The organism is Pseudomonas sp. SDO5522_S412, assembly GCF_054071215.1.
On sequence record NZ_JBSVWQ010000016.1, the window covers coordinates 1 to 54,248 of the forward strand.

Below are 54,248 nucleotides of genomic sequence, written 5' to 3' on the forward strand. Positions count from 1 at the left end.
AGGTACACCGCAGTGATCCCATCGCAGCCTCGCCGGAGCTCGACAGCTCCCACATTTGATCTTTGCTGCCTTGAATAGTGTTAAACGACGTTCTGCTCGGCCGACCAGTTGGCGTACCACTGGCGGAACAGCGCGTACTGGTTCTCTGCATAACGACGCTGGGCATCGCTGAGGGCATCGGTCTCGTTGAAGTGCAGGGTGTATTCCTTGTCGCCGTTGAGCACCATCAGATGCTTGTAGAACAGCACCAGGTCGCAGCCTTCGTCGAAGGACGACAGCACCGCCAGCGCCGACTCCAACTCCCGCGCCTGGCGACGTGCAGTGGCGTCGCCCTTGGCGGCTTTCTTGCTCAAGGCCACCAGTTGCAGGACTTCCCGTGGCAGTGCATTGCCGATGCCAGTGATTGCGCCGGTGGCGTTGCAGTTGACGAAGCCGTGCACCACTTGGGTATCCACGCCGACCATCAAGGTCACGTCATCGTCCTTGGAGGTGATGTGTTCGGCCGCGTAGCGCAGGTCTGCAGCACCGCCGAATTCCTTGAAGCCGATCAGGTTCGGGTACTCGCGACGCAGTTCGAAGAACAGGTCGGCGCGGGTGGCGAAGCCGTAGTAAGGGCTGTTGTAGATCACCGCCGGCAGGTTTGGCGCCGCCTTGAGGATGGCTGCAAAGTGATCCTTTTGCGCCGTCGCCGATGCGCCACGGGACAGCACCCGCGGGATGACCATCAAACCATGGGCGCCGACCTTCGCCGCATGCGCTGCATGGGCCACGGCTTCACGGCTGTTGACCGCGCCGGTGCCGACGATGGTCGGCACACCGGCGGCCACCAGGCGCGCCACGCCTTCCTGGCGCTCGGCCTCGGTCAGCAACGGCCAGTCGCCCATGGAGCCGCAGTACACCACCGCGCTCATGCCGATATCGATCAGTTCGCGGCCCTTGGCGACCAGTGCGTCAAAGTCCGGTTTGCGCTGGGCGGTGCACGGCGTCATCAATGCGGGGATGCAACCGGTGAAGATAGTGGTATTCATTGTTTCAGCTCCAGTTTGATTGAAGGGGCGGGGGCGGTTCAGATGCCCCACGCGAAGGGGTCCTGTTCGTCGATCAGCAAGGTGCTGTCGGCGGTCATGTAGGCGCGGCCGGTGATGGAAGGGCGCACACGTTCGCCCTCCCATTCATAGCTGCCTTCGAATTGGCTGCCGGTGATGCTGGCTTGTATCCACGGCTCACCGGCGGCGAGTTTCCCGTCGGCCGCCAGGCATGCGAGCTTGGCGCTGGTGCCGGTGCCGCAGGGCGAGCGGTCGTAGGCCTTGCCTGGGCACATGACAAAGTTGCGGCTGTCGGCCTGGGGGTCGTCGGCGAACAGTTCGATATGGTCGATCAGGGCACCGTCTTCGCCGTGGATGCCCTGGGCTTCGAGGGCCTTGAGCATTGTCCAGGTGTAGTCGGTCAGGGCTTCGACGTTGTCCATTTCCAGCGCTTGGCCATGATCGGAAACCAGGAAGAACCAATTGCCGCCCCAGGCGATATCGCCGTGGACCAAGCCATGTCCAGGCACTTGCACCGAGACATGCTGGCGATAGCGATAGGCGGGCACATTGCGCAACGTGACCGCGCCGTCGGCGTGCAACGTGGCGCTGACCGGGCCGACCGGCGTGTCGATCTTGTGCACCCCCGGCGCGATCTGCCCCAAGTGGTGCAACGAGGCAACCAGGCCGATGGTGCCGTGGCCGCACATGCCGAGGTAGCCGGCGTTATTGAAGAAAATCACGCCGCAGGTGGCATCGGCCGAGACCGGCGCGCAATACAGCGCGCCCACCAGAACATCGTTGCCACGGGGCTCCAGCAGGCACGCCCTGCGCCATTGGTCATGCCGGGTGCGCAGGTCGTCGAGCTTGTCGACCATGGTCTCGCCGGCCAGCGTGGGAAACCCCGTCATCACCAGGCGCGTGGGCTCGCCGCCGGTGTGGGAATCAATGATGTGCACTCGTTTCATAGAACAATCCATCCAGTGGTTGGCTGAGGCTCAGGAAGCAAGCTGCACTCGGCCGATGTCGGGCTCAGGGGCTTCGCTTTCGTCGTCTTCGGTTTCCAGGCGAACCAGGTGCGCCGGCACGCCGGTGGCCGCGCCCCAGTAATAAATCCCCAGCGCGCAAGCGGCGACGACCACGGTGTCGAAGGGATGGCCGAGGATGCCCAGGCCACCGAAGCTGCCGAGCTTCGACAGGATGATGGTCACGGCGTAGAAGCCGATCAGCCAGGCGGAGGAGCGAACCTGGCGGCCCAGGCTCAGGTGCAGGGTCGGCACAAAACGGCCGCACAGCAGGTACACCACGAACATCAGGATTTGCAGGCCGAGCAGCCACGACACGGTGCTCCAGCCGGACCAGTAGACGATCAGCGCGGCGATGATGAACGACAGGGGGCCGAGCAAGCCCATCCACTTGACCCGGAACGGGCGCGGCAGGTCAGGCGCATTGCGGCGCAGGGCGGCCACGGACACCGGCGCCACGGCGTAGCTCAACACCAGCGCGGCGGACACCACGTTGATCAGCGCTTCCCACGACGGGAAGGGCAGGGTCCAGAACACCGACAGGCCAAAGGTCAGCCACAGCGCCGGGCGCGGGATGCCGGACTTTTCGTCGATGCGGGTGAAGATCTTGAAGAAGGTTCCGGTTTGCGCCCAGCCGTAGATCACCCGTGGCGTGGCGTTCATGTAGATATTGCCGCAGCCGCTGGGGGAGATCACGGCATCGGCGACCACCAGGTACGCCAGCCAGCCCACGCCCAGGGCGAGCGCGATGTCGCGGTACGGCAGGGCCAGTTCCTTGGCGACGCCGGCCCAGCCGTTGGCGAGCATTTCGGTGGGAATGCCGCCGAGGAAAGCGGTCTGCAACAGCACGTAGATTGCAGTGGAGAGCAGCACCGACAGGATCAGTGCAATCGGAATGGTGCGTTGCGGGTTCTTCACTTCGCTGGCCACCGAGATGATCGGCGTCAGACCCAGGTAGGCGAAAATCACCCCGCCGGCAGACACGGCCATTTCAATCCCCGACAGGCCGAACGGCGCGAAGCCCTGGGCGTGGAAATTCTCCGGCTTAAAAAAGGTGAACAGCACGCCGATCACCAGCAGCGGCACGATGAACTTGAACACGCTGACCAGGTTATTGGCCATGGCGAAGGTCTTCACGCTGCGGTAGTTGAGGGCGAAAAACAGCGAGAGCAGCGCAAACTGCACGAACCAGCCGAGGACGGTGGGGTTGCTGGAACCCGCCTGCGTCAACTCGGGAAACCACGCCGCGGCGTATTGGCGTGAGGCGACCACTTCAATTGCCACCAGGCTTGAAAACGCGATCAGCGTGATAAAGCCCATCAGGTAGCCCAGCAGCGGGCCGTGGGAATAGACCGGGTAGCGCACCACGCCGCCGGCGCGGGGCAATGCCGCCCCCAGTTCGCAGTACACAATTCCCAGTAGCAACACGGCGAAGCCGCCCAGCAACCAGGAAAAAATCCCCGCCGGCCCGGCGATGGCGGAGACGTGACTGGCCGCGAACAGCCAGCCCGAACCGAAGATCGCTCCCAGTCCGATAAAGGTGAGGTCGATCAATGAAAGCTGTTTCTTGAACTTGCCTTGGGCTGACATGGCGGCGCCTTCTTGTGGGTTATTGGATAGGCATGCAGTGGCCATACAGTGAACCCATCAACGGCGCCGCGATTGATGTTTTGCGCAGGCTGCGATGACGAAATCAGCACAATTGCGAGTGCTCGACAGGGCCACCGCCATGCGGCAATCTGCTCGCCAGGCACCGCCCGCCGGGCGCCTGGCCTGTCCGTAAAATGCAGGAGAGAGCGTCATGATGCAGAGCGCGTTCGCGACCCTATGCCAAGGGAGCGAGTCGAATCGTCCACAGACCATCGAAGAATTACTGGCCGGCGTGGGGTTGCTGTTGCCGATGCTGGACGTGATTCCCAATGCCGCGATCTTTATCAAGGACGTGCAGGCGCGCTACGTATTGGCCAACCGCACCCTGGTGCAGCGGTGCGGCTTGAAGGACTTGCAACCGCTGTTGGGAAAAACCAGCGCCGAGGTATTTCCCGCGCAGTTGGGGCCCGGCTATACCGAGCAGGATCGGCGGGTGCTGGAGCAGGGATTTGTCCTCGAAGACCAGTTGGAACTGCACCTCTACGGTACCCGCGAGCCGGGTTGGTGCCTGACCCACAAATGGCCGCTGTACAGCCGCGACGCTGCAATCATCGGCCTGGCGGGCATCTCGGTCGACCTGCAAACCGCCAGCGAAACCCACCCGGCCTATCAACGGCTGGCGGCGGTGGACGAGCACATCCGGGCGCATTTCAATCGGCGGGTCACGTTGGGTGAACTGACGCGGATCGCCGGGATTTCCGTGGCGCAACTGGAGCGCTACTGTAAGCGCGTGTTCCACCTGACACCGCGCCAGATGATCCAGAAGGTACGCCTGGAACATGCGCACCGGCTGCTGCATACCGAGCTGCCGATCACTGAGGTGGCGTTGCAGTGCGGGTACACCGACCACAGTGCGTTTACCCGGCAGTTCAAGGCGTTGACCGGGTTTACGCCGCGCCAGTATCGGCAGGCGACGAGTGCGCAGTGATTCTAATTGATATCTTCTACGTACAATCGCCACTGGCCAACGCCGGCCGGGCGGTTTCCCCCTGACTCAGTGGGTTTGCGTGACCTTCTTCAAAAACCTCGGCTGATCCGGATTACGCCCCCGCTCCACGGCCAGTTGCGCCGCGATCAGGTAAAACCCCTGGATCATGGTGAACGGCTCCAGCAATTGATGCGCGGTTGGAACGCTGGGCAGCAATCCCGCACAAGCGGTGCCCCGTGGCGCCACTACCATCACCTTGGCGCCGCGTGCGCGCATGTCGTCGGCGAACGCCAGCGTGCCCGCTTGCTCGGGGCCCGAAGGGGCGAACGCCAGCACGGGATAACCTTCCTCAATGATTTCCATCGGCCCGTGCCGGACCTCGGCGCTGGAAAACGCTTCGGCTTGAATGCCTGAGGTTTCCTTGAGTTTGAGCGCGGCTTCCTGGGCAATCGGCAGGGCGGCACCGCGACCGATCACGATCATCTTGTCGGCGCTTTGCAGTACGTTGAGCACCGGTGACCAGTCCTCGCTCGCGGCTTCATTCATCTGCCGTGGCAGCGAAAGTAGCGCTTGACCCAAGGTGTTATCTGCGGCCAGGCGGGCCACGATTTGAGCGCTTGCCATTAACATCGCTACATAGCTTTTGGTCGCCGCCACGCTTTGTTCCAGGCCGGCGGGCAAGAGGATTTCATGCCCGGTGATGGCCGCCAGTGGCGAGTCCGCCGTGTTGACCAGTGCGACCGAGGCCGCACCCTGTTGTTGCAGATACCTCACGCTGTCGATCAAGTCCGGGCTTTTACCGGACTGGGAAAAGGCGGCCACCCAGCATTTTTTCAGGCGCAGCGGCGGTTGTTGCAGGCTGGCCAGTGACAGCGGGATCGACAGGCAGGGCACGCCCACCAGGCTCATCATCGCGTAGCTGAAATAGGCGGCTGCGTGGTCCGAACTGCCGCGCGCGACGGTGATGATCAGTTCGGGCAAGTCGCTTTCCAACTGCGCGACCAGTGCGCGCACGGCGCGGTCATCATCAAGCATGCGTTGCAGGATAGTTGGGATCGACGCGGTTTCACTGAGCATCAATGACATGACTCAACTCCTGATAAAGGGTGTTGCCGGCGTTGAGCACCTGCTGCGCGATGGCGTTCAAGCCGACGGCTTCCATGGCCATGCTCAGGGCTCCCCACAGCGGTGCGTCGTGGGTGAAATGCGCAGCGGCGATAGTGGGCGGGAAGGGCACCACGCGGCGGATCAGTTGTTCGAGGATCGGCGCCAGTGTCGAGGCCTGGCGGTACAGGCCACCACCAATCGCGATGCGCTCCACATCCAGCGCCACCGCCAGGTTGGCCACTTGCACGGCGCACGCGGCGATCCGCAGCTCCAGCGCCTGGCGTACCTGCGGGTCGACGCTGGAAAACAGGTCCAGCGCCTGATGCCCGTGCCCAAGCATCTGCACCGCCAACTCGCTCAAGGCGTTACCGGAAAACAGCTCTTCCAGCGGCGCGCCACCGTGCTCATAGGTACGCCACTGATCAGGCTGCGCTGGGTCGAGAAACGGTGACAGCAGGTAGGCGATTTCCATGGCGGCGCCGTTGTGGCCGCGAATCAGTTTGCCGTTGGCAATCGCCGCCGCCGAAAGGCCCGTGCCCAGGTTCAGGTAGATCGCGTTGTCGACACCGGCCAGCGAGCCCCAGCGGACTTCGGCCAGGGCGCCGGCCTTTACATCGTTATCGAGGGCTACCGGGGCATTGCCAAACGCCTGGGCGATCAACCCTTGCAGGTCGAGGCGTTCGAAGCCCGGGGTGTTGGGCGCCATCAGCAAGGTGGGCCCGCGCACCACGCCGGGAAACACCGCAGCCACGCTCAGCACCGGCAGGTCGCCGAACTCGGCCACACAGGCATGGGCGGCATCCAGGATGCGTTGCAGTGCCGGCACGCCGGATAAACCGTCGGCGTGGGTCGCGAGAATCCGCGTGTTCATGCGCGGGTGTGCAATGTTGTAGCAGGCGACCTGCGTCTTGGTGCCGCCGACATCAATCGCCAGCAGCAGCCCTTGCCGGGGCGCCGCAGCGCCCGTTGTTTTCAATGGTTCGTGCATAACGCTCATCACTTATCGAAAGGCCACAGTTTTTGCACGCGCGCCCACAGCAGATAGGCCACGCTGCCGGCCGCTACCCACACCAGCGACCACTGGATTGGGTAAGCACCGGGGGCGTTATGGTTGGACGCCATATAGATATAAACCCAACCCAGCAGCGCGATAATCGCTGGTACCGGGTACAGCCACATTTTGTAAGGCCGGGCCAGGTGCGGCTTGGTCTTGCGCAGCACCAGCAACGAGATGATCTGCGCCACAGACTGCACCAGGATCATCACCGTGGTCAGCAGCTGAATCAGCGTGTTCAGGTCAGTCAGGCGTCCAATCATGAACCCCACAGATGTCAGCAGGCCCATGCTCAGGATGCCGTAGGTCGGGAACGCGTGCCTGGGGTGAACCTTGCTGAAGGCGTTGAAGAACACCTTGTCTTTTGCGGCTTCGAACGGCACCCGGGAACCGCCGAGCAGCCCGGCAAACACTGAAGCGACGGCAGTGATCAAGATCAGTACGGTGACGATCCCGGCGGCAGTGCTGCCCCAGGTTTCACTGAGTACGACCGAGGCTACGGACTTGTAGGCCGCGGATTCGGGGTCGAGCATGCGGTGCCAATCCACCACGCCCAAAACACCCACTTGCATCAACAGGTAGATGGCGAGAATGCCCATGATCGAAAACACGATCGACTTGGGAATCACCTTCCCGGGTTGCTCGACTTCACCGGCCAGGTACGCCGACGTGTTGTAGCCCAGGTAGTCATAAATACCGATGGTCAGGCCGCCGGCCATGCCCAGCCAGAAGCTGCTGTCGCCGAGGTTGAAGGCGCCCTCGGGGAAGCTGAAGGCCAGGTCGGCATGGAAATTGGTAAAGGCGGCGGCGATGAGCGCACCAATGCTGATCAGCATGATCACCCACAGCACGATGCTCAATTTGGCGATGGACTCGATCTTGCGCCACAGCATCACGATCACCAGCCAGATCACGGCGAGGCCGATCAGGTTGCCGGCGGTCTGGCTCATGTTGGGCCAGAACCATGTGAGGTATTGCACGAAGCCGATGATGCCGGTGGACATGATCAGCGGGATAAACAACATGGCCGTCCATACGAACAGGAACGGCAGCAGCTTGCCCGTGCGCTTGCCGAAGGCTTCCCGCAGGTAATTGTAAGTACCGCCCGCGCCGGGCAGCGAGGCACCGAGTTCGGCCCATACCAACCCGTCACACAGGGCGAGCAAGGCGCCAAGGATCCAGCCGAGGTAAGCCTGGGGGCCGCCCATGATCACGATCATGGTGGGAATGGTGATGAATGGCCCGACACCGCACATCTGGCTCATGTTCAGGGTAATGGCGGGGAACAGACCGATTTTGCGTTTGCCGTTGGGCAAGTCCGGATCGACGGGTGTCAACGTGCTCATGGGGGAACGACCTCTTAATCGAGTGACAGAAGGGGACAAGGGCAGTTGCAAAGGGATTGCGTGCCATCAAGGGCTTCTATCGACCCGTCATTGTTTTTATGGGGCGTAATCGGAAATTGCTGCAGGCGCAATCGTCCGAGGCGCTAAGAAAAGCACGATGCGAGTATTAATTCAACTTGATTTAATTAATCGCGGCGACGGATTATCAGCTCATGAAAAATCCCAAGCTCAAACGTGCGGTGACCACCGGCACCAACGCCGAACATGCCCGACAGCACAACCGTCGGGTGATCCTGGAAGCCATTCGCCAGAGCGGGCGCCTGACCCGCGCTGATCTCACGCGGCTGACCTCGCTGACGGCGCAGACGGTGTCGAACATCGTCACCGAGCTGCAGGAAGAGGGGGTCTTGCTGGCCCATGCGGCCGAGAAGGGCGGCCGTGGCCAGCCACCGGTACCGTTGTCGCTGAACCCCGAAGGCGGCTACTCGATCGGCTTTCACGTCGAACAACATCGCATCATTGCCGTGTTGCTGGACCTGCTCGGCGAGACGGTGGCGCAAGTGACATTGACGGTCAGCTACCCTACATTCGATCAGGCATTGCCGCTGATCGTGGGCTGCGTAAAGGATTTGCGCGGGCAGCGTGCGGGCGGCCGCTTCCTCGGCGTCGGCATTGCCTTGCCGGGGCCTTTCAGTGTTGAAGGCATGACCTGCGTGGGACCCACGGCGATGTCCGGCTGGGACGACCCGGGCATCCCGCTAAGGTTGCAGCGGGAAATCGGCCTTCCGGTGCTGATTGAAAACGACGCCACTGCAGCGACCATGGGCGAGCGGCTGTATGGCATCGCCAGCGGCCTGCATAACTTCGTCCATCTGTTTATCGGCAGCGGCCTGGGGGCTGGGCTGTACCTGGACAACCGCCTGTATTCCGGGCATTGGCACAACGCCGGCGAGATCGGGCACATGACCGTGATCCCAGGCGGCAAGACCTGTTACTGCGGTAATCAGGGCTGCCTGGAGCGCTACATTTCCATCGCCGCGCTGCTGGAGCACCTGGGGCATCCGGCCGAGCAGGACCTGGCGACGTGGGTCATGAATGACGAGGAACTCAATGAAGGCGTCGACGCCTGGCTCGACGAAGCGGCGCCCGCGTTGAAGCAGGCCATCAACATTCTTGAGTCGGTACTCGACCCGCAGACAATCCTCATCAGCGGCTTTCTGCCCCAAGCGATTCTGGTCCGGCTGATCGCCCGCCTCGAACCCCTGAGTCGCTCCATCAGCAGCCGCTCGGATCGCCTGCACCCACGCATTCAAATGGGCACCGCCGGGCACGACGCCGTGGCGCTGGGCGCGGCGGCGTTGATGATCCTGGCGGAAATCAGCCCGGACTACGAGGCGCTGCTCAAGCCGGAATAAACCCGGCTGTCAGCGGCTGGACTTCAGGGTTTCAAGCATCGCCTCGGCGGCCAGGGCATGGACCTTGCGCGTCGGGTGCCATTCATCCCAGTAGTAATGCGCATCCGGGTTTTCACACACCGGTTTCACGTCCGGATAGGTGTGTTGGCAGGGCGTATCGAGGTCTTTGAACCCAGCAACCTCGGGGGCGGCGCGCAGTTTGTCGCTGAACGCCACATGGTCGAAGTAGCTGATGCTGACCTGGTGGGTTTTGGCCAATGTGTTCAGCACTACCGGAAGTTTTTGTTCTAGCGTCTGCTGATAGTTTTTTGCATTCTCGACTTGATTGCCCTGCACCACCGCCGGCACATGAGTCAAATCCGTCGTGCCCACCACCATCACCTGCTTCGCGCCTGCAGCGATCAATGTCTCGGTGGCCGTCTGGATATTTGCCACGCTGTTCTGGCTGAGCACTGCAACCGATTCCGGGTGCGAGAAATCCGCCCATTCAAAAAAGTCGTTGGCGGAAATGAAGATGAAATACAGCGCCCTCGGGTCCGCCTTGTGTGCCTTGGCGGACGTCAGGTAATCAGCGATCTGGCCCGAAACGCCGGTGTCGCGCGCCGGCTCCATCCAGGTGTAGTAGTTGCCGTTGCCACTCTTGGCCCCGCCGACCGCGTAGTCGGTCAAGGGTATTTTCAAGGCGTGTGCCAGGTTCTCGACGGCAGTCGGGCCGTTGCTCCAGCGGCCTTTCCAATACAACGAACCGGGCAGTTCCTGCGCGTCCTTGACCTTCTGCGTGGCCAGGGTTTTGGTGAAGCGTTCGCCCGCGCCGTTGTCGGAGTAGCTATCACCGAATGCAAAAAGATGATCGTAACCAGGGGCGGCAAAGACGGTGGAGGCGGTCAGTACCAATAGAGCGGCCAAGCAAGTGCGTAGTGTCATTGGAAATCTCCCGGGCGGTCGCCCCAGAGTACCGGCGGCGCGGTATTTCCTCAGCGGCGGTTGCGACCTGTATGTAGCTGAGGGCGCAAGGACTGTCCCGCCCGCGACAGTCGTTCCTCAGTTGATGACGGTGATTGCACCTATCGCAATCGCCGCCAGCAACATCACCATCACCGTGCCCACGGTCCATTTCAGCGAGACGCGCTGGTTGTCGCCGTAGTCGATGTCCAGCAGGCCGCACAGCAGGTACGTCGAGGCCACCAACGGGCTGAGCAAGTGCACCGGCTGACCGATCAGCGAGGCAATCGCCATTTCCTTCGCATCAATTCCGTAGTGGGCAGCGGTCTGTGCCCAGATGGGCAGTACGCCGAAATAGAATGCATCGTTGGACAGCACATAGGTGAACGGCATGCTCAGCAGCGCGGTGATCACCGACAGGTAGGGCCCGGACTGTTGCGGCAGCAGCGCGATCAGGTTGTCGGAGATCGCCTTGACCATGCCGGTGCCGCCCATGATCCCGACAAAAATCCCCGCGGCAAAGATCAGCAAGGTCACCGCCATCACGTTGTCGGCATGCCGCGCGATGACTTCCTTTTGCTGCTTGATGGACGGGAAGTTGACCAGGCAGGCCAGGCCGAAGGCGATCATGAACAGGATCGGCAAGGGCATCAGGCTGATCATCATGCAGGTGATCAGGGCGATGGTCAGCACCACGTTGAACAGAAAACGCGGATCGCCCAGGCGAATATGCGCATAGCCCTTGAGCACTTCTTCCTCGCTGATGCTCACTCTGCCCAGGCGGCGGAACTCCATGCGCCCCAGCCACCAGGCGGCGAACAACACCCACACTGCACCGGCCAGCATGATCGGTACCATGCTCACGAACAGCTCGGTGATGTCCACATGCATCGCACTGGCCGCCCGGGAAAACGGCCCACCCCACGGCAGGATATTCATCACGCCAATCGACATCAGCAGCACGGTGGCCATGACTTGCAGGCGGATGCCGGTCAGCCGGTACAGCGGCAAAAACGCAGCGGTCGCAATGATGTAAGTGGTGGCGCCGTCGCCATCCAGGCCTACACACAGGCCAAGTACGGCGGTACCGACCACGATCTTGCGCGGGTCGCCCTTGACCAGGCGCAGGATCACTTTGATCAGCGGGTTGAACAGGCCTGCGTCGGTCATCAGGCAGAAATACAGGATCGCGAACGTCAGCATGATGCCGGTGGGGGCGAGCATCTTCAGGCCGTCGTACATCATGCCGCCCAGTTGCGGGGCGAAGCCGGCCAGGCAGCCGAAGACGATCGGTACCAGCAGCAGCGCCACCAGCGGTGACAGGCGCTTGCTCATGATCAGGTACATGAAGCAGACGATCATGGCGTAGCTCAGGAATATCAACATGGGTGTGCCTTCTTGTTGGTCTTATAGGGCGCCAGGCAAGTGACTGCCGGCTTTTTTCAGGGCGAACGAAGTCCCTGCGTGCTGCGCGCAGCGTTCAGTGCCGGTGGATTCAGCGGTGGGAAAACATCGGTTGGCCGGCGTGCTCCAGGTCGGCGACCAGGATCGAGCCGGTCGATGAGTCGGTGATGAACAGTTGCCGGTTGCCCTCGCCGCCGAACGCCAGGTTGGTCAGGGTGCGGCCCTCGGTGCAGCTGCGGATGCGATAGAGCGGTACGGCGTGGGGATCGAATACCCAGACGCAGGCATTGCCGGCATCGCACACGTAGAGGTTGCCGAGCGCGTCGAGGGCCATGCCGTCGGCGCCACTCACGCCGCCCGCCAGTGCGGTGAAGATCCCGACTTTGCTTGTGCCGCCGTCGCGCTGGATCGGCAGGCGCCACACCGCGTTGCCCCGGGTCATGGCGACGAACAGCGCGTTTTGCGCCAGGTCCATGACCAGGCCGTTGGGGCTCGGGCCGTTGTTGATCAGGCAGGTGAGCGTCTCATTTTCCAGGTCGTAGGCGAATACACGACCGGTGGGATCCTGTTGGCCGGTCTGCCCCTGGTCGGTGAAGTAGAGCTTGCCGCCAGTGTCGAAGAACAGGTCGTTCACACCCTTGAAGCCTTCGCTGCGGTGGTGAGTCAGAAACGGTGTGATGACGCCACTGGCAGGGTCCAGGGTCAGGATGCCGTGCTTGTAGTCGGCAATGAAAATACGCCCATCGCGATGGATCTTCAGGCCGTTGGGCCAGCCGTCGTATTGCACCACCAGGGTCCAGTTGCCGTGCGGGTCGATGCGAAAGATCCGGCCGTAGGGAATGTCCGTGACATAGAGATTGCCCTGCACATCGAAGGACGGTCCTTCGAGGAAGCTTTTCACTCGCTGGCCGGGTTTGTTGGCGTGCACCCACTCGGAGTCTCCGTCCTTGCAGAAAACCTGCGGCAATGTGCTGAAGACGCGAGTGGGCAAATCACGAGGCGGGGCATACAGGCTCACAGGATCAACTCCTACGGAACGGGCAAGGCACCTCTGAAAAGGAGGTAAGCCTTGTCTCATTATTGTTTTGTTCTGCTAGATAGAACGATGTGCTTTCTAATAGAACAAATGTCGAGGTTATTTCTTGGGCTGTCAACCCTGTCTTTTGCCATATCAGACCAATGCAATGAATTGGCTTGCCCGTTGATCAACCAAATATAAGTAAAAAGCGCTGGGCGCTTTTCGGATGTTGACAGTGAAAATTAACGCGCTCATTATTTATTTCAGAACATCGTTCTGTCAGATAGAACAAGTGCGAATTGACCTTTAAAGGCCTGGTGATGACCCCTAATAAAAACATCGACATTCTGATCAGCGAGGTAGGCCCGCGTGATGGCCTGCAAAGCGTCGCCGCGACGATGCCTACCGCGCTGAAATTGCAGTGGCTAACGGCTTTGGCCGACGCCGGCCTCAAGGAAATCGAGATTGGCTCATTCGTCTCCCCCAAGCTGCTGCCGCAGATGGCCGATGCGGCGCACTTAGTGGTGCATATGCGTCAACGCCGGGACGTGTTTGTCACGGCGCTGGTGCCGAACCTCAAGGGCGCCCAGGCCGCTTTCGACGCCGGCGTGCAGAAAATCACCCTGCCGATCTCCGTCAGCGAGCCGCATTCCCTGGCCAATATCCGCAAGACTCATCAACAGGTGTTCGAGGAGGTTCGCCAGGTCATTGCCCTGCGCAACGAACACTTCCCGAAGGTGCAAGTGGAGGCTGGGTTGTCGACGGTATTCGGTTGCACGATCCAGGGCGAAGTGCCTGAGGACGATGTGATTCGCATGGCGCTGCGCATGGCCGAGCTGGGCGTGGATGAGGTAGGGCTGGCGGACACCGTCGGCTATGCCAACCCGGCTCAGGTGCGCCGGGCGTTTATCCGCTTGCACAGCGAAATCGGCGCCAAGGCTGGCAGTGCCCATTTCCATAACACCCGCGGCCAGGGGCTGGCGAATGTGGTGGCGGCGCTCGATGTGGGGGTCACCACGTTCGACGCCTCACAGGGCGGGATTGGCGGCTGCCCATATGCGCCGGGCGCGTCGGGCAACATCGTGACCGAAGACCTGGTTTACCTGCTCGAATCCATGGGCCTGCGTACCGGCGTCGATATCGACAAGCTGGTGGCGGCACGTGAATGGCTGCAAAAAGGCCTGCCAGGCGAGCCGCTCTACGGGTTCATTCCGGATGCCGGCGTGGGCAAGAACTTCCACTACGCAGGGGCTGTACGATGAACACGCAGAATCACAAGATCCAGGCGCTGCCATTGGCGGGCATCCGCGTGGTCGAGTTTGTGCACATGGTCATGGGCCCGACCTGCGGGCTGGTGCTGGCCGATCTTGGTGCCGAAGTGATCAAGGTCGAACCGACGCCGGCTGGCGACAACACCCGGCGGTTGACCGGTTCGGGCGCCGGCTACTGGATGACCTACAACCGCAACAAGAAAAGCTTCGCCGTCGACATCAAGACCGAGGAAGGGATGGCGGCGGTGCGCAAGCTGATCGAAAGCGCCGACGTGGTCACCGAAAACTTTCGTCCAGGCGCCATGGAAAAACTCGGCCTGGGCTTTGAGCAGGTCAAGGCGATCAAGCCCGACGTTATCTACAGCTCCATGAAAGGCTTTTTGCCGGGCCCTTACGAACACCGCACTGCACTGGATGAGGTGGTGCAGATGATGTCCGGGCTCGCGTACATGACCGGCCCCGAAGGCCGCCCGCTACGCGCTGGTGCTTCGGTGAATGACGTGATGGGCGGGATGTTCAGCGCCATCTCGATCCTGGCCGCACTGTGGCAACGCAAGGCGACCGGGGAGGGCCAGTTTGTGCAGACCGGCCTGTTCGAGAACTCCGCGTTCCTGGTCGGCCAGCACATGATGCAGATGGCGACCACCGGCCAGCCGGCAGCGCCGATGCCCAGCCGTCTTTCAGCGTGGGCGATCTATGACGTGTTCAACGCCCGGGATGACGAGCAGGTGTTCATGGGCGTGGTGAGTGACAGCCAATGGCTGAGCTTCTGCCAGGCGTTTGGTTTTGAACAACTGGGCAGCGACCCCGAACTGGCGCGCAACACCCAGCGTGTGCATGCCCGTTCGCGAATCCTGCCGCTGGTGCGGGAGCGGCTGGCCACGCTGCCCAAGCAGCAAATCATGGACATGTGCGAGCAGGCCGGCTTGCCGTTCTCGCCGATCCAGCGGCCTCAGGATCTGTTTGACGATGTGCACCTGAATGCCTCCGGCGGCCTGGCGCACCTGACGCTGGATAACGGCGAGGAAGTGAAGGTGCCGATGCTGCCGTTTGAAATGAATGGCCGGCGTTTCGATACGCGCCTGAACGTGCCACAACTGGGCAGCCATTCGCAGGCGTTGCTTGAAGAGCTGGGTTATGCCGCCAGGGATGTCGACGCCTTGCGCGCTCGTGGCGTGGTCCGCTAGGTCCTTTTGTCGCCATTCCAATAACAATAATGTCGAGGAAACCCGTCATGGCAATTGTCACGACACCTGCATCAGGCGCCCCAGCCATCACCGCCGTGGTGCTGGATGCAGAGCAAACCCGCGTCCTGCACAAGGCCGCCTGGCGTCTGATCCCGCTGCTCGCCCTGGCTTACTTTTTCAACTACCTGGACCGCACCAGCGTTGGCTACGCCGCCTTGCAAATGACCGAACAGCTGGGTTTGACCGCCACGCAATTCGGCCTGGGTGCGGGGATTATGTTCGTTGGCTACTGCCTGTGTGAGGTGCCGAGCAACCTGGCGATGTACCGCTTTGGCGCCCGGCGGTGGATGGCGCGCATCATGATTACCTGGGGGATTGCGGCGGCTGCCACCGCCTGGGTCGTCGGCCCCTACAGCTTCTACGCCATGCGCCTGGTGCTGGGTGTGGCCGAGGCCGGGTTCTTTCCCGGCGTGATCTTTTTCCTGACCCTGTGGTTTCCTGCGCAGTACCGCACGCGGGTGCTGGCATGGTTTACCGCGGCCACGCCGATTTCGTTCCTGGTGGGCGGCCCGCTGTCGGTGTGGCTCCTGCAAATGCACGGCATCTGGGGTTTGGCAGGCTGGCAATGGATGTTTCTGATCGAGGGCGTCCCGGCGTGCATCCTCGGGCTGATCACGTTGAAAGTGCTGACCAACCAGCCTTCCGAAGCCAAATGGCTGTCGGCACAGGAACGTGCCGTGCTCACCGGCTTGCTGGCTGAAGAGCAAAGCCAGGGCCAGCACCGCCACGGCTTCAAGGCTGCCCTGAAAGACCCTCGGGTGTGGATCCTCAGCTCGATTACCTTCAGTTTTACCCTGGGCTCCTACGGCATTGGAATCTGGCTGCCGCAGATGCTCAAGGCCCACGGTGTCGAGATCAGCATGATTGGCTGGGTGGCGGCGATTCCCTACTTTTTTGCAACCATCGGCCTGTTGGTTTGGGCGAAACACGTGGACCGCACCGGCAAGGGGATTTTCAACCTGACCGTGGCCATGCTGCTGGCTGGCCTGGCGCTATTGGTCGCCTTGCAGATGGACACATTGGTGGCCGCCCTGGCCGGGATCACCCTGGCGCTGGTGGGGACGATTGCCGGCAAGACCATTTTCTACACCTTGCCGGGCAAGTTCCTGCGTGGCCAGGCCGCTGCCGGTGGTATTGCGCTGATTAACTCGATTGGTGCCTTTGGCGGTTTTGTCGGGCCATACCTGATGGGCTTTCTCAAGGACTACACCGGCTCGTTCACGGCGGGCCTGATGGTGATGGGGTGCATCATGTTCGTCGCGGCCGCGATGGTTATGTCGCTGCGGCTTTTCCTGCGGGACGCATAATGCGGTGGCTGCACCCCGGCGCAAAAGGGTATGTTACGGCGACTGAAAGTGTCTGGCGCGACCGGGACGGCAATGATGCCGCCGCTTGCGCCGGCGATGAATACCCAATGAGTGGCCATGAGTACCGAACCCAACAACAGTCTTGCTGATCAAGCCGGCAGTCCGGAAGGCGGCGTTGCTGCAGTCGATCGCGCGTTTTCCATTCTCGCGGCCTTCAATATCGACCAGGAGAGCTTGAGCCTGGCGGAGATCGCCCGGCGCACCGGCTTTTATAAAAGCACCATCCTGCGCCTGATCACCTCGCTGGAAAAAGCCGGGTTTGTGCGGCGCTTGAGTGACGGCCAATACGCCGTCGGGCCTGAACCTCTGCGCCTGTCCCAGCTATATCAAGCCTCGTTCCGCTTGCGGGATGTGATCCTGCCGCTGCTGGAATCCATCACCGAAGAGAGCGGCGAGACCTCGTCTTTCTACGTCTATGAAAACGGCAGCCGGGTGGTGTTGTTCCGTGTCGAGCCCAAGCGCGCGGTGCGGGTCTCGGTGCTGGAAGGCGCGCGGTTCCCGCTGCATGCCGGGGCTTCCGGCAAGGTCCTGCGCGCGTTCTCACGCCAGGGTGACGCCACACTGACTCAGGAGCGTGAACGCTGCTGGGCCTGCTCGTTCGGCGAACGCGACCCGGAAACCACCGCCGTCTCCGTCCCCGTGTTTGCAATGGGCGGTGAGCTCAAGGGCGCGTTGACGCTGTCGGGCCCCTCCGACCGATTGCTGAAAGAACACATCCCCCACGCCGCATCGATCCTGCTGCGCAACGCGGCGATCGCCACCAGCGCGTTGGGGGGCAACAACACCGCGTTGCGAGCGGCCCTGGAAAAACTCAATCCTTGAAGGGGTGGTGTTTTTGTGGGGTGATCTGGAATTCAACACAGGACGATCAAGATGGACGTGGCAATGGAACTGTCGTTTGAGGTGACGGAGCAAGAGCGCCAGGCCATCCTTCAGCCGCTGAGGGCATACAACATCAGCCAATGCGGCGAGAACCCGTTCGAAACGTTCGGGCTGTTACTGCGTGATCCCGCCAGCCAGGAAGTGGTGGGCGGCCTGTACGGGAAAATTTCCTATGGCTGGATGTTCATTGAGCTGTTGAGCGTGCCTGAGTCAATGCGCACTCAAGGCATGGGCTCGCGGCTGATGCTCGCGGCTGAGGAGCTGGCACGGGAGAAAGGGTGTGCGGGGATCTGGCTGGACACCTTCAGCTTCCAGGCGCCCGGGTTCTACCGGAAGCTGGGTTTCAGCGAGTTCGGGCATATTGCCGAGTACCCGCCAGGACACACGCGCCACTTTTTCCAGAAGCACCTGGGCTGAGGGCTAGCGGGTCACCGACCGCCACGTGACCAAGCCGTCCAGCCCTTTATCGGACTTCAAGTACCTGAGCACGTTCTGCGCCTGGGCCTTCTCTTCAAACGGGCCGACAAAGGCGTGAGGCGGCTCATCGAGCACGGTGGGCACATCGAGCGCCCGCAGTTGCGCAACCCGTTCGCCAAACGCTTTGTCGTTATCGGCGTAGGGCGCACCACCCAGCCGCTGCGATACAAATGCCCTCTAACGCTTCAAACACCCACAAACTTTATTGGATTGCAGCAACAATTTTTCTTGTTGGACACCTCCCTCCCCAAGCAGCAAAGATGCGGCCACTGACGCTCGACCTTCCAGGTCAACAATAAAAAATCGAGCCGGGCTGCACGCCGTTTTCTTGCAGTGAACCCTTTGTTCACTACCTGCTTTACTGGCGCCGCAGCGCGCACTTAAGGACCTCACCACCATGCAAACTGTTGTGAACCTATGGCCGCTGATTGGCGTACTCGTCATCGTGGTCGGCTTTGTGTTGCGCTTCAATCCGCTGCTGGTCGTCACGGCGGCAGCGATTGCCACCGGGTTTGCCGCCCACTTTCCACTGGAAAAGATCCTCGCCACCATGGGCGACGGCTTCCTCCAGACTCGCGCCTTGCAATTGATCCTGTTGTTGCCCCTGGCTGTCATCGGCTTGCTGGAGCGCCATGGCTTGCGCCTGCATGCGCAAAACTGGATCGCGCGCTTTGAGCGGGCCACGGTTGGGCGCTTGCTGATCATCTATCTCTTTGTGCGTGAATCCACAGCGGCCATGGGCCTGACGAGCCTGGGCGGGCACCCGCAGATGGTGCGCCCGTTGCTGGCGCCGATGGCGGAAGGCGCGGCGGAAAAACGCTATGGCAAACTCCCCGACAAGCTTCGCCACAAGGTCCTGGCCATGTGTGCCGCGACCGACAACGTGGGGCTGTTTTTTGGCGAGGATATCTTCGTCGCCTTTGGTGCGATTGCGTTGATGCACACCTTCCTGCTGGGTTCGGGGATTGATGTCGAGCCTCTGCACATTGCGGTCTGGGGCATCCCGACGGCGATCTGCGCCTTCATCATTCACGCCATTCGCTTGCACCACTTTGACCGAATGCTGACCCGAGAGCTGTTGCCGGCCAACACAGCGGAGGCGGCGCAATGATCATTTCCATTCAATACCTGTACTGGCTGGCCGGCGTTCTGCTGGTGATCACCGCCGGGATGATCCTGATGGATCGCACCCACCCCAGGCGCTGGTCGAGTTCGTTGTTCTGGCTGCTGTTTGCCATTCCGTTCCTGGTGGGGGAGCGCCTGCCCTCAGTGGTGGTCGGCGTGGGCGTGGTGGTGATGGCACTCATCGCGGGCCTGGGCGGCGTAGGCCGCGGCGCGCATGCCCAGTTGCATGACAAGGCCGCACGGGCCAGCGCTGGTCGCCTGGGGCATAAATTGTTTATCCCGGCATTGGCCATTCCGTTGACCACGGTGATCGGCTCGGTATTGCTCAAACACACCGAGATCGGCGGCGTGCCGCTGCTGGACCCGAAGAACACCACCTTTGTTTCCCTGGGTATCGGCTGCCTGATTGCACTGGCGCTGGCCTGCTGGCTGACGCGGGACACCCCGGTGCAAGCCCTTCGCGAATCCCGGCGCCTCACCGAAGCGCTGGGCTGGGCGATGGTGCTGCCGCAGATGCTGGCGATGCTCGGGCTGTTGTTCAACGAAGCGGGCGTGGGCACAGCGGTGGCGCACATCACCACCACCTATATCAACCTGGATTACAAGCTGGTAGCGGTGATGGTGTATGTGTTGGGCATGGCACTGTTTACCGTGATCATGGGCAATGGCTTTGCCGCCTTCCCGGTGATGACCGGCGGCGTTGGCGTACCGGTGCTGGTGGGCATCTACGGCGGCAACCCGGCGGTGATGGCTGCCATCGGCATGTTCTCCGGTTACTGCGGTACGCTGATGACACCCATGGCGGCCAACTTCAATATTGTCCCGGCGGCGTTGCTGGAGCTGCCGGATAAAAACGCGGTCATCAAGGCACAGATGCCGACCGCGTTGATGATGCTGGTGGTCAATATTGTCCTGCTCTACCTGCTGATGTGAGGCTGTAATGCGCACTGTATTGCTGACGGGTTTCGAACCGTTTGACCAAGACCTTGTCAACCCGTCCTGGGAGGCGGTACGCCTGTTGGAGGGTGTGCAGCTGGGCGCTGATGTGCGGATTGTCGCGCGGCAGTTACCCTGTGCCTTTGCCACGGCGGGCGAGCGCCTGGCTCAGCTGTTGGCCGAACACCGCCCGCAGATGGTCATTGCTGTCGGGCTGGGCCCCGGGCGCAGTGATATTTCCATCGAGCGGGTCGCGATCAACCTCAACGACGCGCGGATCCCGGACAACCTGGGTGAGCAACCTGTCGACACGGAAGTGCTGCCCGGCGGCCCTGCGGCCTACTTCGGCACCTTGCCGAGCAAGGCCATGGTGAGGGCCGTGCGCGAGGCCGGCATTGGGGCCAGCGTGTCGCAAACCGCCGGCACTTTCGTATGCAACCAGGTGTTCTATCTGTTGCAGCACGCGCTCGCCGGGTCAGAGGTACGCAGCGGTTTCATCCATGTGCCGTGGCTGCCCGAGCAGGTGGTGGGCCGAATACCCGAGCCGGCCTCGATGGCGTTGCCGATGCAGGTCGAGGGCTTGCGGATTGCGTTGCTGACGGCCTGGAATACCTTGGTGGATATCAGTGAAGCGGGTGGGCAAGTCAGCTGAGGTTTTCGGCTTCGCGTCCCGGGAAAAACAACGCGAAGCAGGTCACACCGTTCTCGCTGCTCACGCTGTATCGGCCGTTATGCAACTGCATGATGGTCGCGACAATCGACAGCCCCAATCCATTGGAATGCGCCGAACGCTCCCGTGATTCATCCACGCGATAAAACCGCTCGAACAACCTGGGCAAGTGCTCCGCCGGGATGGTCGCGCCGTGGTTGGTCACTGTCAGGTTGATGCCTTCGGCGCAGGGTGTGGCCTGGATCAGCAGTTCAGAGGCGGGCGCACCATATTTGATGGCGTTGGCGCACAGGTTGGCCAGGGCACGGCGCAGCAGCATCGGCTCGGCCCAGATCACACCGGCGCCCTGGGCGAGGATGCTGATGTCGACATCGCCCGCCAGGCCTTCGAAGTAGTCGGCCATGCGTTCCACTTCGTCGGCCGCGTCCAGTTCCTGGCGCTGGCGCAGCGCACTGGCCGGGTCGGTGCGGGCCAGGAACAGCATGTTGTCGAGCATGCGCGCCAGGCGTTCGAGTTCTTCGACGTTGGAGGCCAGCAGTTGCTGGTAGGCCTCGATGCTACGGTGTTGCTGCAGCGCCACCTGGGTTTCCCCGAGCAAGTTATTGATCGGCGTGCGCAGTTCGTGGGCCATGTCGGTGGAGACCTGGCCCAGTTGCACAAAACCCTTGGCCAGGCGTTCGAGCATGGTGTTGAACGAATCAATCATCGGCAGCAGTTCTTTGGGGGCGCCGTGGCTGTCGAGGCGCGCGGCGAGGTTGCCGACGCCGATGCCCTGGGCATGCACGGCCAGGCGCCGCAATGGCAGCAGGCCGCGATGCACCATCAGGTAACCGACCACCGCCAGCACCAATGCCGCGATGCTGGCGAGGATATAGACACTCAGCCGGTAGCTGGCGAGCACTGCGGTGCGCTCGGTCATCAACCGCCCGGTAGTGACTTGCAGGCTGCCCAGGTCGCCTGAATCGATGGTGGCGGCGAGGGTGGAGAAGGGGACGCCATTGATGCCGGGTAAATGCTGCACGTCGGCGAATTCCAGGGCGTGGTCCCGGGGCACCGGTGCAACGTCGGGCATGTCGATGTTGCCGGGGTTCACTTCCAGCAGCGGTTTCTGCCCGGGTGCGGCGATGCTCAGCACCGATTCGCGGTTGCCGAGCATATTCTGGAACAGTTCGGGCTTGGTCTTGATCAGGTCCAGGGTGTTGCTGTCGTTCAGCAGGTTGCGCAGTTGGTCGACGCGGTAGATCAGCGCAGCGTCGTCACGGTGGATCAGTTCGCGCTCAAGGTCGCGGTACAGCGCCACGCCGAGGGTTGCCAGCAGGGCGAACGCCAGCAGGGCGAAGATCAGCGCCAGGCGCAGCGTTAGGGAGTAATGCCGGGGCTTGCTCATGGTTGCGTATCGAAGCGATAGCCGATGCCGCGCACGCTATGGATCAGCTTGAGCTGGAACGGGTCGTCGATTTTCAGGCGCAGGCGGCGCACGGCCACGTCGACCACATTGGTGTCGCTGTCGAAATTCATGTCCCACACCCTTGAGGCAATCAGCGAGCGCGAGAGTACCTGGTCCTGATGGGTGGCGAACAAGTGCAACAAGGCGAACTCCTTGTTGGTCAGGGTGATGCGCACGCCGCCACGGCTGACGCGGCGCTTGAGCACGTCGATCTGCAGGTCGGCGATCTGCAAGTGTTCTTCTTCACGGCTTGGCCCGCGCCGGGTCAGGGTGCGCAGGCGCGCCACCAGTTCGGCGAAGGAAAACGGCTTGATCAGGTAATCGTCGGCGCCCAGTTCCAGGCCCTTGATGCGGTCGGCAATATCGTCCCGGGCGGTCAGGAACAGCACCGGCGTGTCGGCTTCCTTGCGCAGGCGACGCAGCACTTCCCAGCCGTCCATCTTCGGCATCATCACATCCAGCACGATCACGTCGAACGGGGTTTCCAGGGCCTGGTGCAAACCGTCCACGCCATCGCGGGCAAGGCTCACGGAGTAACCCAGTTCCTGCAGGCCGTTAAGCAGGTAGTTGCCCGCCTTGGGCTCGTCTTCGACTACGAGGATATTCATGGGATTCGCCCTGGTGATGTGCAGTTCTTGCGTGGCGCAAGTGTAGCCCGATCAATTGTCATTGGGGCAGCCGATGCCCTGTACTTGATAGTCCAGCACGTGTTCGCGGCCCTGGCTGTCGAGGTAGTCGAGGCGCGCAGGGACAATGCCGCACTGGCCGTAGGTATCGGTGCTCGACAGTACTTTGGCCACGTCCATGTGCATGAAGAAGCCGGGGGTGTCATGGATCACCGAGGTGGTGGCGGTGGTATCGGCAAAGGCCGAGCCGGTGGCGAGGAGGGCAGCAAAGCCGAGGATAAACAGTTTCATGGCGGTATCTCTCTTTAAGGGTTGGCTGCCGGTATCCGGCAGTGAGTTCACAGTAACCAGGCGACACAAACAGCCAGCCAACAGGATGATGACAAGATCGTAATGAAGGGCTTAAGGCTGGCGGCCGGACGCTTCGAGGATCAGGTCGGTGATTTCCTTGGCGTGGGAAACCAGGGACAAGTGGCTCGATGGCACCTCGATGGTGGTGGCGTTCATGCGCTTGGCGAGAAAGCGTTCCAGGTCCGGGTTGATGGTCTGGTCATTGCTGGACACCGCATACCAGGACGGCTTGGTGTGCCACGCGGCGTTGACGGTGCGACCGCTGAACAGGGTCTTGGCGATCGGTTGTTGCACGGCGTACAGCTCCATGGCCTTGGCGTGGGGTACATCGGCGGCAAAGTACTTGAGGAAGGCGTCCTGGTTCAGGGTCAGGTAACCGTCGTGCTCCACCACACCGGCCCGCACGGGTGTGCTTGGGTACTTGGCGGACAGGGCGACGAAGTCTTCGTTGGCGTCCGGAGCGCGGGCGGCGACGTATACCAGGGAGCTGACCTTGGGGTTGGCCCCGGCGTCGCTGACCACGGTGCCGGCGTAGGAATGGCCGACCAGCACGGTAGGGCCGTCCTGTTGATCGAGTACGCGATTGGTGGCGGCAACGTCATCCGCCACTGAGGTCAGCGGGTTTTGCACGGCGGTTACATGCAAGCCGGCGGCCTGCAGGCGGGTAATCACTTCGGACCAACTGGAACCGTCGGCCCAGGAGCCGTGTACCAGCACTACGTTATTGGCTTTCACCGGTGCAATCGGGCCGGCCACGGCGGCGCCGGTCCCCAGCATCAACAGGCTGGCGGCGATCAGACAGAGTTTGCTTGCAGGTTTCATGGGCGGGCTCGCTTCATTTTCAGTGGGAAGTTGGGTCACCCGCTGTGGGTGACTGACGACTTCACTGTATGAAGTGAGGGTGCGGGCAACACTGACAGCTTGATGACAAGTTTGTAATGCAATGGGCAGCCGGAAGGCTGCCCTGGTTGGACGGTGACCCATCAGACAGTACGGGCTGCTTGCAGGCGTTCAGCGCCGCCTTCCGCCAGGCCGCGTTCGTGCAGGCGATCTGCGCCGCCCTCGGCGAGCAGGTGGGATGACTGGTCTTTGACCGCGCCAGCGTGGGTGTCGGCCGACGCCATGGATGACAGCCCGAGGCCCGCGATGACAGTCAGGCCGAGTACCAGGGACGAAGCTTTCGAGAGATTGAACATGATGAGGCTCCTACGCGTGAGTCAGCCGGATTGGCTGGTGGTCGTAGTTAATCGCCGGGGTGTATCTGCCATGTGTGCCCAGGCGTGGCGAAATGCGGGTTCGCGTATCCAGGCGGGGTTCCCATACAGTCCGATACAAACCACGGGAAGGTTTACAGCGTTTGGGCCGATCCGTAGATTGCACCAGGCAAGTGGTTCGTCAGCGCCCAAGACCGGGTGACGAAAGCAAGAGGAAGCCGAGCAGTGTCCACCCGCGATTCAGCTGTATTCGCCCACCGTTACCGCGCCTTTCTGTTCGATATGGATGGCACACTCCTGAACTCCATTGCCGCCGCCGAGCGCGTATGGGCCACCTGGGCTGAACGCCATGGTCTGGATGTCGAGGCCTTTCTGAAGACCATCCATGGTGCCCGGGCCATCGATACCATCACCCGCCAGGCGTTGCCCGGTGTGGACGCGCAGGCTGAGGCGCAGTGGATTACCGAGGCTGAACTTGAGGATGTGGAAGGGGTGGTGGCGATTGCGGGCGCGGTGGAATTCCTCAACGCATTGCCCGGCGATCAATGGGCGCTGGTTACGTCTGCCCCCAAGGCACTGGCTCTGCGCCGTATGCAGGCGGCCGGGATCAACCCGCCGGCGGTGCTGGTCACCGCGGAGGATGTTGCGAGCGGCAAGCCGGATCCGGCCTGTTATGTGCTCGGTGCGCAACGGCTGGGAGTACCGGTACAGGACTGCCTGGTGTTTGAGGATGCCAGCGTCGGGATTCGCGCCGGCGAGGCGGCGGGGGCCGATGTGATGGTGGTGACGTCGACCCACCTTGTGCCCATGGTCACCGCGCATCCTTCGATTGAGGGGTATGAGCGTCTACAGGTTCAGCGGGACGAAGCCGGGCTGTTGCATCTACAGCGCCTGGCGTAAAAAAAGGCCGACCCGGTTACCCGGATCGGCCTTCTTCGTAAAGGGGCGGTTCAACGTTGGAGCCGTTTCCAGTCAGCGTCTGCAGGCGGTTGCCCTTGAGCCCCTGGCGGGACAAGACCATTTCCTTGAGGATTTCGCTGGCAAGCCTGGCAATCGCCTCCGGCCCTCGATGGTGGGCGCGGACGATGCCGGTCACTGCAAAGTGATCAGCTTCCGGGCCGCTGAGAATCGCGGAAAGCGTGCCATCGGCATGCAGGGTGCAGACGATTTTGTAGCTCGGCAGGCGCGCTGCCAGTGCTGATTCGATTTCGCTTTTACTCAGTGTGTCCATCAGCGCTACAACCTTTCACCGACCGTGCATGCCCAAGCATAGGTTGTGTCGCGCAGCTGTAAATACCGGCGATCTGATAGCAACTGCGGCGGCGGTTTCAACCCGCTTGCGGGATACACCGCGCTGGGGCAACGAACTTCAAGATGAAACCCAAAGCCGTCAGGATGAGGCTTTGCGGCGATCACTGTGAGGCGCGCGCCGGCACAGTCTGCGATGGACGGCGACCTGAATGGGCTTGAGGCAGAAGAAAAACAAGTACGCGCTCAGGAACAGCGTCAGGTCCAGCCATGAGTAGGCTTTGTCGGAGGAGCCTTCGATTTCGAACTTGAGGCCATACTCCAGCGCCACAAACGCCACGCTGATCAGCGTGACAATCAACCAAGACTTGGATAAGTAAGGCTGTTTAACGGTACGCCTCATCAACGTGCTCCTTGGCGCGCTGCAGACTGTAGGGGATTTGTCACGAGATTCGGCCCTGGAAAACTCCACAAGTTCCCTTTGTTTGCAGGCTGTTTCATGCGTTGAACGCAGCCAGCGACTATTACTGAGAAGTGTTCCTGCCATGTGTCATACAAAAGGGAGTACGCCTTATGTTGGTTCAGTGGTTTCTTGCAGCAGTCCATTTACTGGCATTCACCATGGCATTGTCGGCCGTGCTTGCGCGTGGCAAGGCATTGCGCGGTGTATCTGATAGTGACCCATCCACCCTGCGCCGCGTATTGATCGCGGACAACATCTGGGGAATCAGTGCCCTGGTGTTATTGGTAACCGGTGGCCTGCGGGCCTTCGGCGGCTACGAAAAGGGCAGTGATTATTACCTGCACCAGCCGTTGTTTCACGTGAAGATGACGCTGCTTGTATTAATTTTGTTACTGGAGCTCGCGCCGATGATTCGCTTTATCAAATGGCGCATCGCGTTGGCGCGTGGCACGCGCCTCGATTTGCACCAGGCAGGTCTTTTTGCGCGCATCAGCCATGTGCAGGCGTTACTGCTGGTGCTGATGATGATTGCAGCGAGTGGCATGGCACGCGGTGTCGGCCTGGGATGACGCTGGCCTGACGCTGGAACAAGGGAATAGGGCGCGCTGGCCGCGGGAAGCCGCGAGCAGGCTGAAAGAGGTTTTCGCCAGCCGTTACAGTGAACGAAAGGGCTGGCTACTGGAGGCGCTTCAAGGTGTCTGGTTTTTATCCGGAGCCGTCAGGCCCGCCTGGATACGTTGGTAGATCTCCTCGCGATGCACGGCAACGTCCTTTGGAGCATTGATGCCGATTCTTACTTGCTGGCCGCTAACGCCCAGGATGGTGATCGTGATGTCATCACCGATGTTTATGCTTTCACCGACTTTGCGGGTGAGTATCAGCATGGACTTCTCCTTGATTGCTTTGAAGGACACATGTTTCAGACAGGGCAGATGTCGGATGTGTGTAGCTTACTGCGAAGCGCTTCCCTGTGGCTGCCTCTTTTAGGACGCATAGAGGCGGCATTAATTCCCATGCCGCCATCATACAGGTCTGCGATACATCATTCGCATTGTTTAAGCCAACGTTTATGACGGCCAGAATAGACAGTGAATGATAAAGTCGCCTCTTTGATCCTCTAAGGAGCAGGGTAGTGCGTAAAGTAGCGATGGCAATTGCGGTGTTGGCATTGGCCGGTTGCGGTGAAGGTAAAAGTGTCGACGCCCCCAAGGCCAGGCCTGCCGTTGCCGAGGCGCCCGCCCAGGCGCAACCTGCGGTCGGCGCGATCGCCTCTCAAGAGTGGGATGTATGGGTGGGGCCGCCGGATCACAAGCTGCAGGCGATGACTGACCTGACCGCGTGGTTGCTGGAACACGGTTTCAGTTTCTATCTGGCGAAGGAAGACGGTAAGGACCAGGTGCTGCTGGGCCCATTCAGCACCAAGGCCGAGGCCGAGGCGAAACAAGCGCAGTTGACCGAGAAACTGGCCACTGCGAAGAAGAATGACACGGTGTCCGAGGTCATCGAACACAAGGTTGCGCAGTAAAGAGTCGACAAGCGGGAGGCCATGGCGCTCCCGCTTTTTTCGTTCAGCCGCAGGCTTTCAAGTTCACCGGGCCGACAAATTCATTGCCGCGCCCCATCACGCACGCCACGGTTTGATTGCGCTGGCGTTCCCAGGGCTGTACCGGGTAGGTCTTGTTCCAGGCTTCATACAGCTGGCGATCCTGTTTCGACAGGCGCAGGCCATACTGCTTACTCATATAGAAATAGGTTCGGGCGATCATGCCGCGAATGGAAGGGCGGGGCATGACCTTCTTGGCCTTGAAGTCCACCTGGGTCAGGCATGATCCATATTGGCCGCTTTGTACCGGCAGCCAGCCAAAACTGAAATTGTTTCGGTCGCCATTCACCTCGCCGATGCTCGGCACCAGGTTGTGCAGGTCGGCTTCGGCCCGCTTGTAGACCGCGTCCTTGCGGGTGCAGTTCTTGCGCCCGCCATCCTGCCAGCACTGGCGCTGATGGCCGATCTGCCAGGCCGGAACAATGTGTTCCCATTCAATACGTGCCGCCCGGTTGGCGTTTTTGCGCGGGATATAGCCGCAGGCTTTCAGGTCTACCCGGTTGCCGTTGTATTTGCAGCCGCAATAGAACTCTGTGGATTGCGGTTCATACAGTTTCCAGGCGATTTTCTTGGCTTCGCTGAACGTCCTGGGGGCTTGGGCGTGAGCGGTGACAGCAAAAAACACGAACAACACACTGATAAAACGGACACTCATTGACTCAATCTTCCTTCGGCACAACCCAGAAAATCTGCACGCCACCGTCATCGCGATAGGCGAGGGTGACGTTGTCGTTTTCTGCGATTTCCTCCAGTAGTCGTGCCCACTCGTCTTCCGGTTCCTCCGGCAAACGGAAGATCAACGCCGCCTTGTTCTTCTGGGCGTTGGTGGAATTGATGATTTTTTGCACGCGAACGGCCAGGCGTTGATAGGCGTCAGGCGCTGCGGGTGCTGCGGAAGAAGGCTTTGCCACGGAGTATTCCTTATTAGGCTGTACGTGCATACAGTATTTAACTGTGGGCAATTTCGCAACTGCTTAAAATTCAAGAAGTTCTTCTGACAGTGGTTTTGCCGATTTGGTGTAGGAACGCTTTGTTTTTCAAAGGTTTTTTTGCGCGGGGGATAAAGCGGGGGAAATCAGACCCGCTCGCGGTACGCCACGAGCGGGATGGCCCAACCGTTGCCGGCCGGGCCCGGGAGCGATCAATATTCCCAGAACATCCGTTGCAGTTCCTTGCTGTCCTGGGTCTTGGTCAGGGCGACCATGGCCAGGATGCGGGCTTTCTGCGGGTTCAGGTCATGGGCAACTACCCAGTCGTATTTGTCGTCTGGTTGTTCGGCGTTACGCAGAACGAAACCACCGGCATTCACGTGGGAAGAGCGAATGATCTGTACGCCTTGCTTGCGCAGTTCCTGCAGGGCAGGCACCACCTTGGACGACACCGAACCATTGCCGGTACCGGCGTGGATGATGGCTTTCGCGCCGGCCTGGGCCAGAGCCTTGTAGGCGGTGTCGCTTACGTTGCCATAGGAATAGGCGATTTCGACGTCCGGCAGGCTTTTGATGGTCTTGATGTCGAATTCCGAGTTCATGGTGTGACGCTTGGCTGGCAGGCGGAACCAGTAGGATTTGCCTTCTACCACCATGCCCAGCGGGCCCCATGGGCTCTTGAACGCTTCAGTCTTGATGTTGATCATCTTGCTGACGTCGCGACCCGACTGGATCTCGTCGTTCATGGTCACCAGTACGCCTTTGCCGCGGGCGTCCTTGCTGCCGGCGACGGCAACGGCGTTGTACAGGTTGAGCATGCCATCAGCCGACATGGCGGTGCCTGGGCGCATCGAGCCGACCACGACGATTGGCTTGTCGGTCTTTTCCACCAGGTTGAGGAAGTAGGCAGTCTCTTCCAGGGTGTCGGTACCGTGGGTGATCACGATGCCGTCGACGTCCTTGCTGTCGGCCAGTTCGGCGACACGACGACCCAGTTGCAGGAGGTTTTCGTTGGTGATGCTTTCGGAGGCAATTTGCAATACTTGTTCGCCGCGGACATTGGCGATCTGGCTAAGCTCAGGAACACCGGCGATCAATTGTTCGATGCCGACCTTGGCGGCCTGGTAGGTCGCACTGTTGGCCGCGCTGGCGCCGGCGCCGGCGATGGTGCCGCCGGTGGCAAGGATCACCACGTTGGACAGTTTTTGCTGGGTTTCAGCTTCTTTTGCCTGAGCGGCAACGGGGAACAACAGCAGGAGGGCTAACGCGCCCGGTACGAAAGTTTTCAACGCAGATTTCATTATTCTTCTCTCTAGTTTTGATGAGTGCTGATGCAGGTTCATCTAGAAACACCCGGGCGGTTCTGAGCGCCACGAGGTGCTGAGTAAGAGCAGGATTTGTACCAGCGGGATTTTGTTTGGCAATAGAATTTAACCTATTGATTTATATCTATATTTGTTTGATTTGTAACTAAATGGCTTGGTCTTCTGTCCGGCTTTCCGAACAAAGCGGTGCGCGGGTGTTCGGTTGTCCGAAAAGGATGACGGAAAAGTTTGGTTTTAAACGCAGGAGGCACGCCGCGACCTGTCGTTTCAGAGAACGATCCAGCAACGCGGATGTTTAAAGGGGGTACCGGATGGCTTCGAGGGCAGGGCGTAAAGCGGATTCAACAAAAGGCTGTTTTCTCCCGTTGACAAATCTCGACAAGCTTCTCATAGTTTGACCTAACGCAAACGTTTGCGAGATGTTTCACGGGGTGCTCCTCGAGTGTCGTGAAAGCTCGTATCAGCCGCCCGGGTGGGTTGGCTGCCGAAGCGTTCTTCGGTGCAAGCGTTGCTCACAATAATCATAAGATCGGAGTGAACCCATGAAGCTGCCATTTGCTGGACGTCTTCTTGCTGTCGCTGTGCTTGCTGCCGCATCCGCTGCCCTGCCTCTTTCCTCTGCATTTGCTGCCGAGACCGCCGCCAAACCCAAGGTCGGCCTGGTCATGAAATCCCTCGCCAACGAATTCTTCGTCACCATGCAGGACGGTGCCAAGGAATACCAGAAAGCCCACGCCGCCGACTTCGACATGATCACCAATGGGATCAAGAACGAAACCGATACCAGTGCGCAGATCGATATCGTCAATCAGATGATCCTGTCCAAGGTTGACGCGATCGTCATTGCTCCCGCCGATTCGAAAGCCCTGGTCACCGTGCTGAAAAAGGCCTCCGACAAAGGCATCAAGATCGTCAACATCGACAACCGTCTTGATGTGGATGTACTGAAAAGCAAAAACCTTGATATCCCGTTCGTAGGTCCAGACAACCGCAAGGGCGCGCGCCTGGTCGGTGAAGAACTGGCCAAGCACCTCACCAAGGGTGACCAGGTTGGCATCATCGAAGGTGTGTCCACCACCACCAACGCCCAGCAGCGTACCGCTGGCTTCAAGGACGCGATGGATGCCGCCGGCATGAAGATCGTCTCCACCCAATCCGGTGAGTGGGAAATCGACAAGGGCAACGCGATTGCCGCTGCCATGCTCCAGGCAAACCCGAACATCAAGGCACTGCTGGCCGGTAACGACAACATGGCACTGGGCGCAGTATCCGCCGTACGTGGCGCCGGCAAGGCTGGCAAGGTGCTGGTCGTAGGCTACGACAACATCGAGGCCATCAAGCCGATGCTGCAGGACGGCCGTGTCCTGGCCACCGCCGACCAGGCTGCTGCCCAGCAAGCCGTTTTCGGTATCCAGAACGCTCTGAAGCTGGTCAAGGGTGAAAAAGTCGATGCCGTGGATGGCATGATCGAAACCCCGGTCGAACTCATCCTCAAGAAGTAATTCCCCGGCAGCACAAAACAGCGTCCGCTCACCCGAGCGGACGCCTGGAGACGTTCCTATGTCATCTTCCGCACCGAACGCTGTCCTCTCGGTCAGCGGTATCGGCAAGACCTATGCCCAACCGGTTCTGTCCGACATCACCCTGACGCTCAATCGTGGGGAAGTGTTGGCGCTTACCGGTGAGAATGGCGCGGGGAAAAGCACCCTGTCGAAAATCATCGGCGGGCTGGTCACCCCGACCGACGGCCAGATGCAGTTCAATGGCCAGGCCTACACGCCAGGCAGCCGGACCCAGGCTGAAGAGCAGGGCATCCGCATGGTCATGCAGGAGCTTAACCTGCTGCCAACCCTGACGGTCGCTGAAAACCTGTTCCTCGATAACCTGCCCAGCCACGGTGGCTGGATCAGCCGCAAGCAACTGCGCAAGGCCGCCATTGAAGCCATGGCCCAGGTCGGCCTGGACGCTATCGACCCGGACACCCTGGTCGGCAGCCTCGGCATCGGCCACCAACAGATGGTCGAGATCGCCCGCAACCTGATTGGCGACTGCCACGTACTGATCCTCGATGAACCTACGGCGATGCTGACCGCCCGTGAAGTCGAGATGCTGTTCGAACAAATCACCCGCCTGCAGGCCCGGGGCGTGGCGATTATCTATATTTCCCACCGGCTCGAAGAACTGGCCCGGGTTGCCCAGCGCATTGCGGTGCTGCGTGACGGCAAGCTGGTGTGTGTCGAGCCGATGGCCAACTACAACAGTGAGCAACTGGTCACGCTGATGGTGGGCCGCGAACTGGGCGAGAAAATCGACCTGGGCCCGCGCACCATCGGCGCGCCGCTGTTGACGGTAAAAGGCCTGACCCGCTCGGACAAGGTCCGCGACGTGTCGTTTGAAGTGCGTGCCGGCGAAATCTACGGCATCTCCGGCCTGATCGGTGCGGGTCGTACGGAATTGCTGCGCCTGATCTTCGGCGCCGACCTGGCCGACAGCGGCACCGTGGCCCTGGGCACACCTGCGCAAGTCGTCAGCATTCGCTCGCCCGTCGACGCGGTTGGCCATGGCATCGCCCTGATCACCGAAGACCGCAAGGGCGAAGGCCTGCTGCTGACCCAATCCATCGGCGCCAACATTGCCTTGGGCAACATGCCGAAGGTGTCCAGCGGTGGCCTGGTGAACAGTCGTGACGAAACGGCCTTGGCCAAGCGCCAGGTCGACGCCATGCGTATCCGCAGTTCCAGTCCGGCGCAGCTGGTGTCCGAGCTGTCGGGTGGCAACCAGCAGAAGGTGGTGATTGGCCGCTGGCTGGAGCGCGATTGCGCGGTGATGCTGTTCGATGAACCGACCCGAGGCATCGACGTCGGCGCCAAATTCGATATCTATGCGTTGCTCGGCGACCTGACCCGCCAGGGCAAGGCGCTGGTGGTGGTGTCCAGCGACCTGCGTGAGTTGATGCTGATCTGCGACCGCATCGGCGTACTTTCCGCCGGGCGCCTGATCGAGACCTTCGAGCGCGACAGCTGGACCCAGGACGAATTGCTTGCCGCTGCTTTTGCCGGCTATCAGAAACGTGATGCGCTGCTCAACGACGCAGCGCCTAGGAATACCCCATGAAAACCACTTCCTCCCCCGCAAAACGTGGCGGCAACTTCTATGGCCTGGGCACCTACCTGGGCCTGGCCGGCGCCTTGCTGGCGATGATTGCGCTGTTCTCGTTCCTGAGCGACCACTTCCTCTCGTACGACACCTTCAGCACCCTGGCCAACCAGATTCCCGACCTGATGGTGCTGGCAGTCGGCATGACCTTCGTGCTGATCATCGGCGGCATCGACCTGTCGGTAGGCTCCGTGCTGGCCCTGGCCGCATCGGCCGTCAGCGTGGCGATTCTCGGCTGGGGCTGGAGTGTGTTGCCGGCAGCCGTGCTGGGCATGGGCTGCGCCGCGTTGGCCGGGACCATTACCGGTTCGATCACAGTGGCCTGGCGGATCCCGTCGTTCATCGTGTCCCTCGGCGTGCTGGAAATGGCGCGCGGCGTGGCGTACCAGATGACCGGCTCGCGTACCGCATACATCGGTGATTCGTTTGCCTGGCTGTCCAACCCGGTGGCCTTCGGCATTTCACCTTCGTTCATCATCGCGTTGCTGGTGATCATCGCCGCGCAGCTGGTGCTGACCCGTACCGTGTTCGGTCGCTACCTGATCGGCATTGGCACCAACGAAGAGGCCGTGCGCCTGGCGGGTATCAATCCCAAGCCCTACAAGATCCTGGTGTTCAGCCTGATGGGCCTGCTGGCTGGTGTGGCGGCGCTGTTCCAGATTTCGCGCCTGGAAGCGGCCGATCCCAACGCCGGTTCCGGCCTGGAGCTGCAAGTGATCGCTGCGGTAGTGATCGGCGGCACCAGCCTGATGGGCGGGCGTGGCTCGGTCATCAGTACCTTCTTCGGCGTGCTGATCATCTCGGTACTGGCGGCAGGGCTGGCGCAGATTGGCGCCACCGAGCCGACCAAACGTATCATCACCGGTGCCGTGATCGTGATCGCGGTGGTGCTCGATACTTACCGCAGCCAGCGCGCCAGTCGGCGAGCCTGAGCCATGGCAACGATCAAGGATGTGGCCGCGCTGGCGGGGATTTCCTACACCACGGTGTCTCATGTGGTGAACAAGACGCGCCCGGTCAGCGAGCCGGTACGGATCAAGGTCGAGGCGGCCATCAAGCAGCTCGACTATGTGCCCAGTGCGGTCGCGCGCTCGCTGAAGGCCAAGACCACAGCCACCATCGGCCTGTTGGTGCCCAACAGCCTCAACCCGTATTTTGCGGAACTGGCCCGGGGCATCGAGGATTACTGCGAGCGTAACGGCTATTGCGTGATCCTCTGCAACTCCGACGATAATGCCGAAAAGCAGCGCAGCTACCTGAGGGTGCTGCTGGAAAAACGCATCGACGGCTTGATCGTGACCTCGGTGGGCGGCGACGACAGCGGCCTGGCGACAGGCCTCAAGGCGGTGCGCACGCCGATGGTCATCGTCGACCGTGCACTGGACGGGATCGATGTCGACCTGGTGCGCATCGACCATGAACAGGGCGCTTACCTGGCGACCCGGCACTTGCTCGATCTGGGTCATCGCGACATTGCCTGCATTGGTGGCCCGAGTCACACCCGCGTGGCGCAAATGCGGATGGCGGGTTACTACCGCGCCTTGGCCGAGGCGGGGCTCGAAGTGCCGGCCGGCCGTGTGCTGGAAAGTGATTTCACCAGTACCGGTGGTTACGCGGCCGCGGCGCAATTGCTGGCGGATAATTCCCCCAGCGCGATTTTTGCCGGCAACGACATGATTGGCTTCGGCGTCTTGCGCGCCGCTGCCGAACGTAATATCCGGGTTCCCGGTGAGCTGTCGGTGATCGGGTTTGATGATATCCAGATGAGCCAGTACGTGTACCCGGCGCTGACCACCGTGGGCCAGTCGATCCTGCAGCTGGGAGAGATGGCGGCCGAGCTTTTACTGCGACGAATTGCGACACCCCAATTGCCGATCGATCAACGCATCGTGACGCCGAGTATTGTCCTGCGCGAGTCGACGGCGCCGTTGGCCGGTGTGTTTGCCCAATACCGCTGAACCGAATTGATGAGTACTGATGTATGCCAGCAAAAGTAGTGGTAATAGGCAGCCTGAACATGGACCTGGTCACCCGGGCCAGTCGGCTGCCCCGCGCCGGTGAAACCCTGATCGGCCAATCGTTCTCCACCGTTCCCGGCGGCAAGGGCGCGAACCAGGCGGTCGCTTCGGCGCGCCTCGGGGCTGAGGTCGCCATGGTCGGCTGCGTGGGCACCGATGCCTATGGCGCGCAATTGCGCGACGCGTTGCTGGTGGAGGGCATTGATTGCCAGGCCGTCAGCACCGTCGACGGTTCCAGCGGCGTGGCGCTGATCGTGGTGGATGACAGCAGCCAGAATGCGATCGTCATCGTTGCCGGCAGCAACGGCGAGCTGACCCCGGCCAGACTGCAGACAGTTGACAGCGTGCTGCAGGCTGCCGACGTGATCGTCTGCCAGCTTGAGACGCCGATGGAGACTGTCGGCCATGCCCTCAAGCGCGGTCGCGAGCTGGGCAAGACGGTGATCCTGAACCCGGCGCCGGCCAGTGGTCCGCTGCCCGAGGATTGGTACGCCGCCATCGACTACCTGATTCCCAATGAAAGCGAAGCCTCGGCCTTGAGCGGCGTGGTGGTCGACTCGCTGGACAGCGCCAAGGCCGCCGCCACGCGCCTGATCAAGGCCGGTGCTGGCAAAGTGATCATTACCCTCGGCTCCGAAGGCGCGTTGTTTGCCGATGGCCAAGGCTTCGAGCACCTGGTCGCGCCCAAGGTCAAGGCGGTCGATACCACGGCTGCCGGTGACACCTTCGTCGGCGGTTTCGCAGCCGCGCTGGCCAACGGCAGGAGCGAGGCCGAAGCCATTCGTTTCGGCCAGGTAGCCGCCGCGCTGTCCGTGACCCGCGCGGGTGCGCAACCCTCTATTCCCACATTGCATGACGTCCAAGGTTTTGTGCCCTCATGAAAAAGACTCCCTTGCTCAATATCGCGCTGTCGCGGGTGATCGCATCCCTTGGCCATGGCGACATTCTGGTGATCGGTGATGCCGGCTTGCCGGTGCCGCCGGGTGTCGAGCTGATCGACCTGGCGCTGACCAAAGGCATTCCGGATTTCGTCAGTACCTTGCGCATCGTCCTCAGCGAGATGCAGGTGGAAAGCCACGTGCTCGCGGAAGAAATCCTGCTCAAGCAACCGCCGGCCCTGGCGGATCTCAATACCCTGACCGAACAGGCCGCCCTCGGCGAGCGCCGCCTGGTCAGCCATGAAGAGTTCAAGCAGCTCAGCCGTAAGGCGAGGGCGGTGGTGCGCACCGGCGAGTGCCAGCCCTACTGCAATATCGCGCTGGTTTCCGGCGTAACGTTCTAGAATTCCCCAACGACAAGGAGTGCGTCATGCAACGTGGTACCCAAACCCTGCGACACCTGTTCCGGAGTGTGCTGCTTTTGTCCGTGCTAACTGCTGCAAGCGCCCACGCGGCGGAAAAAATCGACCTGATCATCGACACCGACCCCGGTGCCGACGACGTGGTTGCCTTGCTGTTCGCCATGGCTTCGCCCGATGAACTGCAGATCCGCGCGCTGACCACCGTTGCCGGTAACGTGCGCCTCGACAAGACCTCCCGCAACGCACGCCTGGCCCGCGAATGGGCAGGGCGCGAGGACATCCCGGTATATGCCGGTGCACCGAAACCGATGCTGCGCACGCCGATCTACGCTGAAAACATCCATGGCAAGGAAGGCATCTCCGGCGTCACCGTGCATGAGCCGAAAAAAGGCCTGGCCGAAGGCAATGCCGTTGATTACCTGATCAAGACCCTCAGCACCGCCAAGCCCCACAGCATCACCATCGCCATGCTCGGTCCGCAGACCAACCTGGCGCTGGCATTGACCCAGGCGCCGGAGATCACTCAAGGCATCAAGGAAGTGGTGGTGATGGGCGGCGCGCACTTCAACGGCGGCAATATCACGCCGGTGGCCGAGTTCAACCTGTTCGCCGACCCGATCGCGGCCGAGATCGTGCTCAAGAGCGGCGTCAAGCTGACCTACCTGCCGTTGGACGTGACCCACAAGGTCCTGACCAGCGACGCACGCCTGAAGCAAATCGCTGCGCTGAACAACAACGCGAGCAAGGTGGTGGGCGATATACTCAATGAATACGTCAAGGGCGACATGGAGCACTACGGCATCCCGGGCGGCCCGGTGCATGACGCTACCGTCATTGCCTACCTGCTCAAGCCTGCGCTGTTCAGCGGCCGTGAGGTCAACGTGGTGGTGGACAGCCGTGAAGGCCCGACCTTCGGCCAGACCATCGTCGACTGGTACGATGGCCTGAAACAACCGAAGAACGCGTTCTGGGTTGAAAATGGCGATGCCCAGGGCTTCTTCGATCTGCTGACCGAACGCCTTGGTCGCCTGAAGTAAACAGCCTGCCGGTCGACGTTCGTCGGCCGGGTCTTATTCGCGCTCGGGGTCTGGCGCCCCCATGTGATCGGCCGGGTATTTCTCGAATACCTGGCCGATGAATGCCTGCGCGGCCTGTGTGCCCAGTTCCTTGACCAGCAGGTCGATACCGATGATTGCCAACTCCTCCGGGCTGCCCGGGCTGTAGGAGCTTTGCCCGTGGGGCCACTTGGCTTTGATGTCGGCGTGGATCGTGACGATGGTCATGGGTGTCTCGCGAGGCTGAAAGGCGGTTAGTGCGTTCTGCGTAGGGAGTTAACCATTTTGCGCCGTGTTTGGCACTGCTACTTAGGCATGAGGGGAGGGCTGTGCGACACTGTCCGCCTGTTTAATTGCCAGGACAAACCGCGTGCAGATCGACTTGAACAACACCGAGAACCTGACGCTGGACGCTGTGCGGCAGCTGCTTGCGTCCGCCAGTGACAACGTTCACACCCAATTGCGCGTTACCAAGGCCGGCATTGCCTACATTTCTTCGGGCGTGGTGGGTGGCGTCGATATCGACGGCCTTCTGTTCCGCCTGGAGACCTGGGCGGCGGGTTCGGGATATGTCGGCAACGTCGCAGCCAGCGACGAGGTGTGGGTGATGCAGATTTTCAACGCGCTCAAGCAGAACTGGCCAACCCCGCCGTTTGATTACATCGACATCTACTGAGTGCGTTCATATCTGGTGACGATTGATTCGCCAGCGCCCGGTGTCGACTCAGGCAGACTGGCTCACAGCCAATTGTGACAATTCTGAAACCAATCGGCCAAACCACGGTCGCACGATCTCTGTCCATTTTTTCTCAAAGGAGGCTTCATGCCTTGGAAGCTCGCATCATTCGGTACTTTGTTGGCTGCGCTCGCCTTGTCGGGTTGCAGCACCCCGGGTACCTCTGAGCCAGCCAAAGACACTGCCGTGACCGATGCTGGTCATAGCCGCTGTGAGGCGAAGGCTGCCGAGTTCGCAATCGGCCAGAAAGCTTCGCCACAATTGCTGGAACAGGCCCGTAGCCGCGCCGGAGCGCAGAACGCACGCATTCTCAAGCCAGATGACATGGTCACGCTGGAATACCGCTCCGATCGCCTGAACCTCAATACCGATGACAGCCTTGTGATCAATCGGGTCAATTGCGGCTGATTGCTCCAGCGCTTTTCTCCAGGCCATAAAAAACCCCGTCACATGGACGGGGTTTTTTTAGTTCGGCGCAGAATTACTCTGGGCGAACCTGTGCAGCTTGCATACCCTTTTGGCCTTTCTCAGCCACGAAGGAAACGGTTTGGCCTTCTTTCAGGCTTTTGAAACCGTCGCTTTCGATAGCTTTGAAGTGTACGAACAGGTCGTCACCGCCACCTTGAGGAGTGATGAAGCCGAAGCCTTTTTCATCGTTGAACCATTTAACGGTGCCGGTTTGGCGATTAGACATGGTGTATCTCCAAGAAACATATATTTTCAGTAGTGCTGTGCTGCTCAGGCCAACTGGGCACACCGAGCTATCATAGTCGAAATGTTCGGCTTGGGAGCCCCCCCAAGGCATTGTTTGCTAATCAATCGCGTTGTGTTTCATGCCTTGGCTGGCTGAAAGCCCCGATCTACGGGGCTTTCAGGCGAAATATCAGCTGTTAAAAAAAGCCGTAAAAGCTGCGTAATTTGTGAGAAATGGCAGTTTTCATGGCGATTTCTGGTCCTTCAGCCGGTCTGGCAGGGTGTAAAAATTACTTTTTCTTCACGACTTTGCAGGACGAAATAGCCGTCACAGCTTTGGTCTTGAGCGCAGGATCTGCGTTCTGGTTGGTCATGAGTTCCTTGATTTCGGCACTGCTCAATTCGGCATTGATTTTGTCCGCGCCACATTCACAGTGGTCTTTGGCGGTTTTGGCATCAACACTTTGCTGGGCGGCTGCGCTGCAATCCTTGATGAAGCTGTCCCGCGCACCGGCAGGCCAGTTCGACGGGGCTGCGGCGTGCGCACCCAGGGACATGAGGGTCAGGGATGCAGCAAGGGCGAAAGTCGAGGTAAAACGCATAATCAAATGCTCCTGGAGTCGTGGACGAACGGCGATTCTCGGTGTGTTTGAGGGCTGCCGTACAGTTCAAGTTCACTTTTGCCCTTAAAAGCCGGGAATTTTCGTTTCGTGAAGCGGCTTCGGCGCCATGACCGTTCATCTGTGCTAGCATCTTTCGCTTGGCTATTTTCCGGCGCGCCCTATGTCGCCTTGCCAAGGTCTTTTTTGTTTAACTCCAGTCACTCTGGTTCGATTATCGGTTGGCCGAAAGGCTCCTGCCGCTGTAAGGCAGGCGTTCATCACTGAACGGCCTGGTATTGGATCTTGTACTGGCTCATCCCAACCCACGTGACCTTTGGTAGGGGTCACCACTAGGAGAGGAGGCGCCATGCCAACTATTACTCTTCCCGACGGCAGTCAACGTTCATTCGATCATTCGGTTTCCGTAGCCGAGGTCGCCGCATCCATTGGTGCCGGCCTGGCCAAGGCCACCGTGGCCGGCAAGGTCGACGGCAAGCTGGTCGACGCCAGCGACCTGATCACCGGCGATGCCAGCCTGCAAATCATCACGCCCAAGGATCAAGAGGGGCTGGAGATCATTCGCCACTCTTGCGCGCACCTGATTGGCCATGCGGTCAAGCAGCTGTACCCAACCGCGAAGATGGTCATCGGCCCGGTCATCGACGAAGGCTTCTATTACGACATCGCCTACGAGCGTCCTTTCACCCCGGACGACCTGGCGGCTATCGAACAGCGCATGCACGCGCTGATCGAAAAAGATTACGACGTCATCAAGAAAGTCACTCCGCGTGCCGAAGTGATCGACGTGTTCACCGCCCGCGGCGAAGACTACAAGCTGCGCCTGGTGGAAGACATGCCGGACGAGCAGGCCATGGGCCTGTATTACCACGAAGAATATGTCGACATGTGCCGTGGCCCGCACGTGCCGAACACACGCTTCCTCAAGTCGTTCAAGCTGACCAAGCTGTCCGGTGCCTACTGGCGCGGTGACGCGAAGAACGAACAACTGCAGCGGATCTACGGCACTGCCTGGGCTGACAAGAAGCAGCTGGCGGCCTACATCCAGCGCATCGAAGAAGCCGAAAAACGCGACCATCGCAAGATCGGCAAGCGCCTGAACCTGTTCCACCTCCAGGAAGAAGCGCCGGGCATGGTGTTCTGGCACCCGAACGGCTGGACCCTGTACCAGGTGCTCGAGCAGTACATGCGCAAGGTTCAGCGCGACAACGGCTACCTGGAGATCAAGACGCCGCAAGTCGTTGACCGCAGCCTGTGGGAGAAATCCGGGCACTGGGCCAACTACGCCGACAACATGTTCACCACCCAGTCGGAAAACCGCGACTACGCCATCAAGCCGATGAACTGCCCGTGCCACGTACAGGTGTTCAACCAGGGCCTGAAGAGCTACCGCGAGTTGCCGATGCGCCTGGCCGAGTTCGGTGCCTGCCACCGTAACGAGCCATCGGGTGCACTGCACGGCATCATGCGCGTGCGCGGCTTCACTCAGGATGACGCCCACATCTTCTGCACCGAAGAGCAGATGCAGGCCGAATCCGCTGCGTTCATCAAGCTGACCATGGACGTGTACCGCGATTTCGGTTTCACCGAAGTCGAGATGAAGCTGTCCACTCGTCCGGAAAAACGCGTCGGTTCCGACGAGCTGTGGGATCGCGCCGAAGCTGCACTGGCCGCAGCGCTGGACAGTGCGGGGCTTGCATACGACTTGCAGCCGGGCGAGGGCGCGTTCTACGGGCCGAAGATCGAGTTCTCGCTGAAAGATTGCCTTGGTCGCGTCTGGCAGTGTGGTACCCTGCAGCTCGATTTTAACCTGCCGATCCGTCTGGGAGCCGAATACGTCTCCGAAGACAACAGCCGTAAACACCCGGTTATGCTGCACCGGGCGATCCTCGGCTCGTTCGAACGGTTCGTCGGGATCCTGATCGAGCACTACGAGGGTGCATTCCCTGCGTGGCTGGCTCCGACCCAGGCAGTGATCATGAATATCACTGATAAACAGGCAGATTTTGCCGCTGAAGTTGAAAAAACTCTCAATGAAAGCGGATTTCGTGCCAAGTCCGACTTGAGAAATGAAAAGATCGGCTTTAAAATCCGCGAGCATACTTTGCTCAAGGTTCCCTATCTTTTGGTTATCGGAGATCGGGAAGTCGAGATGCAGACTGTCGCTGTGCGTACTCGTGAAGGTGCTGACCTGGGCTCGATGCCCGTCGCCCAGTTCGCTGAGTTCCTCGCGCAAGCGGTTTCCCGGCGTGGTCGCCCAGATTCGGAGTAATTATTATTAAGCGTGAAATGAGACAAGATAAACGAGCTGCACCGAAAGCCCCGATCAACGAGAATATCTCGGCACGCGAGGTTCGGTTAATTGGCGCTGACGGCGAGCAGATTGGCATCGTCTCGATTGATGAAGCGCTTCGTATTGCTGAAGAGTCCAAATTGGACCTGGTGGAAATCTCCGCCGACGCAATCCCACCCGTTTGCCGGGTGATGGACTACGGCAAGTCGATCTTCGAGAAGAAGAAGCAGATTGCCGCGGCGAAGAAGAACCAGAAGCAGATTCAAGTAAAAGAAATCAAGTTTCGTCCAGGGACGGAGGAAGGGGATTACCAGGTAAAACTGCGCAACCTGGTACGTTTCCTGAGTGATGGGGACAGGGCCAAGGTATCCTTGCGATTCCGCGGCCGTGAGATGGCCCACCAGGAGCTGGGGATGGAACTCCTCAAGCGGGTTGAAGCTGACCTGCTCGAGTACGGTTCGGTCGAACAGCATCCTAAGATGGAAGGACGCCAGCTTATTATGGTCATCGCCCCGAAAAAGAAGAAGTAATCAATAGGGCACGGCAGGCCTTCTGATTATGTTTATCAACTGAATGCGGAGTACCGAACATGCCAAAGATGAAAACTAAAAGTGGTGCTGCTAAGCGGTTTCTGAAAACTGCTAACGGTATCAAGCACAAGCACGCTTTCAAGAGCCACATCCTGACTAAAATGTCGACCAAGCGTAAGCGTCAACTGCGCGGTAGCAGCTTGCTGCATCCGTCTGACGTGGCAAAAGTCGAGCGCATGCTGCGCCTTCGTTAATTTTAGTCAAGAATAGAGGAAGTAACTCATGGCTCGTGTAAAGCGTGGCGTCATGGCGCGTAAGCGCCACAAGAAAATTCTGAAACTTGCTAAAGGCTACTACGGCGCGCGTTCACGCGTATTCCGTGTTGCCAAGCAAGCGGTTATCAAGGCTGGCCAATACGCCTACCGTGACCGTCGTCAGAAAAAACGTCAGTTCCGCGCTCTGTGGATCGCTCGTATCAACGCTGGTGCACGTGTTAACGGTCTGTCCTACAGCCGTTTCATCGCTGGCCTGAAAAAAGCGTCCATCGAGATCGACCGTAAGGTTCTGGCTGATCTGGCAGTGAACGAAAAAGCGGCGTTTGCTGCGATTGTCGAGAAAGCTAAAGCCACCTTGGCTTAAGTACCCCCGACAGTCACCCTGGGTCGCTTCCGCGGCCCACGGTGTTAAACGTCTTAAATAGGGGAAGAGCCTTCAAGCTCTTCCCCTATTTTGTATCTGGAGTCTGTACATGGAAAACCTGGATGCGCTGGTCTCTCAAGCACTAGAGGCTGTGCAAAGCGCAGAAGATATCAATGCCCTGGAGCAAATCCGGGTTCACTACCTTGGCAAAAAGGGTGAATTGACTCAGGTGATGAAGACCCTGGGGAATTTGCCGGCTGAAGAGCGTCCGCAAGTCGGTGCGCTGATCAACGTGGCCAAGGAGCGTGTTACAGAGGTTCTCAATGCGCGCAAGGCGTCGCTCGAGGAGGCTGATCTTGCGGCCAAGCTCGCCGCCGAATCCATTGACGTGACCCTGCCTGGCCGTGGCCAGACCTCGGGCGGCCTGCATCCGATTACCCGGACTCTGGAACGTATCGAGCAGTTCTTCACCCACATCGGCTACGGCATTGCCGAAGGCCCTGAGGTCGAAGACGACTATCACAACTTCGAGGCGCTCAACATCCCAGGCCACCACCCGGCCCGGTCGATGCATGACACCTTCTATTTCAACGCGAACATGCTGCTGCGCACCCATACCTCGCCGGTACAGGTCCGCACCATGGAATCGCAGAAGCCGCCGATCCGCATCGTCTGCCCAGGCCGTGTGTATCGCAGCGACTCCGATATCACCCACTCGCCGATGTTCCACCAGGTCGAAGGCCTGCTGGTTGATCGCGACATCAACTTCGCCGACCTCAAAGGCACCATTGAAGAATTCCTGCGGGTGTTCTTCGAGAAGGAGCTGGCGGTACGTTTCCGTCCTTCATTCTTCCCGTTCACCGAGCCATCCGCTGAAGTCGATATGGAATGCGTGATGTGCAGCGGTAAAGGCTGCCGCGTCTGCAAACAGACCGGCTGGCTGGAAGTGATGGGTTGCGGCATGGTTCACCCCAACGTGCTGCGCATGTCCGGGATCGACCCGGAAGAATTCTCGGGCTTTGCCTTCGGCATGGGCGTTGAGCGTCTGGCCATGCTGCGTTACGGCGTGAACGACTTGCGTCTGTTCTTCGACAACGACTTGCGGTTCCTCGCGCAATTTCGCTAGTCGTAACGGATCTTTAGGAGAGCAGGATGAAATTCAGTGAACAATGGCTGCGTGGCTGGGTAAGCCCGCAGGTAAGTCGCGACGAGCTGGTTGCTCGTCTGTCGATGGCCGGCCTTGAGGTCGATAGCGTTACGCCGGCCGCCGGTGTTTTCAGTGGTGTGGTTGTGGGTGAGGTGCTGAGCACCGAGCAACACCCGGACGCTGACAAGTTGCGTGTGTGCCAGGTCAGCAACGGCGCGGAAACCTTCCAGGTCGTGTGCGGAGCGCCAAACGTGCGCCCGGGCCTGAAAATCCCGTTCGCCATGATCGGTGCCGAGCTGCCAGGCGACTTCAAGATCAAGAAGGCCAAGCTGCGTGGCGTTGAGTCCAACGGCATGCTGTGCTCCCAGGCGGAGCTGCAGGTCGGTGAAGGCAACGATGGCCTGATGGAACTGCCGGCCGATGCGCCAGTGGGCCAGGACATCCGTGTCTACCTGGAACTCGAAGACGCCAGCATCGAGGTCGACCTGACCCCGAACCGCGGCGACTGCCTGTCGCTGGCGGGCCTGGCGCGTGAAGTCGGCGCACTGTACGCCGCGACCGTGACCCGCCCGATGGTTGCAGCGGTACCTGCCGTGCACGACGAAGTGCGTTCGATCGAAGTGCTGGCCCCCAATGCCTGCCCACGTTACCTGGGTCGCGTGATCCGTAACGTCGACCTGTCCAAGCCAACCCCACTGTGGATGGTTGAGCGCCTGCGCCGTTCCGAAGTGCGCAGCATCGACGCTGCCGTCGACATCACCAACTACGTGATGCTGGAACTGGGCCAACCGCTGCACGCCTTCGACCTCGCCGAAATCAACGGCGGCATCCGCGTGCGCATGGCTGAGGAAGGCGAGAAGCTGGTACTGCTCGACGGCCAGGAAGTCAGCCTGCGTGCCGACACCCTGGTGATCGCTGACCATTCCCGCGCCCTGGCGATTGCCGGCGTGATGGGCGGTGAGCACAGCGGCGTGTCCGCAACCACTCGCGACATCTTTCTCGAAAGCGCTTTCTTCGATCAGATCGCCATCGCTGGCAAGGCCCGTTCCTACGGCCTGCACACCGACGCCTCGCACCGCTACGAGCGTGGCGTGGACTGGCAGCTGGCCCGTGAAGCCATGGAGCGCGCCACTGGCCTGCTGCTGGAAATCACTGGCGGCGAAGCCGGCCCGATCATCGAAACCGTCAGCGAACAGCACCTGCCGTCGGTTGCACCGATCATCCTGCGCGCCAAGGCCGTTGAGCAAATGCTCGGCCTGGTGATCGAGCCGGTTGAAATCGAGCGCCTGCTGTCGGCACTCGGCCTCGGCATCTCGGCCGGTGAAGCAGGGCAGTGGCACGTAGAAGTGCCAAGCCATCGCTTCGATATCAGCCTGGAAGTCGACCTGATCGAAGAACTGGCCCGCCTGTACGGCTACAACCGCCTGCCGGTTCGTTACCCGCAAGCGCGCCTGGCGCCGCAGCCGAAAGCCGAAGCCCGTGCACACCTGCCGGAACTGCGTCGCCTGCTGGTTGCCCGTGGTTATCAGGAAGCGGTGACCTACAGCTTCATCGATCCAAAGCAATTCGAACTGTTCAACCCGGGTGTCGAGCCGCTGTTGCTGGCTAACCCGATCTCCAACGACATGGCCGCCATGCGCTCGTCGCTGTGGCCGGGTCTGGTGAAGGCGCTGTCCCACAACCTGAACCGTCAGCAAGACCGCGTGCGCATGTTCGAAAGCGGCCTGCGTTTTGTCGGTCAGTTGGATGGCCTGAAACAAGAGCCGATGCTGGCTGGCGTGGTTTGCGGCAGCCGTCTGCCGGAAGGCTGGGCACAAGGTCGCGACACCGTCGACTTCTTCGACGTCAAGGCTGATGTGGAAGCGGTGCTGGGCTTTGCCGGTGCGCTGGATGCCTTCACTTTCACCCCTGGCAAACACCCGGCGTTGCACCCGGGCCAGACCGCCCGTATCGAACGTGAAGGTCGCCTGGTGGGCTTCGTTGGCGCGATTCACCCGGAACTGTCGAAAACCTTGGGGCTGGACCGTCCAGTCTTCGTTTTTGAGCTAGTCTTGGCTGAAGTGGCCTCGGGCAAAATGCCTAAATTCAGCGAGTTGTCGCGTTTCCCTGAAGTACGACGTGATCTGGCGCTGATTGCCGATCAAGGTGTTGCGGCCAGTGCTGTTCTGGACGTAATCCGTGAAAATGCAGGGGAATGGCTGACAGACCTCAGGCTATTTGACGTCTATCAGGGTAAAGGCATTGATCCGCATAGAAAAAGCCTTGCAGTTGGCTTGACCTGGCAGCATCCATCGCGCACTCTTAATGACGATGAGGTGAATACGACGACGCAAAATATCCTCACCTCGCTCGAACAAAGGTTGAACGCCACGTTAAGGAAGTGACGTATGGGGGCTTTGACGAAAGCTGAGATGGCGGAACGTCTGTATGAAGAGCTGGGCCTGAACAAGCGCGAGGCCAAGGAATTGGTCGAGCTGTTCTTTGAAGAAATCAGGCACGCACTTGAAGACAACGAACAGGTCAAGTTGTCCGGTTTCGGCAATTTTGACCTGCGGGACAAACGCCAGCGGCCTGGCCGCAATCCAAAAACGGGAGAAGAAATCCCGATCACGGCTCGCCGTGTGGTCACCTTTCGTCCAGGGCAGAAGTTGAAGGCCCGAGTTGAGGCTTATGCTGGAACCAAGTCATAACGACGAACTGCCCGTCATCCCAGGCAAACGCTACTTCACCATTGGTGAAGTCAGCGAGCTCTGTGCGGTAAAGCCGCACGTGCTGCGCTATTGGGAGCAGGAGTTTCCTCAACTCAACCCCGTCAAACGCACCGGGAACCGTCGGTATTATCAGCGCCAGGATGTGCTGATGATCCGACAGATCCGTGCGTTGCTGTACGACCAGGGGTTCACCATCAGCGGCGCGCGCCAGCGTATGTCCGGTGATGAAGCCAAAGACGACACCACCCAATACAAGCAAATGATCCGCCAGATGATCTCCGAACTGGAAGATGTGCTGGTGGTTTTGAAGAAGTAATTCCGGCTTTTAAAATACTTCCACATTTCAAAAGCTTGCGGTATATTCCTGATCGCTTCGTTGCGAAGCGAACCCAGTAACACGCCTAGTCGGGGCGTAGCGCAGTCCGGTAGCGCACTAGCATGGGGTGCTAGGGGTCGAGTGTTCGAATCACTCCGTCCCGACCATATAATTTAAAAAGGCCGCGAGATTTATCTCGCGGCCTTTTTATTTGCCTGCATTCCCAAAAAACACCAACGCCCGCACCTCGATACTCCTCCTTGGCGGTGCATCCACCGGCGTAGTCGGGTCATCAAACGCCGTATGTGCGCTGCGCCTTGCAACATCGCTACGCGAGTCATGGATCTTCAACAGCAGCACTTCATCCGGCCGCAACTGCGGGTAGTAATACCAGCGATGTGCGGGATTGGCCTTGACCGAAAAAGTCTCGCCAACCTTGTCCGGATACACCAGGTCGCTGGGCAGCAAGTCGCTCTCGGCCATGCTTTGCGCATCGCACAGGGCGAGTGGGGTACTCAGGACCGGCGCACCAATCGGCCGCCAGACGTTAATAATCGCAAACCGCTCCAGCAGCCGCTGTTCAGCCTCATCCGCAGGCAAATGATCACGTACCCTGCGAATCGCCGAGCGCTCGGTCTGGTCGTTATGCACGTACCGCACCGGCTCACGCAGCCCGCGGTCCTCGCGTCCGTGCTCGTCTACCCGGATGGTGTGGTCGAAGATCACCACTTTCACCGCACCGGTCTGTTGCTTGAGCAATGCTTCGGTTTCCGGATAGTAGTGTTCACGGACCTGATCATCGTTTTCCAGGTCAGGCACCGAGCTGGTGTGGTCGATCCTTTCGAAACCGTTGCGATCCAGATAAGCCGGTTCGTCGAGCAACCGGGCGTTGTGAATACTCACTTGGGTGGGGTCCAGCACGCCGTTGCGCTTGGGTGTGCCGTCTGGCTGCGGGAAGGTGTAGTTCACCGGTCGCTCGCCGGTGTCCAGCAGGTAGTTGAGTTCGCCGATGACCGATGGCGGGGCGAGATGAGTCTGATGAGTTCCCATGAACAATCCTCCAGGCGTGAGGCGGTTTTCAGAAGGGTTCCTTGAAGGGCCGCAGGTCCAGTTCCTGGGTCCAGGCGCTGCGCGGTTGGGTGTGCAGGTACCAATAGGCGTCGGCGATGTCTTCGAGTTTCAGCGCACCGTCTTCCCCCAGTCGCGCCAGGTAATCCGGGGCCCGGCTTTGCACGCGCTCACCGTCGATGGCGCCATCGATGACCACATGGGCGACGTGCACGTTTTGTGGCCCGAACTCGCGGGCAAATGACTGGCTCAGTGAGCGCAAGCCCGCCTTCGCGGCAGCAAAGGCGGCGAACGGTGGCTTGCCTCGCAATGAAGCGGTAGCCCCGGTGAACAACAGGCTGCCGCCACCACTGGCGAGCAGCAAGCGGGTGGCCTCGCGGGCAAACAGGAAGCCACCCAGGGTCGATGCCCGCCAGGTCTGCTCGAACAACTGCGCGCTCAACTCCAGGGTCGGCGCTGCGACGGAGTTGCCGACATTGAAGATCGCGGCCTTGAGGGGGCCCAACTGGCTGATCTGCTGGCTGGCGGCGATCACCTCGGACTCGATTCCCGAGTCCGCCACGATAGCCACCGCCTCCCCGCCGAGCGCACGGATGCCCTCGACCACAGCCTGCAACTTGTCCGGGCTCCTGCCGCTGACGGCCACCTGCAAACCCTCCCGCGCGAAGCGTCGCGCCAGCGCCGCTCCCAGGCCGGCCACGGCACCCACACCGGCAATCCACACCACAGGCTCGGATCGAGACTCAGACATTAGCCACTTCCTCAATGAGATACGTGGCTAACAATTTACCCATCGCCGGGCGTGAGGAATAAGAACATCGACAGCTAAGGTTATGCGCTGACTCAATAGCGCATTTCCACCGCCACATAAGCCCCAATCCCATCCCCTGGATACAACGAAGCCGTATCCTGCCCCTTCGCGTCATACAACGGCTGCACCGCCGTCACGTATTTCTGATTTGTCAGGTTCTTCAAATCCAGCGACACCTTCCAGTCCTTGCTCGGCGTTTCATACCCCACGTTCGCCCCGAAGATCGTGTAGGAGGGCGCATAGAAGCTGTTCGCATAATCCACCGCCGTACGCGAAGCCGATTGCACGTTCACCCCGGTATAGAATCCCGCCGGGTGCTGATACTGCACTTCGCCCTGATAGATATGCTTCGGAATCCCCGGCAGTTGGTTGTCGCCGAAGGTCGGGTCGTGCCGGTAGTAGAAGTCGTTATAGGTATACACCTGGCGCAGGGTGATTTTTTCACCCGAGGTGTTTTCCCACAGGCGTGTATTCAAGCCGGCCTCGATCCCTTGGTGGATCGTCGGCGTGGCGTTGAATGCACCGGTGACCGCAGCAGCCGTGGAGGTGGCCGGGATGATCTGCACGTTGAGCAATTCATTTTTCACCCACGAGCGGTAGAGCGCCAGGCTGCCGTCGAAGATGCCCGATGAACCCTTGATCCCGACTTCCACGGTATTGGCTTTCTGTTCCACCAGCGGCCGTACGTACGGCGTGGTCGGCCCGGAGCCGGAGTATTCCCAGGACGCCGGTGGGTCGACGGAGCGGCTGACGTTGGCAAACACTTGCAGTTGTGGGTTGAACTCGTAACGCACGCCCACTCGCGGTGCCAGGCTCCAGTTGTCGTAGGTCACATCGCTCGGGTAGGTGGTGGTGTTGGCCACCAGGGCTTCCTTGACGTCGGCATGGCGGCGCACGTTGATCGCCGAGACGCCACTGGTCAGCCACAGGCCGTCTACCAGTTCCAGGTCGTTGCCCACGGAGAGCACGTGATCGAACGAGGAGCTGTAGTCGACGAACTTGCGCGTCTGTTTGTTGGCGAAGGTGGAGTCGACCTGGCCCTTGAGGTGTTCGGTGGAGGTGAAGGCCAGGCTGGAGCGGCTTTCGTGGCCGAACAGGGTGTCGCGGCGGTCGTAGTTGATCACCGCGCTCAGGTCATGCCAGTCCCAGTAGCTGGGGTTGCTCGGGCTGTTCGGGCTGTTGTTGTGGGCGTACTGGTAGTAGACGAAACCCACCGACAGGGTGGCGTCGTCCTCAAAGGTGTAGGTGGTCTTGCTGCCCAGCCATACGCTGCCGGGGCGACGGCTGCCGGCGCCGCTGCTTTCGGCGGTGGCACTGGCACGGTCGGAATGGTGCTTGACCGCATCCAGGGTGGTGGCGCTCGGGTCGTTGTGGAACTCGTCGCGGTAACGCAGCATCACCCGGGTTTCGAGTTGCGGGCTGAAGCGGTAGCCAAAGTTGGCCACTACGCCCTGGCTTTTCGACAGGCTGTAGTCGCGGTAACCGTCGCTGCGGTAGTTGTCGGCATTCAGGTAGTAATCGAACGCACCCTCGACGCCGCCGACACTCAGGCTTTGCTTGTTGTAGCCGTAGCTCCCGGTTTCCGCTCGCACCCGCAGCCCGGGTGCGGTGTAACCGGTCTGGTTGACGAAGTTGATGGCGCCGCCAAGGCTCAGTGCGCCGTACTGGAAGGCGTTGGCACCCCGCAGGATCTCGGTGTAGTTCACCCCCGAGCCGTTGAGGAATTCGTAGGGTGTGCCGCCCGGGCCGGTGATCGGCAGGCCGTCGAACAGGAACTTGATGCCCTCACGGAAATACCCCGGCGAGGTGTTGGCGCCCGAGCCACGAATGGAAATCTTGGCCGCGTCGTTGCCGCCGGTGGACTGCACGAACACCCCCGGCTGATAGGCGAGGGTGTCCTGCAAGGTGGCGGTGCGTCCCTTGGCCACTTGTTCGCTGTCGACCACGCTGGTGCCGCCTGGCACTTCGGACAGCTGACTTTTGGCTGCCTCAACGGGCGTGATTTTTTGTGCCTCTACTGTCACCGTCTTTAGCCGTGTTCCGGTCGTCGGTGTGACCTCATCATCTGCCTGCACACTGGCGGAAAAAACCAGGGCTGAGCCCAGTCCCACCATCGCCAGCCAAGTTGCTTGCCGCACGGCAAGTGTCAACTTTTGCAACTCTCCCCGAAAGATTGGATCCATTAAGCGTGTTCCTTGTGAATAGATAAAAGAGCCCCAGCTTTCTATTCGAATAGTCATGCCTGTTTCGCTCTGAGCAGTTTCTATGCCAAGACTATTGGCCAAGGAATACGGGCGCTTAGTTAAGGTTAAGTGTTCTGCGGGATACTTTGTTTTGAATCGGTGTTTGATTCTCAACAGTCAACTTTAATGGCTGGGATTGCTGCAGCTGTCGCGAACGCAACAGTTGATAAGCAGTGTGTAAGGCTACCAACAATCCCGGGGTGTATAACGGGTATAACCATATAAGTGTTTGGCAGTGTTCGCCCCGTTTTACAAGGGTTTTGCGCTGGTTTTGTGGTCAATATGGCGTTTCTTGAAGACTGGCATGCTCACTGCATTACACCCCGTAATTGCAAACTTTCAGTGTTCATCGAGTTCCTCTAAGGAAGTGTCATTGACAACCATCCTGAAACTTTCGGCGGTTATTTCACTGTGCCTGGCAGTCAATGCCTGCTCACCGGCTGCGGCACCGAAACATGAAACGTCTGCGGCTGATGGCACGGTCACCAACGGTGTAGTGACTTATTCGGCGACGGACTTTCATGAGTCGTCACCGGGGCGCAGTGGCGGAACTTTGCGCGTCTCAGCCGCCTCCGACGCCGGCAGTTTCGATGTTCATGCACTGTCTAACGGCAACATCCAGTGGATGGGCCGGATTCTCTTCGATTGCCTGGTGTACCAGGACGAGCAGGGCAATATCAGCCCGTGGCTGGCCCGCTCCTGGGACATCTCCGACGACGGCAAGACCTACACCTTTCACCTGCGCGACGACGTGACCTTCAGCGACGGCGAGAAATTCAATGCCCAGGCGCTGCAAACCAACCTGGACCACATGCGCGACCCGGCGACCAAGTCCCCACTGGCCGCGGCCTATATCGCGCCGTACCTGGATGGCAAGGTCATCGACGACTACACCTTCGAAGCCCATTTGCGCGAACCCTATACGCCGTTCCTGGATGTGCTGGCGCAGTCCTGGTTGAGCATGATCTCGCCCAGGCAGATTCGCGAGGCGCCGAAGACCATCGCCGAGCACCCCATCGGCAGCGGGCCGTTTACGTTGCAGAGCTACACCCGTGACCAGGGCGCGGTGTTCATCAAGCGCCCCGGCTATAACTGGGCGCCACCGGTGACGCGCCACGCGGGCGATGCCTACCTGGACCGTATCGAACTGAGCTACGTCCCCGAAGCCATGATCCGCTTCACGGCGCTAGAGTCCGGCCAGTCGGATTTCGCGCTTGATGCACCGGCCCAGAATGCCGCCGCCATCCGTGCCAACCCGAACCTGGTGATGCGCAGCCGGATCCGCAAAGGCAACCCGAGCCGCAGCATGACCTTCAACGTCGAGCAGCCACCGTTCGACGATGTACGGGTGCGTCGCGCAGTGGCCAAGGCCATTGACCGCGAAGGGTTGGCGTGGATTTCCGGCTTCGGCGAATACATCGCCAAGGCGGATTTCCTGGCGGCCAACACCCGGTTTTATCAACCCAACAACGACGCCCTGGCCTACGACGTGAAAGCCGCCAATGCGCTGCTGGACGAGGCCGGCTGGACCGGGCGCGATGCCCAGGGCTATCGAACCAAGGACGGGCAGCGCCTGAAGGCAACGATGCTGTCCTATGACAACCCGGCGTTTCCCGCCAGCGTTTCGGTGGCCATCCAGGCCGACCTGAAAAAAGTCGGCTTCGAGATGCCCATCGAAATGCTGCCGCTGACCCGCGTGACCGAGAAACGCTACGCCGGGAAGTTCCAGGCGCTGGCGGGCGGTTACTGGCACACCAACACACCCGATGGCCTGTTCGTGCTCTATCACAGCCAGGCCATCAGCACCGACAAGATCATCGGCCAGAACGTCGGGCGCTTCCGTGATGCCGAGCTCGACCGCGTGCTCAGCGCCGCCCGCCAATCCCGCGACCCGGTGCAATTGCAGGCGCTCTATGGCGAGGCGCAAAAGCGCCTGACCGAAACCGTCCCGGCGGTGCCTTCGGTGGAAAGCCAGGTGCTCACCGCGTATGGCCGGCAGGTCCAGGGGGTGATTTTCGATACCTCCCACAACGTACCGTTCTTCACCAGCATCTGGCTGGACCGGGGGCAACCATGAGCCTGTTCAAATCCATCGCCTGGCGCCTGCTGGCGGGCATTGGCGTGCTGTGGGGCGCGGCGACGCTGACGTTCCTCGCGGTCAATTTCAGTGGCGGTGACACGGCGCTGGCAATCCTCGGCGGGCCGGATTCGATGCCCACCCCGGAGCTGCTGGCCCGGGTGCGTGCCGAGTACGGCCTGGACCAACCCCTCATCGTGCAATACGGCAATTACCTGGTGCGCCTGGCCCATGGCGACCTGGGCGAGTCCTATCGCTTGCGCATCCCGGTGCAGCAGGCGATTGCCGAGCAGATCGGTGCAACCGTTCAACTGTCCCTGAGCGCGGCGTTGCTGGCGGTGGTATTGGCCCTGGTGTGCGCGATCCTCACCGCCAACCGTTCGCGTTGGGTGCGCTCAGCCGTTTCAGGCAGCGAGCTGGTGCTGTCATCAGCACCTTCGTTTGTGATCGGCATGCTGTTGTTGCTGGTGTTTTCGTTTCATTGGCACTGGTTGCCGCCCTCCGGTTCCGTTGGCTGGCGCTCATTGATCCTGCCCTCGATCGCGCTGGCGTTGCCGGTGGCGGCAGTGCTGACCCAGCTGTTGCGCCAGTCCCTGGAAGACACCCTCGAACAACCCTTTATTGCCATGGCCCGTGCCCGTGGCTTGTCCGAAACCGCTGTGCGCCTGCGTCATGCCTTGCGCCATGCGCTGGTGCCGTTGGTGACCCTGGCCGGGTTCGTGTTCGCCAGCCTGCTGGGC

Annotated in this window: 59 protein-coding genes and 1 tRNA gene (1 of these 60 running past the window's edge); 33 read left to right on the top strand and 27 right to left on the bottom strand. The window is 60.5% G+C overall.

Features of this window, described 5'->3' with window-relative positions:
- Nucleotides 1-80: 80 nt before the first annotated feature.
- Genes ACW9I6_RS06165 through ACW9I6_RS06175 form a run of 3 tightly spaced genes read right to left on the bottom strand, consistent with a single transcriptional unit; the run spans nt 81 to nt 3,640 of the window.
- Nucleotides 81-1,028 carry a dihydrodipicolinate synthase family protein gene (locus ACW9I6_RS06165; protein WP_177040472.1) on the bottom strand — a complete coding sequence of 316 codons (948 nt, stop codon included), beginning with the start codon at nt 1,026-1,028 and terminating at the stop codon, nt 81-83.
- A gap of 38 nt (nt 1,029-1,066) precedes the next feature.
- On the bottom strand, nt 1,067-1,993 hold the full coding sequence (locus tag ACW9I6_RS06170; RefSeq protein WP_008438732.1) for a 4-hydroxyproline epimerase: 927 nt from the start codon (nt 1,991-1,993) through the stop codon (nt 1,067-1,069).
- A gap of 30 nt (nt 1,994-2,023) precedes the next feature.
- Nucleotides 2,024-3,640, bottom strand: coding sequence for an APC family permease (locus ACW9I6_RS06175; protein ID WP_008438731.1), 1,617 nt, complete (start codon nt 3,638-3,640; stop codon nt 2,024-2,026).
- A 211-nt stretch (nt 3,641-3,851) separates the two neighbouring features.
- On the opposite strand from ACW9I6_RS06175, the gene ACW9I6_RS06180 reads away from it, so the two are divergent.
- Nucleotides 3,852-4,628, top strand: coding sequence for an AraC family transcriptional regulator (locus ACW9I6_RS06180; protein WP_008438730.1), 777 nt, complete (start codon nt 3,852-3,854; stop codon nt 4,626-4,628).
- A 66-nt stretch (nt 4,629-4,694) separates the two neighbouring features.
- Here ACW9I6_RS06180 and ACW9I6_RS06185 read toward each other — a convergent pair whose 3' ends face one another.
- The 3 genes from ACW9I6_RS06185 to ACW9I6_RS06195 are packed head-to-tail and all read right to left on the bottom strand — an operon-like array spanning nt 4,695 to nt 8,135.
- Entirely contained in the window at nt 4,695-5,714 is a 1,020-nt protein-coding gene (locus tag ACW9I6_RS06185; protein WP_032899814.1) for an SIS domain-containing protein, read from the bottom strand.
- Nucleotides 5,695-6,723 (bottom strand): ROK family protein, encoded by a 1,029-nt coding sequence (locus ACW9I6_RS06190; RefSeq protein ID WP_008438722.1) that lies wholly within the window; start codon nt 6,721-6,723, stop codon nt 5,695-5,697. The genes ACW9I6_RS06185 and ACW9I6_RS06190 overlap by 20 nt, the downstream gene beginning before the upstream one ends.
- A gap of 8 nt (nt 6,724-6,731) precedes the next feature.
- Nucleotides 6,732-8,135, bottom strand: a complete 1,404-nt coding sequence (locus tag ACW9I6_RS06195) for an APC family permease (protein WP_008438720.1) — start codon at nt 8,133-8,135, stop codon at nt 6,732-6,734.
- A 212-nt stretch (nt 8,136-8,347) separates the two neighbouring features.
- Between ACW9I6_RS06195 and ACW9I6_RS06200 the strand changes: the two genes are divergently transcribed.
- Nucleotides 8,348-9,550, top strand: a complete 1,203-nt coding sequence (locus ACW9I6_RS06200; RefSeq protein WP_008438718.1) for an ROK family transcriptional regulator — start codon at nt 8,348-8,350, stop codon at nt 9,548-9,550.
- 9 nt (nt 9,551-9,559) lie between these two features.
- Here the strand turns inward: ACW9I6_RS06200 and ACW9I6_RS06205 are convergent, their stop codons facing one another.
- From ACW9I6_RS06205 to ACW9I6_RS06215, 3 genes are all read right to left on the bottom strand, one after another.
- Nucleotides 9,560-10,474 carry an SGNH/GDSL hydrolase family protein gene (locus tag ACW9I6_RS06205; protein ID WP_008438716.1) on the bottom strand — a complete coding sequence of 305 codons (915 nt, stop codon included), beginning with the start codon at nt 10,472-10,474 and terminating at the stop codon, nt 9,560-9,562.
- Nucleotides 10,475-10,591: 117 nt separating this feature from the next.
- Complete coding sequence (locus tag ACW9I6_RS06210) at nt 10,592-11,878, bottom strand: CitMHS family transporter (protein ID WP_102605122.1); 1,287 nt, start codon at nt 11,876-11,878, stop codon at nt 10,592-10,594.
- A gap of 109 nt (nt 11,879-11,987) precedes the next feature.
- On the bottom strand, nt 11,988-12,914 hold the full coding sequence (locus ACW9I6_RS06215) for an SMP-30/gluconolactonase/LRE family protein (protein ID WP_008438710.1): 927 nt from the start codon (nt 12,912-12,914) through the stop codon (nt 11,988-11,990).
- A gap of 320 nt (nt 12,915-13,234) precedes the next feature.
- Here ACW9I6_RS06215 and ACW9I6_RS06220 point away from each other — a divergent pair, with 320 nt between their 5' ends.
- The 5 genes from ACW9I6_RS06220 (at nt 13,235) to ACW9I6_RS06240 (ending at nt 18,098) form a co-directional block, all read left to right on the top strand.
- Entirely contained in the window at nt 13,235-14,176 is a 942-nt protein-coding gene (locus tag ACW9I6_RS06220; RefSeq protein WP_032899838.1) for a hydroxymethylglutaryl-CoA lyase, read from the top strand.
- Nucleotides 14,173-15,372, top strand: a complete 1,200-nt coding sequence (locus tag ACW9I6_RS06225) for a CaiB/BaiF CoA transferase family protein (RefSeq protein ID WP_134326085.1) — start codon at nt 14,173-14,175, stop codon at nt 15,370-15,372. Before ACW9I6_RS06220 ends, ACW9I6_RS06225 begins: the two co-directional genes overlap by 4 nt.
- A gap of 47 nt (nt 15,373-15,419) precedes the next feature.
- The gene (locus tag ACW9I6_RS06230; RefSeq protein WP_256344772.1) at nt 15,420-16,739 is read left to right on the top strand and encodes an MFS transporter; all 1,320 of its coding nucleotides are present in this window, start codon (nt 15,420-15,422) and stop codon (nt 16,737-16,739) included.
- Nucleotides 16,740-16,856: 117 nt separating this feature from the next.
- Nucleotides 16,857-17,621 carry an IclR family transcriptional regulator gene (locus tag ACW9I6_RS06235; RefSeq protein ID WP_457339061.1) on the top strand — a complete coding sequence of 255 codons (765 nt, stop codon included), beginning with the start codon at nt 16,857-16,859 and terminating at the stop codon, nt 17,619-17,621.
- Between the two features lie 51 nt (nt 17,622-17,672).
- Complete coding sequence (locus ACW9I6_RS06240) at nt 17,673-18,098, top strand: GNAT family N-acetyltransferase (RefSeq protein WP_457339062.1); 426 nt, start codon at nt 17,673-17,675, stop codon at nt 18,096-18,098.
- A 3-nt stretch (nt 18,099-18,101) separates the two neighbouring features.
- Here the strand turns inward: ACW9I6_RS06240 and ACW9I6_RS06245 are convergent, their stop codons facing one another.
- Nucleotides 18,102-18,242, bottom strand: a complete 141-nt coding sequence (locus ACW9I6_RS06245; protein ID WP_457339063.1) for an SPOR domain-containing protein — start codon at nt 18,240-18,242, stop codon at nt 18,102-18,104.
- A gap of 313 nt (nt 18,243-18,555) precedes the next feature.
- On the opposite strand from ACW9I6_RS06245, the gene ACW9I6_RS06250 reads away from it, so the two are divergent.
- The 3 genes from ACW9I6_RS06250 to pcp are packed head-to-tail and all read left to right on the top strand — an operon-like array spanning nt 18,556 to nt 20,871.
- Complete coding sequence (locus tag ACW9I6_RS06250) at nt 18,556-19,269, top strand: DUF969 domain-containing protein (RefSeq protein WP_457339064.1); 714 nt, start codon at nt 18,556-18,558, stop codon at nt 19,267-19,269.
- Entirely contained in the window at nt 19,266-20,216 is a 951-nt protein-coding gene (locus ACW9I6_RS06255) for a DUF979 domain-containing protein (protein WP_102605117.1), read from the top strand. The genes ACW9I6_RS06250 and ACW9I6_RS06255 overlap by 4 nt, the downstream gene beginning before the upstream one ends.
- A 7-nt stretch (nt 20,217-20,223) precedes the next feature.
- A complete protein-coding gene (gene pcp, locus ACW9I6_RS06260) occupies nt 20,224-20,871 on the top strand; it encodes a pyroglutamyl-peptidase I (protein WP_457339065.1) in 648 nt (215 codons plus the stop codon).
- On the opposite strand, the gene ACW9I6_RS06265 is transcribed toward pcp, so the two are convergent.
- The 5 genes from ACW9I6_RS06265 to ACW9I6_RS06285 form a co-directional block, all read right to left on the bottom strand.
- Entirely contained in the window at nt 20,864-22,276 is a 1,413-nt protein-coding gene (locus tag ACW9I6_RS06265) for a heavy metal sensor histidine kinase (RefSeq protein ID WP_178966075.1), read from the bottom strand. The genes pcp and ACW9I6_RS06265 overlap by 8 nt on opposite strands.
- Nucleotides 22,273-22,944 (bottom strand): heavy metal response regulator transcription factor, encoded by a 672-nt coding sequence (locus ACW9I6_RS06270; RefSeq protein WP_003219986.1) that lies wholly within the window; start codon nt 22,942-22,944, stop codon nt 22,273-22,275. The genes ACW9I6_RS06265 and ACW9I6_RS06270 overlap by 4 nt, the downstream gene beginning before the upstream one ends.
- Before the next feature lie 51 nt (nt 22,945-22,995).
- A complete protein-coding gene (locus tag ACW9I6_RS06275) occupies nt 22,996-23,253 on the bottom strand; it encodes a DUF2790 domain-containing protein (protein WP_003219985.1) in 258 nt (85 codons plus the stop codon).
- A 111-nt stretch (nt 23,254-23,364) separates the two neighbouring features.
- On the bottom strand, nt 23,365-24,135 hold the full coding sequence (locus ACW9I6_RS06280; protein ID WP_008438701.1) for an alpha/beta fold hydrolase: 771 nt from the start codon (nt 24,133-24,135) through the stop codon (nt 23,365-23,367).
- Between the two features lie 161 nt (nt 24,136-24,296).
- Complete coding sequence (locus ACW9I6_RS06285; protein ID WP_102368534.1) at nt 24,297-24,509, bottom strand: phage infection protein; 213 nt, start codon at nt 24,507-24,509, stop codon at nt 24,297-24,299.
- A gap of 243 nt (nt 24,510-24,752) precedes the next feature.
- Between ACW9I6_RS06285 and ACW9I6_RS06290 the strand changes: the two genes are divergently transcribed.
- A complete protein-coding gene (locus ACW9I6_RS06290) occupies nt 24,753-25,427 on the top strand; it encodes an HAD-IA family hydrolase (protein WP_457339066.1) in 675 nt (224 codons plus the stop codon).
- Between the two features lie 16 nt (nt 25,428-25,443).
- Here the strand turns inward: ACW9I6_RS06290 and ACW9I6_RS06295 are convergent, their stop codons facing one another.
- Nucleotides 25,444-25,758: a hypothetical protein gene (locus tag ACW9I6_RS06295; RefSeq protein ID WP_008438700.1), complete on the bottom strand. Its 315-nt coding sequence runs from the start codon at nt 25,756-25,758 to the stop codon at nt 25,444-25,446.
- A gap of 159 nt (nt 25,759-25,917) precedes the next feature.
- Nucleotides 25,918-26,178, bottom strand: a complete 261-nt coding sequence (locus ACW9I6_RS06300; RefSeq protein WP_003219977.1) for a hypothetical protein — start codon at nt 26,176-26,178, stop codon at nt 25,918-25,920.
- Nucleotides 26,179-26,348: 170 nt separating this feature from the next.
- On the opposite strand from ACW9I6_RS06300, the gene ACW9I6_RS06305 reads away from it, so the two are divergent.
- Nucleotides 26,349-26,807: a DUF2214 family protein gene (locus ACW9I6_RS06305; RefSeq protein ID WP_457339067.1), complete on the top strand. Its 459-nt coding sequence runs from the start codon at nt 26,349-26,351 to the stop codon at nt 26,805-26,807.
- Between the two features lie 120 nt (nt 26,808-26,927).
- Here ACW9I6_RS06305 and csrA read toward each other — a convergent pair whose 3' ends face one another.
- Nucleotides 26,928-27,122 carry a carbon storage regulator CsrA gene (csrA, locus tag ACW9I6_RS06310; RefSeq protein ID WP_003192511.1) on the bottom strand — a complete coding sequence of 65 codons (195 nt, stop codon included), beginning with the start codon at nt 27,120-27,122 and terminating at the stop codon, nt 26,928-26,930.
- Nucleotides 27,123-27,385: 263 nt separating this feature from the next.
- Here csrA and ACW9I6_RS06315 point away from each other — a divergent pair, with 263 nt between their 5' ends.
- Complete coding sequence (locus tag ACW9I6_RS06315) at nt 27,386-27,763, top strand: hypothetical protein (protein WP_032899812.1); 378 nt, start codon at nt 27,386-27,388, stop codon at nt 27,761-27,763.
- A gap of 43 nt (nt 27,764-27,806) precedes the next feature.
- Here ACW9I6_RS06315 and ACW9I6_RS06320 read toward each other — a convergent pair whose 3' ends face one another.
- The 3 genes from ACW9I6_RS06320 to ACW9I6_RS06330 form a co-directional block, all read right to left on the bottom strand.
- Nucleotides 27,807-28,496, bottom strand: a complete 690-nt coding sequence (locus ACW9I6_RS06320) for an endonuclease (RefSeq protein WP_003219970.1) — start codon at nt 28,494-28,496, stop codon at nt 27,807-27,809.
- 4 nt (nt 28,497-28,500) lie between these two features.
- A complete protein-coding gene (locus tag ACW9I6_RS06325) occupies nt 28,501-28,752 on the bottom strand; it encodes a DUF1654 domain-containing protein (protein WP_008438695.1) in 252 nt (83 codons plus the stop codon).
- A 230-nt stretch (nt 28,753-28,982) separates the two neighbouring features.
- Nucleotides 28,983-30,071, bottom strand: coding sequence for an asparaginase (locus tag ACW9I6_RS06330; protein ID WP_003219965.1), 1,089 nt, complete (start codon nt 30,069-30,071; stop codon nt 28,983-28,985).
- A 566-nt stretch (nt 30,072-30,637) separates the two neighbouring features.
- Between ACW9I6_RS06330 and ACW9I6_RS06335 the strand changes: the two genes are divergently transcribed.
- Genes ACW9I6_RS06335 through ACW9I6_RS06365 form a run of 7 tightly spaced genes read left to right on the top strand, consistent with a single transcriptional unit; the run spans nt 30,638 to nt 37,606 of the window.
- Nucleotides 30,638-31,597, top strand: coding sequence for a sugar ABC transporter substrate-binding protein (locus tag ACW9I6_RS06335; RefSeq protein WP_003219963.1), 960 nt, complete (start codon nt 30,638-30,640; stop codon nt 31,595-31,597).
- A 58-nt stretch (nt 31,598-31,655) separates the two neighbouring features.
- A complete protein-coding gene (locus ACW9I6_RS06340; protein ID WP_008438693.1) occupies nt 31,656-33,209 on the top strand; it encodes a sugar ABC transporter ATP-binding protein in 1,554 nt (517 codons plus the stop codon).
- Nucleotides 33,206-34,183: an ABC transporter permease gene (locus ACW9I6_RS06345; RefSeq protein ID WP_003219960.1), complete on the top strand. Its 978-nt coding sequence runs from the start codon at nt 33,206-33,208 to the stop codon at nt 34,181-34,183. Before ACW9I6_RS06340 ends, ACW9I6_RS06345 begins: the two co-directional genes overlap by 4 nt.
- A 3-nt stretch (nt 34,184-34,186) precedes the next feature.
- Nucleotides 34,187-35,209 (top strand): LacI family DNA-binding transcriptional regulator, encoded by a 1,023-nt coding sequence (locus tag ACW9I6_RS06350; protein WP_457339068.1) that lies wholly within the window; start codon nt 34,187-34,189, stop codon nt 35,207-35,209.
- Between the two features lie 23 nt (nt 35,210-35,232).
- A complete protein-coding gene (rbsK, locus tag ACW9I6_RS06355) occupies nt 35,233-36,150 on the top strand; it encodes a ribokinase (RefSeq protein WP_177040468.1) in 918 nt (305 codons plus the stop codon).
- The gene (rbsD, locus tag ACW9I6_RS06360; protein ID WP_008438690.1) at nt 36,147-36,551 is read left to right on the top strand and encodes a D-ribose pyranase; all 405 of its coding nucleotides are present in this window, start codon (nt 36,147-36,149) and stop codon (nt 36,549-36,551) included. Before rbsK ends, rbsD begins: the two co-directional genes overlap by 4 nt.
- Before the next feature lie 26 nt (nt 36,552-36,577).
- On the top strand, nt 36,578-37,606 hold the full coding sequence (locus ACW9I6_RS06365) for a nucleoside hydrolase (RefSeq protein ID WP_003219953.1): 1,029 nt from the start codon (nt 36,578-36,580) through the stop codon (nt 37,604-37,606).
- A gap of 33 nt (nt 37,607-37,639) precedes the next feature.
- On the opposite strand, the gene ACW9I6_RS06370 is transcribed toward ACW9I6_RS06365, so the two are convergent.
- Nucleotides 37,640-37,852, bottom strand: coding sequence for a hypothetical protein (locus ACW9I6_RS06370; protein ID WP_003219951.1), 213 nt, complete (start codon nt 37,850-37,852; stop codon nt 37,640-37,642).
- A gap of 142 nt (nt 37,853-37,994) precedes the next feature.
- Here ACW9I6_RS06370 and ACW9I6_RS06375 point away from each other — a divergent pair, with 142 nt between their 5' ends.
- Nucleotides 37,995-38,300, top strand: coding sequence for a hypothetical protein (locus ACW9I6_RS06375; protein WP_087693964.1), 306 nt, complete (start codon nt 37,995-37,997; stop codon nt 38,298-38,300).
- A gap of 147 nt (nt 38,301-38,447) precedes the next feature.
- The gene (locus ACW9I6_RS06380; RefSeq protein WP_003219948.1) at nt 38,448-38,768 is read left to right on the top strand and encodes an I78 family peptidase inhibitor; all 321 of its coding nucleotides are present in this window, start codon (nt 38,448-38,450) and stop codon (nt 38,766-38,768) included.
- A 73-nt stretch (nt 38,769-38,841) separates the two neighbouring features.
- Here ACW9I6_RS06380 and ACW9I6_RS06385 read toward each other — a convergent pair whose 3' ends face one another.
- Together ACW9I6_RS06385 and ACW9I6_RS06390 are read right to left on the bottom strand one after the other, a co-directional pair.
- On the bottom strand, nt 38,842-39,054 hold the full coding sequence (locus ACW9I6_RS06385) for a cold-shock protein (protein ID WP_003179963.1): 213 nt from the start codon (nt 39,052-39,054) through the stop codon (nt 38,842-38,844).
- A 289-nt stretch (nt 39,055-39,343) separates the two neighbouring features.
- Nucleotides 39,344-39,658 carry a hypothetical protein gene (locus tag ACW9I6_RS06390; RefSeq protein ID WP_080673250.1) on the bottom strand — a complete coding sequence of 105 codons (315 nt, stop codon included), beginning with the start codon at nt 39,656-39,658 and terminating at the stop codon, nt 39,344-39,346.
- A 364-nt stretch (nt 39,659-40,022) separates the two neighbouring features.
- On the opposite strand from ACW9I6_RS06390, the gene thrS reads away from it, so the two are divergent.
- The 9 genes from thrS (at nt 40,023) to ACW9I6_RS06435 (ending at nt 47,476) form a co-directional block, all read left to right on the top strand.
- Entirely contained in the window at nt 40,023-41,945 is a 1,923-nt protein-coding gene (thrS, locus tag ACW9I6_RS06395; RefSeq protein WP_003219944.1) for a threonine--tRNA ligase, read from the top strand.
- Nucleotides 41,945-42,496 (top strand): translation initiation factor IF-3, encoded by a 552-nt coding sequence (gene infC / locus ACW9I6_RS06400; RefSeq protein ID WP_169875357.1) that lies wholly within the window; start codon nt 41,945-41,947, stop codon nt 42,494-42,496. Before thrS ends, infC begins: the two co-directional genes overlap by 1 nt.
- Nucleotides 42,497-42,555: 59 nt before the next feature.
- Complete coding sequence (rpmI, locus tag ACW9I6_RS06405) at nt 42,556-42,750, top strand: 50S ribosomal protein L35 (RefSeq protein WP_002553160.1); 195 nt, start codon at nt 42,556-42,558, stop codon at nt 42,748-42,750.
- Between the two features lie 28 nt (nt 42,751-42,778).
- A complete protein-coding gene (gene rplT, locus ACW9I6_RS06410) occupies nt 42,779-43,135 on the top strand; it encodes a 50S ribosomal protein L20 (RefSeq protein WP_003219940.1) in 357 nt (118 codons plus the stop codon).
- 109 nt (nt 43,136-43,244) lie between these two features.
- The gene (gene pheS / locus ACW9I6_RS06415) at nt 43,245-44,261 is read left to right on the top strand and encodes a phenylalanine--tRNA ligase subunit alpha (protein WP_003219939.1); all 1,017 of its coding nucleotides are present in this window, start codon (nt 43,245-43,247) and stop codon (nt 44,259-44,261) included.
- 26 nt (nt 44,262-44,287) lie between these two features.
- A complete protein-coding gene (gene pheT, locus ACW9I6_RS06420) occupies nt 44,288-46,666 on the top strand; it encodes a phenylalanine--tRNA ligase subunit beta (protein ID WP_457339069.1) in 2,379 nt (792 codons plus the stop codon).
- Nucleotides 46,667-46,669: 3 nt separating this feature from the next.
- Complete coding sequence (ihfA, locus tag ACW9I6_RS06425) at nt 46,670-46,972, top strand: integration host factor subunit alpha (protein WP_002553164.1); 303 nt, start codon at nt 46,670-46,672, stop codon at nt 46,970-46,972.
- Nucleotides 46,953-47,309: a MerR family transcriptional regulator gene (locus ACW9I6_RS06430; RefSeq protein WP_003219935.1), complete on the top strand. Its 357-nt coding sequence runs from the start codon at nt 46,953-46,955 to the stop codon at nt 47,307-47,309. Before ihfA ends, ACW9I6_RS06430 begins: the two co-directional genes overlap by 20 nt.
- 90 nt (nt 47,310-47,399) lie before the next feature.
- Nucleotides 47,400-47,476: transfer RNA gene (locus ACW9I6_RS06435), tRNA-Pro, on the top strand.
- Nucleotides 47,477-47,516: 40 nt separating this feature from the next.
- On the opposite strand, the gene ACW9I6_RS06440 is transcribed toward ACW9I6_RS06435, so the two are convergent.
- From ACW9I6_RS06440 to ACW9I6_RS06450, 3 genes are all read right to left on the bottom strand, one after another.
- Nucleotides 47,517-48,359, bottom strand: coding sequence for a CmcJ/NvfI family oxidoreductase (locus ACW9I6_RS06440; RefSeq protein WP_457339070.1), 843 nt, complete (start codon nt 48,357-48,359; stop codon nt 47,517-47,519).
- 28 nt (nt 48,360-48,387) lie between these two features.
- Nucleotides 48,388-49,128, bottom strand: coding sequence for an SDR family NAD(P)-dependent oxidoreductase (locus tag ACW9I6_RS06445; RefSeq protein WP_008431768.1), 741 nt, complete (start codon nt 49,126-49,128; stop codon nt 48,388-48,390).
- 92 nt (nt 49,129-49,220) lie between these two features.
- Nucleotides 49,221-51,371 carry a TonB-dependent receptor family protein gene (locus ACW9I6_RS06450; protein WP_177009396.1) on the bottom strand — a complete coding sequence of 717 codons (2,151 nt, stop codon included), beginning with the start codon at nt 51,369-51,371 and terminating at the stop codon, nt 49,221-49,223.
- 427 nt (nt 51,372-51,798) lie between these two features.
- Here ACW9I6_RS06450 and ACW9I6_RS06455 point away from each other — a divergent pair, with 427 nt between their 5' ends.
- Together ACW9I6_RS06455 and ACW9I6_RS06460 are read left to right on the top strand one after the other, a co-directional pair.
- Nucleotides 51,799-53,508 (top strand): ABC transporter substrate-binding protein, encoded by a 1,710-nt coding sequence (locus ACW9I6_RS06455; RefSeq protein ID WP_457339071.1) that lies wholly within the window; start codon nt 51,799-51,801, stop codon nt 53,506-53,508.
- On the top strand, nt 53,505-54,248 hold the 5' portion of the coding sequence (locus tag ACW9I6_RS06460; protein WP_177023199.1) for an ABC transporter permease. 189 nt of this gene lie beyond the right edge of the window; the window shows 744 of its 933 coding nt (coding positions 1-744); it begins with the start codon at nt 53,505-53,507; the stop codon falls past the right edge of the window. Before ACW9I6_RS06455 ends, ACW9I6_RS06460 begins: the two co-directional genes overlap by 4 nt.

What these genes read in the sequence shown, in the direction of transcription:
- ACW9I6_RS06165 (WP_177040472.1), bottom strand. Translation starts at nt 1,028, where the DNA reads ATGAATACCACTATCTTCACCGGTTGCATCCCCGCATTGATGACGCCG.
- ACW9I6_RS06170 (WP_008438732.1), bottom strand. Translation starts at nt 1,993, where the DNA reads ATGAAACGAGTGCACATCATTGATTCCCACACCGGCGGCGAGCCCACG.
- ACW9I6_RS06175 (WP_008438731.1), bottom strand. Translation starts at nt 3,640, where the DNA reads ATGTCAGCCCAAGGCAAGTTCAAGAAACAGCTTTCATTGATCGACCTC.
- ACW9I6_RS06180 (WP_008438730.1), top strand. Translation starts at nt 3,852, where the DNA reads ATGATGCAGAGCGCGTTCGCGACCCTATGCCAAGGGAGCGAGTCGAAT.
- ACW9I6_RS06185 (WP_032899814.1), bottom strand. Translation starts at nt 5,714, where the DNA reads ATGTCATTGATGCTCAGTGAAACCGCGTCGATCCCAACTATCCTGCAA.
- ACW9I6_RS06190 (WP_008438722.1), bottom strand. Translation starts at nt 6,723, where the DNA reads ATGCACGAACCATTGAAAACAACGGGCGCTGCGGCGCCCCGGCAAGGG.
- ACW9I6_RS06195 (WP_008438720.1), bottom strand. Translation starts at nt 8,135, where the DNA reads ATGAGCACGTTGACACCCGTCGATCCGGACTTGCCCAACGGCAAACGC.
- ACW9I6_RS06200 (WP_008438718.1), top strand. Translation starts at nt 8,348, where the DNA reads ATGAAAAATCCCAAGCTCAAACGTGCGGTGACCACCGGCACCAACGCC.
- ACW9I6_RS06205 (WP_008438716.1), bottom strand. Translation starts at nt 10,474, where the DNA reads ATGACACTACGCACTTGCTTGGCCGCTCTATTGGTACTGACCGCCTCC.
- ACW9I6_RS06210 (WP_102605122.1), bottom strand. Translation starts at nt 11,878, where the DNA reads ATGTTGATATTCCTGAGCTACGCCATGATCGTCTGCTTCATGTACCTG.
- ACW9I6_RS06220 (WP_032899838.1), top strand. Translation starts at nt 13,235, where the DNA reads ATGACCCCTAATAAAAACATCGACATTCTGATCAGCGAGGTAGGCCCG.
- ACW9I6_RS06225 (WP_134326085.1), top strand. Translation starts at nt 14,173, where the DNA reads ATGAACACGCAGAATCACAAGATCCAGGCGCTGCCATTGGCGGGCATC.
- ACW9I6_RS06230 (WP_256344772.1), top strand. Translation starts at nt 15,420, where the DNA reads ATGGCAATTGTCACGACACCTGCATCAGGCGCCCCAGCCATCACCGCC.
- ACW9I6_RS06235 (WP_457339061.1), top strand. Translation starts at nt 16,857, where the DNA reads ATGAGTACCGAACCCAACAACAGTCTTGCTGATCAAGCCGGCAGTCCG.
- ACW9I6_RS06240 (WP_457339062.1), top strand. Translation starts at nt 17,673, where the DNA reads ATGGACGTGGCAATGGAACTGTCGTTTGAGGTGACGGAGCAAGAGCGC.
- ACW9I6_RS06250 (WP_457339064.1), top strand. Translation starts at nt 18,556, where the DNA reads ATGCAAACTGTTGTGAACCTATGGCCGCTGATTGGCGTACTCGTCATC.
- ACW9I6_RS06255 (WP_102605117.1), top strand. Translation starts at nt 19,266, where the DNA reads ATGATCATTTCCATTCAATACCTGTACTGGCTGGCCGGCGTTCTGCTG.
- pcp (WP_457339065.1), top strand. Translation starts at nt 20,224, where the DNA reads ATGCGCACTGTATTGCTGACGGGTTTCGAACCGTTTGACCAAGACCTT.
- ACW9I6_RS06265 (WP_178966075.1), bottom strand. Translation starts at nt 22,276, where the DNA reads ATGAGCAAGCCCCGGCATTACTCCCTAACGCTGCGCCTGGCGCTGATC.
- ACW9I6_RS06270 (WP_003219986.1), bottom strand. Translation starts at nt 22,944, where the DNA reads ATGAATATCCTCGTAGTCGAAGACGAGCCCAAGGCGGGCAACTACCTG.
- ACW9I6_RS06275 (WP_003219985.1), bottom strand. Translation starts at nt 23,253, where the DNA reads ATGAAACTGTTTATCCTCGGCTTTGCTGCCCTCCTCGCCACCGGCTCG.
- ACW9I6_RS06280 (WP_008438701.1), bottom strand. Translation starts at nt 24,135, where the DNA reads ATGAAACCTGCAAGCAAACTCTGTCTGATCGCCGCCAGCCTGTTGATG.
- ACW9I6_RS06285 (WP_102368534.1), bottom strand. Translation starts at nt 24,509, where the DNA reads ATGTTCAATCTCTCGAAAGCTTCGTCCCTGGTACTCGGCCTGACTGTC.
- ACW9I6_RS06295 (WP_008438700.1), bottom strand. Translation starts at nt 25,758, where the DNA reads ATGGACACACTGAGTAAAAGCGAAATCGAATCAGCACTGGCAGCGCGC.
- ACW9I6_RS06300 (WP_003219977.1), bottom strand. Translation starts at nt 26,178, where the DNA reads ATGAGGCGTACCGTTAAACAGCCTTACTTATCCAAGTCTTGGTTGATT.
- ACW9I6_RS06305 (WP_457339067.1), top strand. Translation starts at nt 26,349, where the DNA reads ATGTTGGTTCAGTGGTTTCTTGCAGCAGTCCATTTACTGGCATTCACC.
- csrA (WP_003192511.1), bottom strand. Translation starts at nt 27,122, where the DNA reads ATGCTGATACTCACCCGCAAAGTCGGTGAAAGCATAAACATCGGTGAT.
- ACW9I6_RS06315 (WP_032899812.1), top strand. Translation starts at nt 27,386, where the DNA reads ATGGCAATTGCGGTGTTGGCATTGGCCGGTTGCGGTGAAGGTAAAAGT.
- ACW9I6_RS06320 (WP_003219970.1), bottom strand. Translation starts at nt 28,496, where the DNA reads ATGAGTGTCCGTTTTATCAGTGTGTTGTTCGTGTTTTTTGCTGTCACC.
- ACW9I6_RS06330 (WP_003219965.1), bottom strand. Translation starts at nt 30,071, where the DNA reads ATGAAATCTGCGTTGAAAACTTTCGTACCGGGCGCGTTAGCCCTCCTG.
- ACW9I6_RS06335 (WP_003219963.1), top strand. Translation starts at nt 30,638, where the DNA reads ATGAAGCTGCCATTTGCTGGACGTCTTCTTGCTGTCGCTGTGCTTGCT.
- ACW9I6_RS06340 (WP_008438693.1), top strand. Translation starts at nt 31,656, where the DNA reads ATGTCATCTTCCGCACCGAACGCTGTCCTCTCGGTCAGCGGTATCGGC.
- ACW9I6_RS06345 (WP_003219960.1), top strand. Translation starts at nt 33,206, where the DNA reads ATGAAAACCACTTCCTCCCCCGCAAAACGTGGCGGCAACTTCTATGGC.
- ACW9I6_RS06350 (WP_457339068.1), top strand. Translation starts at nt 34,187, where the DNA reads ATGGCAACGATCAAGGATGTGGCCGCGCTGGCGGGGATTTCCTACACC.
- rbsK (WP_177040468.1), top strand. Translation starts at nt 35,233, where the DNA reads ATGCCAGCAAAAGTAGTGGTAATAGGCAGCCTGAACATGGACCTGGTC.
- rbsD (WP_008438690.1), top strand. Translation starts at nt 36,147, where the DNA reads ATGAAAAAGACTCCCTTGCTCAATATCGCGCTGTCGCGGGTGATCGCA.
- ACW9I6_RS06365 (WP_003219953.1), top strand. Translation starts at nt 36,578, where the DNA reads ATGCAACGTGGTACCCAAACCCTGCGACACCTGTTCCGGAGTGTGCTG.
- ACW9I6_RS06370 (WP_003219951.1), bottom strand. Translation starts at nt 37,852, where the DNA reads ATGACCATCGTCACGATCCACGCCGACATCAAAGCCAAGTGGCCCCAC.
- ACW9I6_RS06380 (WP_003219948.1), top strand. Translation starts at nt 38,448, where the DNA reads ATGCCTTGGAAGCTCGCATCATTCGGTACTTTGTTGGCTGCGCTCGCC.
- ACW9I6_RS06385 (WP_003179963.1), bottom strand. Translation starts at nt 39,054, where the DNA reads ATGTCTAATCGCCAAACCGGCACCGTTAAATGGTTCAACGATGAAAAA.
- thrS (WP_003219944.1), top strand. Translation starts at nt 40,023, where the DNA reads ATGCCAACTATTACTCTTCCCGACGGCAGTCAACGTTCATTCGATCAT.
- rpmI (WP_002553160.1), top strand. Translation starts at nt 42,556, where the DNA reads ATGCCAAAGATGAAAACTAAAAGTGGTGCTGCTAAGCGGTTTCTGAAA.
- rplT (WP_003219940.1), top strand. Translation starts at nt 42,779, where the DNA reads ATGGCTCGTGTAAAGCGTGGCGTCATGGCGCGTAAGCGCCACAAGAAA.
- pheS (WP_003219939.1), top strand. Translation starts at nt 43,245, where the DNA reads ATGGAAAACCTGGATGCGCTGGTCTCTCAAGCACTAGAGGCTGTGCAA.
- pheT (WP_457339069.1), top strand. Translation starts at nt 44,288, where the DNA reads ATGAAATTCAGTGAACAATGGCTGCGTGGCTGGGTAAGCCCGCAGGTA.
- ihfA (WP_002553164.1), top strand. Translation starts at nt 46,670, where the DNA reads ATGGGGGCTTTGACGAAAGCTGAGATGGCGGAACGTCTGTATGAAGAG.
- ACW9I6_RS06430 (WP_003219935.1), top strand. Translation starts at nt 46,953, where the DNA reads ATGCTGGAACCAAGTCATAACGACGAACTGCCCGTCATCCCAGGCAAA.
- ACW9I6_RS06440 (WP_457339070.1), bottom strand. Translation starts at nt 48,359, where the DNA reads ATGGGAACTCATCAGACTCATCTCGCCCCGCCATCGGTCATCGGCGAA.
- ACW9I6_RS06445 (WP_008431768.1), bottom strand. Translation starts at nt 49,128, where the DNA reads ATGTCTGAGTCTCGATCCGAGCCTGTGGTGTGGATTGCCGGTGTGGGT.
- ACW9I6_RS06450 (WP_177009396.1), bottom strand. Translation starts at nt 51,371, where the DNA reads ATGGATCCAATCTTTCGGGGAGAGTTGCAAAAGTTGACACTTGCCGTG.